Annotated in this window: 56 protein-coding genes and 1 other annotated feature (2 of these 57 running past the window's edge); of the genes, 10 read left to right on the forward strand and 46 right to left on the reverse strand. The window is 36.4% G+C overall.

The features are described 5' to 3' along the window. Both racE and gerE read right to left on the reverse strand, forming a co-directional pair. Positions 1 to 752, reverse strand: the 5' portion of a protein-coding gene (racE, locus tag NSQ40_RS22780; RefSeq protein WP_003208646.1) for a glutamate racemase. Its footprint begins 64 nt before the window's first position; the window shows 752 of its 816 coding nt (coding positions 1-752); its start codon is at positions 750 to 752; its stop codon lies off the left edge, out of view. Between the two features lie 190 nt (positions 753 to 942). Beyond that, the gene (gene gerE, locus NSQ40_RS22785; protein WP_000659494.1) at positions 943 to 1,167 is read right to left on the reverse strand and encodes a spore germination transcription factor GerE; all 225 of its coding nucleotides are present in this window, start codon (positions 1,165 to 1,167) and stop codon (positions 943 to 945) included. Positions 1,168 to 1,521: 354 nt separating this feature from the next. Here gerE and NSQ40_RS22790 point away from each other — a divergent pair, with 354 nt between their 5' ends. Both NSQ40_RS22790 and NSQ40_RS22795 read left to right on the forward strand, forming a co-directional pair. Continuing rightward, the gene (locus NSQ40_RS22790) at positions 1,522 to 3,345 is read left to right on the forward strand and encodes an APC family permease (RefSeq protein ID WP_018764402.1); all 1,824 of its coding nucleotides are present in this window, start codon (positions 1,522 to 1,524) and stop codon (positions 3,343 to 3,345) included. Between the two features lie 203 nt (positions 3,346 to 3,548). Further along, a complete protein-coding gene (locus NSQ40_RS22795; RefSeq protein WP_003200751.1) occupies positions 3,549 to 3,734 on the forward strand; it encodes a PspC domain-containing protein in 186 nt (61 codons plus the stop codon). A 32-nt stretch (positions 3,735 to 3,766) separates the two neighbouring features. On the opposite strand, the gene NSQ40_RS22800 is transcribed toward NSQ40_RS22795, so the two are convergent. The 8 genes from NSQ40_RS22800 to NSQ40_RS22835 all read right to left on the reverse strand — a co-directional run bounded on the left by NSQ40_RS22800 (position 3,767) and on the right by NSQ40_RS22835 (position 15,492). Then, positions 3,767 to 5,488, reverse strand: coding sequence for an amylo-alpha-1,6-glucosidase (locus NSQ40_RS22800; RefSeq protein ID WP_098715951.1), 1,722 nt, complete (start codon positions 5,486 to 5,488; stop codon positions 3,767 to 3,769). A gap of 50 nt (positions 5,489 to 5,538) precedes the next feature. Further along, positions 5,539 to 8,625: a glycoside hydrolase family 2 TIM barrel-domain containing protein gene (locus tag NSQ40_RS22805; RefSeq protein ID WP_097786641.1), complete on the reverse strand. Its 3,087-nt coding sequence runs from the start codon at positions 8,623 to 8,625 to the stop codon at positions 5,539 to 5,541. 49 nt (positions 8,626 to 8,674) lie between these two features. Further along, positions 8,675 to 9,502: a carbohydrate ABC transporter permease gene (locus NSQ40_RS22810; protein WP_018764405.1), complete on the reverse strand. Its 828-nt coding sequence runs from the start codon at positions 9,500 to 9,502 to the stop codon at positions 8,675 to 8,677. 23 nt (positions 9,503 to 9,525) lie between these two features. Then, complete coding sequence (locus NSQ40_RS22815) at positions 9,526 to 10,410, reverse strand: carbohydrate ABC transporter permease (RefSeq protein ID WP_417893594.1); 885 nt, start codon at positions 10,408 to 10,410, stop codon at positions 9,526 to 9,528. Between the two features lie 82 nt (positions 10,411 to 10,492). Next, positions 10,493 to 11,743: an ABC transporter substrate-binding protein gene (locus tag NSQ40_RS22820; protein WP_003200743.1), complete on the reverse strand. Its 1,251-nt coding sequence runs from the start codon at positions 11,741 to 11,743 to the stop codon at positions 10,493 to 10,495. 187 nt (positions 11,744 to 11,930) lie between these two features. Beyond that, complete coding sequence (locus tag NSQ40_RS22825) at positions 11,931 to 13,097, reverse strand: response regulator transcription factor (RefSeq protein ID WP_018764408.1); 1,167 nt, start codon at positions 13,095 to 13,097, stop codon at positions 11,931 to 11,933. Beyond that, a complete protein-coding gene (locus NSQ40_RS22830; protein WP_050780586.1) occupies positions 13,094 to 14,803 on the reverse strand; it encodes a sensor histidine kinase in 1,710 nt (569 codons plus the stop codon). The genes NSQ40_RS22825 and NSQ40_RS22830 overlap by 4 nt, the downstream gene beginning before the upstream one ends. A 116-nt stretch (positions 14,804 to 14,919) precedes the next feature. Beyond that, positions 14,920 to 15,492 carry a helix-turn-helix domain-containing protein gene (locus NSQ40_RS22835; RefSeq protein WP_003200737.1) on the reverse strand — a complete coding sequence of 191 codons (573 nt, stop codon included), beginning with the start codon at positions 15,490 to 15,492 and terminating at the stop codon, positions 14,920 to 14,922. A 105-nt stretch (positions 15,493 to 15,597) separates the two neighbouring features. Between NSQ40_RS22835 and NSQ40_RS22840 the strand changes: the two genes are divergently transcribed. Then, on the forward strand, positions 15,598 to 16,563 hold the full coding sequence (locus NSQ40_RS22840; RefSeq protein ID WP_003200735.1) for a DMT family transporter: 966 nt from the start codon (positions 15,598 to 15,600) through the stop codon (positions 16,561 to 16,563). Between the two features lie 184 nt (positions 16,564 to 16,747). Beyond that, a complete protein-coding gene (locus NSQ40_RS22845; RefSeq protein ID WP_003200733.1) occupies positions 16,748 to 17,413 on the forward strand; it encodes an aquaporin in 666 nt (221 codons plus the stop codon). 59 nt (positions 17,414 to 17,472) lie between these two features. Here the strand turns inward: NSQ40_RS22845 and NSQ40_RS22850 are convergent, their stop codons facing one another. The 3 genes from NSQ40_RS22850 to NSQ40_RS22860 all read right to left on the reverse strand — a co-directional run bounded on the left by NSQ40_RS22850 (position 17,473) and on the right by NSQ40_RS22860 (position 20,135). Beyond that, positions 17,473 to 17,904, reverse strand: a complete 432-nt coding sequence (locus tag NSQ40_RS22850) for an Rrf2 family transcriptional regulator (protein WP_016116523.1) — start codon at positions 17,902 to 17,904, stop codon at positions 17,473 to 17,475. Positions 17,905 to 18,021: 117 nt separating this feature from the next. After that, a complete protein-coding gene (locus NSQ40_RS22855; RefSeq protein WP_003200723.1) occupies positions 18,022 to 19,248 on the reverse strand; it encodes an ABC transporter permease in 1,227 nt (408 codons plus the stop codon). Positions 19,249 to 19,250: 2 nt separating this feature from the next. After that, positions 19,251 to 20,135, reverse strand: a complete 885-nt coding sequence (locus tag NSQ40_RS22860) for an ABC transporter ATP-binding protein (protein ID WP_003208657.1) — start codon at positions 20,133 to 20,135, stop codon at positions 19,251 to 19,253. Between the two features lie 350 nt (positions 20,136 to 20,485). Between NSQ40_RS22860 and NSQ40_RS22865 the strand changes: the two genes are divergently transcribed. Then, on the forward strand, positions 20,486 to 21,316 hold the full coding sequence (locus NSQ40_RS22865; protein ID WP_003200718.1) for a 5'-nucleotidase, lipoprotein e(P4) family: 831 nt from the start codon (positions 20,486 to 20,488) through the stop codon (positions 21,314 to 21,316). A gap of 514 nt (positions 21,317 to 21,830) precedes the next feature. After that, complete coding sequence (locus tag NSQ40_RS22870) at positions 21,831 to 22,622, forward strand: M15 family metallopeptidase (protein WP_003200716.1); 792 nt, start codon at positions 21,831 to 21,833, stop codon at positions 22,620 to 22,622. A gap of 11 nt (positions 22,623 to 22,633) precedes the next feature. Here the strand turns inward: NSQ40_RS22870 and NSQ40_RS22875 are convergent, their stop codons facing one another. The 4 genes from NSQ40_RS22875 to NSQ40_RS22890 form a co-directional block, all read right to left on the reverse strand. Then, positions 22,634 to 23,080 carry an acyl-CoA thioesterase gene (locus NSQ40_RS22875; protein ID WP_018764413.1) on the reverse strand — a complete coding sequence of 149 codons (447 nt, stop codon included), beginning with the start codon at positions 23,078 to 23,080 and terminating at the stop codon, positions 22,634 to 22,636. A gap of 298 nt (positions 23,081 to 23,378) precedes the next feature. Further along, a complete protein-coding gene (gene sdhB / locus NSQ40_RS22880; RefSeq protein ID WP_016116528.1) occupies positions 23,379 to 24,140 on the reverse strand; it encodes a succinate dehydrogenase iron-sulfur subunit in 762 nt (253 codons plus the stop codon). Next, positions 24,133 to 25,926: a succinate dehydrogenase flavoprotein subunit gene (gene sdhA / locus NSQ40_RS22885; RefSeq protein ID WP_003200712.1), complete on the reverse strand. Its 1,794-nt coding sequence runs from the start codon at positions 25,924 to 25,926 to the stop codon at positions 24,133 to 24,135. The genes sdhB and sdhA overlap by 8 nt, the downstream gene beginning before the upstream one ends. A gap of 13 nt (positions 25,927 to 25,939) precedes the next feature. Then, positions 25,940 to 26,566, reverse strand: a complete 627-nt coding sequence (locus NSQ40_RS22890) for a succinate dehydrogenase cytochrome b558 subunit (RefSeq protein WP_003200710.1) — start codon at positions 26,564 to 26,566, stop codon at positions 25,940 to 25,942. Positions 26,567 to 26,878: 312 nt separating this feature from the next. Here NSQ40_RS22890 and NSQ40_RS22895 point away from each other — a divergent pair, with 312 nt between their 5' ends. Beyond that, complete coding sequence (locus tag NSQ40_RS22895) at positions 26,879 to 27,328, forward strand: YslB family protein (RefSeq protein ID WP_003200709.1); 450 nt, start codon at positions 26,879 to 26,881, stop codon at positions 27,326 to 27,328. A 312-nt stretch (positions 27,329 to 27,640) separates the two neighbouring features. Here the strand turns inward: NSQ40_RS22895 and uvrC are convergent, their stop codons facing one another. From uvrC to NSQ40_RS22975, 16 genes are all read right to left on the reverse strand, one after another. Next, positions 27,641 to 29,425, reverse strand: coding sequence for an excinuclease ABC subunit C (gene uvrC / locus NSQ40_RS22900; RefSeq protein ID WP_003200707.1), 1,785 nt, complete (start codon positions 29,423 to 29,425; stop codon positions 27,641 to 27,643). A gap of 15 nt (positions 29,426 to 29,440) precedes the next feature. Next, on the reverse strand, positions 29,441 to 30,850 hold the full coding sequence (locus NSQ40_RS22905) for a hypothetical protein (RefSeq protein WP_003200705.1): 1,410 nt from the start codon (positions 30,848 to 30,850) through the stop codon (positions 29,441 to 29,443). Positions 30,851 to 30,897: 47 nt separating this feature from the next. Beyond that, positions 30,898 to 31,803, reverse strand: coding sequence for an FTR1 family iron permease (locus NSQ40_RS22910; RefSeq protein ID WP_003200704.1), 906 nt, complete (start codon positions 31,801 to 31,803; stop codon positions 30,898 to 30,900). Between the two features lie 18 nt (positions 31,804 to 31,821). Further along, entirely contained in the window at positions 31,822 to 32,583 is a 762-nt protein-coding gene (locus NSQ40_RS22915; protein WP_003200702.1) for a hypothetical protein, read from the reverse strand. Positions 32,584 to 32,635: 52 nt separating this feature from the next. Further along, complete coding sequence (locus tag NSQ40_RS22920) at positions 32,636 to 33,382, reverse strand: glycosyltransferase family 2 protein (RefSeq protein ID WP_033796440.1); 747 nt, start codon at positions 33,380 to 33,382, stop codon at positions 32,636 to 32,638. Beyond that, positions 33,379 to 34,854, reverse strand: coding sequence for an alkaline phosphatase family protein (locus tag NSQ40_RS22925; RefSeq protein WP_018781656.1), 1,476 nt, complete (start codon positions 34,852 to 34,854; stop codon positions 33,379 to 33,381). The genes NSQ40_RS22920 and NSQ40_RS22925 overlap by 4 nt, the downstream gene beginning before the upstream one ends. After that, entirely contained in the window at positions 34,842 to 35,720 is an 879-nt protein-coding gene (locus NSQ40_RS22930; protein WP_080547251.1) for a lysylphosphatidylglycerol synthase transmembrane domain-containing protein, read from the reverse strand. The genes NSQ40_RS22925 and NSQ40_RS22930 overlap by 13 nt, the downstream gene beginning before the upstream one ends. Positions 35,721 to 35,736: 16 nt before the next feature. Continuing rightward, the gene (locus NSQ40_RS22935) at positions 35,737 to 36,684 is read right to left on the reverse strand and encodes an SDR family NAD(P)-dependent oxidoreductase (RefSeq protein WP_003200695.1); all 948 of its coding nucleotides are present in this window, start codon (positions 36,682 to 36,684) and stop codon (positions 35,737 to 35,739) included. Between the two features lie 86 nt (positions 36,685 to 36,770). Continuing rightward, the gene (locus NSQ40_RS22940) at positions 36,771 to 37,943 is read right to left on the reverse strand and encodes a hypothetical protein (protein ID WP_003200693.1); all 1,173 of its coding nucleotides are present in this window, start codon (positions 37,941 to 37,943) and stop codon (positions 36,771 to 36,773) included. A gap of 169 nt (positions 37,944 to 38,112) precedes the next feature. After that, positions 38,113 to 38,427, reverse strand: a complete 315-nt coding sequence (trxA, locus tag NSQ40_RS22945) for a thioredoxin (RefSeq protein ID WP_003200692.1) — start codon at positions 38,425 to 38,427, stop codon at positions 38,113 to 38,115. A gap of 210 nt (positions 38,428 to 38,637) precedes the next feature. After that, on the reverse strand, positions 38,638 to 39,615 hold the full coding sequence (etfA, locus tag NSQ40_RS22950) for an electron transfer flavoprotein subunit alpha (protein WP_033796442.1): 978 nt from the start codon (positions 39,613 to 39,615) through the stop codon (positions 38,638 to 38,640). 36 nt (positions 39,616 to 39,651) lie between these two features. Next, a complete protein-coding gene (gene etfB, locus NSQ40_RS22955) occupies positions 39,652 to 40,425 on the reverse strand; it encodes an electron transfer flavoprotein subunit beta (RefSeq protein WP_018764423.1) in 774 nt (257 codons plus the stop codon). Positions 40,426 to 40,504: 79 nt separating this feature from the next. Beyond that, complete coding sequence (locus tag NSQ40_RS22960) at positions 40,505 to 41,281, reverse strand: enoyl-CoA hydratase (RefSeq protein WP_033796443.1); 777 nt, start codon at positions 41,279 to 41,281, stop codon at positions 40,505 to 40,507. Positions 41,282 to 41,292: 11 nt separating this feature from the next. After that, positions 41,293 to 41,880 carry a TetR/AcrR family transcriptional regulator gene (locus NSQ40_RS22965; RefSeq protein ID WP_018764425.1) on the reverse strand — a complete coding sequence of 196 codons (588 nt, stop codon included), beginning with the start codon at positions 41,878 to 41,880 and terminating at the stop codon, positions 41,293 to 41,295. A 115-nt stretch (positions 41,881 to 41,995) separates the two neighbouring features. Continuing rightward, on the reverse strand, positions 41,996 to 43,681 hold the full coding sequence (locus NSQ40_RS22970) for a long-chain-fatty-acid--CoA ligase (RefSeq protein ID WP_033796444.1): 1,686 nt from the start codon (positions 43,679 to 43,681) through the stop codon (positions 41,996 to 41,998). Positions 43,682 to 43,926: 245 nt separating this feature from the next. After that, a complete protein-coding gene (locus tag NSQ40_RS22975) occupies positions 43,927 to 44,229 on the reverse strand; it encodes an RNA polymerase sigma factor (protein ID WP_018764427.1) in 303 nt (100 codons plus the stop codon). 122 nt (positions 44,230 to 44,351) lie between these two features. Between NSQ40_RS22975 and NSQ40_RS22980 the strand changes: the two genes are divergently transcribed. Next, positions 44,352 to 44,855, forward strand: coding sequence for a DinB family protein (locus NSQ40_RS22980; RefSeq protein WP_003208674.1), 504 nt, complete (start codon positions 44,352 to 44,354; stop codon positions 44,853 to 44,855). A gap of 66 nt (positions 44,856 to 44,921) precedes the next feature. On the opposite strand, the gene NSQ40_RS22985 is transcribed toward NSQ40_RS22980, so the two are convergent. The 8 genes from NSQ40_RS22985 to NSQ40_RS23020 form a co-directional block, all read right to left on the reverse strand. Next, on the reverse strand, positions 44,922 to 45,614 hold the full coding sequence (locus NSQ40_RS22985) for an ABC transporter permease (RefSeq protein WP_003200921.1): 693 nt from the start codon (positions 45,612 to 45,614) through the stop codon (positions 44,922 to 44,924). A 54-nt stretch (positions 45,615 to 45,668) separates the two neighbouring features. Next, entirely contained in the window at positions 45,669 to 46,025 is a 357-nt protein-coding gene (locus NSQ40_RS22990) for a hypothetical protein (protein WP_033796445.1), read from the reverse strand. A 23-nt stretch (positions 46,026 to 46,048) separates the two neighbouring features. After that, positions 46,049 to 46,390, reverse strand: a complete 342-nt coding sequence (locus tag NSQ40_RS22995; RefSeq protein ID WP_003200919.1) for a DUF4097 family beta strand repeat-containing protein — start codon at positions 46,388 to 46,390, stop codon at positions 46,049 to 46,051. Between the two features lie 55 nt (positions 46,391 to 46,445). Beyond that, the gene (locus NSQ40_RS23000) at positions 46,446 to 47,150 is read right to left on the reverse strand and encodes an ABC transporter permease (RefSeq protein ID WP_033797318.1); all 705 of its coding nucleotides are present in this window, start codon (positions 47,148 to 47,150) and stop codon (positions 46,446 to 46,448) included. 95 nt (positions 47,151 to 47,245) lie between these two features. After that, positions 47,246 to 47,929, reverse strand: a complete 684-nt coding sequence (locus NSQ40_RS23005) for an ABC transporter permease (protein ID WP_033796446.1) — start codon at positions 47,927 to 47,929, stop codon at positions 47,246 to 47,248. Next, positions 47,922 to 48,845 carry an ABC transporter ATP-binding protein gene (locus tag NSQ40_RS23010; RefSeq protein WP_026008453.1) on the reverse strand — a complete coding sequence of 308 codons (924 nt, stop codon included), beginning with the start codon at positions 48,843 to 48,845 and terminating at the stop codon, positions 47,922 to 47,924. Before NSQ40_RS23010 ends, NSQ40_RS23005 begins: the two co-directional genes overlap by 8 nt. A gap of 254 nt (positions 48,846 to 49,099) precedes the next feature. Beyond that, positions 49,100 to 50,035 carry a sensor histidine kinase gene (locus tag NSQ40_RS23015; protein ID WP_003200912.1) on the reverse strand — a complete coding sequence of 312 codons (936 nt, stop codon included), beginning with the start codon at positions 50,033 to 50,035 and terminating at the stop codon, positions 49,100 to 49,102. 1 nt (position 50,036) lies between these two features. Continuing rightward, positions 50,037 to 50,729, reverse strand: a complete 693-nt coding sequence (locus NSQ40_RS23020; protein ID WP_003200910.1) for a response regulator transcription factor — start codon at positions 50,727 to 50,729, stop codon at positions 50,037 to 50,039. 169 nt (positions 50,730 to 50,898) lie between these two features. On the opposite strand from NSQ40_RS23020, the gene NSQ40_RS23025 reads away from it, so the two are divergent. Both NSQ40_RS23025 and NSQ40_RS23030 read left to right on the forward strand, forming a co-directional pair. After that, the gene (locus NSQ40_RS23025; protein WP_003200909.1) at positions 50,899 to 51,072 is read left to right on the forward strand and encodes a hypothetical protein; all 174 of its coding nucleotides are present in this window, start codon (positions 50,899 to 50,901) and stop codon (positions 51,070 to 51,072) included. Next, positions 51,073 to 51,267, forward strand: a complete 195-nt coding sequence (locus NSQ40_RS23030; protein ID WP_003200907.1) for a YwbE family protein — start codon at positions 51,073 to 51,075, stop codon at positions 51,265 to 51,267. Positions 51,268 to 51,360: 93 nt separating this feature from the next. On the opposite strand, the gene NSQ40_RS23035 is transcribed toward NSQ40_RS23030, so the two are convergent. The 5 genes from NSQ40_RS23035 to NSQ40_RS23055 form a co-directional block, all read right to left on the reverse strand. Beyond that, positions 51,361 to 52,560 (reverse strand): class I SAM-dependent rRNA methyltransferase, encoded by a 1,200-nt coding sequence (locus NSQ40_RS23035; RefSeq protein ID WP_003200906.1) that lies wholly within the window; start codon positions 52,558 to 52,560, stop codon positions 51,361 to 51,363. A 428-nt stretch (positions 52,561 to 52,988) separates the two neighbouring features. Then, positions 52,989 to 53,576: a prolyl hydroxylase family protein gene (locus tag NSQ40_RS23040; RefSeq protein ID WP_003200904.1), complete on the reverse strand. Its 588-nt coding sequence runs from the start codon at positions 53,574 to 53,576 to the stop codon at positions 52,989 to 52,991. Between the two features lie 318 nt (positions 53,577 to 53,894). Then, positions 53,895 to 55,220, reverse strand: coding sequence for a branched-chain amino acid transport system II carrier protein BrnQ6 (gene brnQ6 / locus NSQ40_RS23045; protein ID WP_018781641.1), 1,326 nt, complete (start codon positions 55,218 to 55,220; stop codon positions 53,895 to 53,897). Positions 55,221 to 55,339: 119 nt separating this feature from the next. Continuing rightward, positions 55,340 to 55,591: a binding site (T-box leader), on the reverse strand. A 96-nt stretch (positions 55,592 to 55,687) separates the two neighbouring features. Then, complete coding sequence (locus NSQ40_RS23050; RefSeq protein ID WP_033796447.1) at positions 55,688 to 56,377, reverse strand: 23S rRNA pseudouridine(2604) synthase RluF; 690 nt, start codon at positions 56,375 to 56,377, stop codon at positions 55,688 to 55,690. 209 nt (positions 56,378 to 56,586) lie between these two features. Further along, on the reverse strand, positions 56,587 to 57,671 hold the 3' end of the coding sequence (locus tag NSQ40_RS23055; protein ID WP_341286150.1) for an endonuclease MutS2. Its footprint extends 1,276 nt past the window's final position; only the last 1,085 of its 2,361 coding nucleotides appear in the window; its start codon lies beyond the right edge, outside the window — the gene reads right to left on this strand; the stop codon is at positions 56,587 to 56,589.

Genomic DNA, 57,671 nt, shown 5'->3' on the forward strand with positions numbered 1-57,671 from the left:
AATAAATCTATTTTTCCTGTGGTTAAGAAAAGATGGTCGCTTTGTTCTTCCCCTTCATTTAACATTTTACTATGATATAGTATCGTACTTACTTCACGAGCTGTTTCATCTCCAGAACTAATTAACTGCACCTTATCTCCCATTACCCGCTTAATAACTGGGCCTAGAATCGGATAATGTGTACATCCTAAAATCAGCGTATCAATTTCAGTATTTTTCAGTGGTTGCAACGTTTCTCTAACAACCTCATACGCCATCTCACTCTCAAAGTTTCCACTTTCAACAAGTTCAACAAATGGCGGACACGCTAAGCTTTCTACCATAACGCGGTTATTAATGGACTTTAACGCATCTTCATACGCACCACTTTTCACCGTTCCAATTGTTCCAATAATACCAACATGGTACGTATTCGTCACTTTTAAAGCTGTACGCGAACCAGGATGAATCACACCCACTACTGGAATTTTCAATTGTTTTTGCATCTCTTCAAGTACGACCGCAGTTGCAGTATTACAAGCAATAACTAGCATTTTAATATCAAGTGCTAATAAATACTCTGTCATTTCCCATGTGAATTGACGCACTTCCTCGCGAGAACGCGGGCCATAAGGACAACGTGCTGTATCTCCTAAATATATAATACGCTCTTTTGGCAGCTGACGAATTAACTCTTTCGCTACCGTTAATCCCCCTACTCCCGAATCAATGACACCAATTGCTCTATTCAACATAATCACCCGTTTTCTCATTCATCATCTTATTTTTTTGCATATCATTATATCTTACATACTTTAGATCTTTACAGATCCAAAATATACCTGTTAATAGATTTCCAAATATGTACCTGTATAGACCAGGACTTTTTTATTTTGCTCCTTTTCTTCGCAATTTGCAAGACAGAAAAATAGCCGACCTTTTATAAAAAGTCGGCTTCACCTATTATAATTCGAGTTCCCCCATACGAAGAAGCTCAACAACCGCTTGCGAACGTCCTTTAACCCCTAGCTTTTGCATTGCATTTGATATGTGGTTGCGTACAGTTTTTTCACTAATAAATAGTTCACTTGCAATTTCTTTCGTCGTTTTATCTTGAACCAATAATTCAAAGACTTCTCTCTCTCTCTTTGTGAGTAACGGTTTAGATTGATATGCTTTTTCCTTCAACTGGTATAACCCTCCTTGCTTAAGCCAGAGCTGTATATGTGTAAGTTGGGTGTTTATTTAGTCAAGATATTGTATGAACAAAATGTGCAGGTGGTGAATGAAAATGGGCTAATTTCGGCACGTTATTTATGATTTATATATATGTAAGAACTTCCAAAAAATCTTTTTCAAACAATAATCGCTATTCATCAAAAAAATTATTAAATACTAAGCGCGAAAATCCCCAAACTCCATTTATTACCTCTTTCTTTTCAGAAAGATTCGTCAATAAACAGCCAATACTACCAAACAGGGATGTATGTGTTCATACCAATCCGCTTTGCACGCAAAATTTTATGTATTGGTGGTGTCATTATGTTTTCGGCCTTCAAACGATTTTTAATCGGTAGACCACTTAAGTCAACAGCACTCGGGGAACAAAAATTAAATAAACTAAAGGCACTCGCGATCCTTTCTTCTGACGCCCTTTCTTCTGTCGCTTACGGAACAGAACAAATTTTAATTGTATTAGCTGCATTTGGAGCGATTGCTTTTTGGTATTCCATCCCGATTGCAATTGGCGTTTTAATCTTATTGACAGCGCTCATTTTATCATACCGACAAATTATTTTTTCTTATCCGCATGGCGGAGGTGCTTATGTTGTTTCCAAAACAAACTTAGGCACAAATGCTGGGCTTATTGCAGGAGGATCATTACTTGTTGATTATATCCTTACTGTAGCTGTAAGTGTTTCAGCTGGAACCGATGCTATTACATCTGCTTTTCCGGCTTTGCACACATACACCGTTCCAATCGCGGTCATACTTGTTTTATTTATTACAATTTTGAATCTAAGAGGCGTAACGGAGTCAGCATCGATTCTAGCTTATCCTGTCTATCTCTTTGCCTTTGCACTTGTTATTTTAATTATTGCTGGTGTTTTTAAAATTTTTTCTGGGCAAGCTCCCGCTCATTTACATACACCGATTGGAACAGTCGTGCCTGGCATTACACTCTTCTTCTTGTTGAAGGCTTTTTCATCTGGTTGTTCCGCTTTAACAGGGGTAGAGGCAATTTCCAATGCAATTCCAAATTTTAAAGAACCGGCTGCAAAAAATGCTGCAAAAACATTAGTTATCATGGGAACGATTCTTGCTATTTTATTTACGGGTATTACATTTTTAGCCTATTGGTATGGAATTGCTCCGAAACATAATGACACTGTCGTGTCCCAAATTGCTTCAAATATATTTGGAAGGAATTTTGTATACTACTTTATTCAAGGAACAACTGCGCTTATTTTAGTACTAGCTGCAAACACAGGTTTTTCAGCATTTCCACTTTTAGCATTTAATTTAGCATCAGATAAATATATGCCGCGTATGTATTTAATGCGTGGAGATCGCTTAGGGTATTCAAATGGAATCATTACGTTAGGTATTAGTTCTATGCTTTTAATCGTTGCATTCCAAGGTAAAACCGAGCAATTAATCCCGTTGTATGCTGTCGGGGTATTCATTCCTTTTACATTGTCACAAACAGGTATGATTATAAAATGGTTACGAGAAAAGCCAAAAGGATGGATGCCTAAGTTACTAACAAACTTATTAGGCGCTCTTATTTCATTAACTGTGCTTCTCATTTTTTTTATTACAAAATTTGCGCAAGTATGGTCCATTCTTATCTTTTTACCTATCATTGTTTTCATCTTTCATCGCATCCACAATCACTATGTTGCAGTAGGAGAACAGTTGCGCATCAATTTTAATGAAATTCCTGAAAAAGTAACTGGTAACGTCGTAATTGTTCCCGTCGCTGGTATTACAAAAGTAGTCGAACAATCCATCAATTACGCAGAAACAATTAGCGATCAAGTTATCGCTGTGTATGTAGCTTTTGATAAAGAAAGCGAACTACGTATGCAGGAAAAATGGAAAGAATGGCAACCGAATATTCGTCTCGTTACCTTTATCTCATCTTACCGAAGCTTAATGCGTCCTATCGCAAAATTAATTACAATTATTCAGCATAAGGCGCAAGAAAAGAATCGTTTCGTTACCGTTTTAATTCCGCAATTTATTACAAAAAAGAACTGGCATAACTTTTTACACAACCAATCGAGTGTATTACTACGTGTCTATCTTCTATATAAGAAAAATGTTATAGTCACAACAGTTCCTTACCGTTTCCGAAAATAAAAGCAATATATACGTAAAAGAAAGGAGGCTATCCTCTCCTTTCTTTTATGTGTACAACTGCCTTACAAAACTGTAATCTTCTTTCAGAAAAATGTAATATAATTCGATAGTTTACATATTCTTTTCCATGTAAGATAAAAGTATAAAGAATCACCAATACATAAAAGAAACAAAATGGTGATTAAAAAGGAGAGGGGTTTATAATGGAAAAAAAGTTACGTAGATCTGAAACTGATAAAGTTTTATTTGGTGTATGCGGTGGTTTAGGAGAATATTTTGATATAAGCGTTAGTATGATTCGCATACTTTGGGTTATTGCGATTCTATGCTTCGGAACAGGTTTTTTAGTCTATCTTGTTTGTTTGTTGCTTATGCCACGTTCTTACTAAAAAGGCACCGGTGCCCAATCGGTGCCTTTCTTTCATCTTGTCACTTTTTGATAGAGCATACTTTCTTTTTGTGTTAACAAATACTTATTTGCTAAAATAAGAAACACACTAGAAGTCCATGTAAACGCTAAATCACGCAATCCTTGCCCGGTTTGTGCATGAAAATTTTCAGCCATCCCACTTTTATTTGCCATCCTACAAAAACGAACAGCAATATCCTTTGCAAATTCATTTTTGCCAACTGCTTGTAAAGCCTCAGTCATAATAAATGTTGTCGGTGCCCAAATTGGCCCGCGCCAATATCCATCATCACGATAATATGGACTCCTTATACTCTCTGTTGCAAAACCATACTTTGTCAAAAAGTGATTTTCTTTTTTCAATTCTACAAGTAAGCTTTCAATGATTTCTTCAGGTAACCTTTTTCCTAAAATGAGAGGAATATATAACACAAGACTATCTGATACTTCATATGAATGATTCCCAGATTGCGGGGCAATAAAACGCTTTTCTCTCCAACAATGTTGAATCATACGATTGAGCGTTGTATTTGCTCGCGATTCCCATCGCTTTGCTTCTTCTTCAAATCCAAGCTTCTCTGCGACCTCCGATAATACCTCCATTTGTAAAATAAGAAATGAGCTTAAGTCCGGACTCTCAATAGGGGCACCACGGTGAAAAATCGTACTATTATCCCAACCGCTATCATTCCCATGATTATATTGAGGAACCCCATCCCCATCATCATCTCGATATGTAAACCACCAATCCGTCCATTTGCATAACGGTTCATACACTTCTTGTAAATGCTCTTCTGTTATAAAATCTGTATGTTCCATCATCCATTTCAGCGTCCACCCATGAATAGGTGGTTTACAGCAATTCCATAGCCCACTTTTATCGTTAATATAATCCGGTAATACACCGCACTCATCTTGCTTATCAAAGAAAATCATAAATTGATCCCACGCCACTGTCGGCTGATGCATCGCTAATGCCATCGCATTAAAACAATGATCCCAACTCCATATATTTGTCATCCAGTTTTTTGACATATACATCGCTTTTCTCGGTAAATACCCTTCCGCTTCTACCATACAAGACCATGTAATATAAGCCGCTAACTCTCTTCCTTTCAATAAGTCTTTCGGGACAGCCAATGTATGACGTAACCAATTTACAAAATCCACTTCAGCAGCATCCACCGCCTCCGCGAATGTCTTCGTCTCCTTCGGCTTCTGCAATACTGTTTTGTATTCCGTTAGTTCCACATCAATCCCTGATTCTTCATCTTGCGCATAAATATCAACAATAATATGTTTACAACGAAGTTCTTCAAACGGGGCATCCATATGCATAACCCCTTCTATAGCAGATAAATGAAATCTCATTTCTTTTGAAAAGCTATTAATTTCCCACCCACCTTGTGCACTTGGAATACAGTAATCATACGAACTTGTAATCCCAATAAAACGTAGCTGCAATCGATCCGAATAAAAACGAATTGTATCAGAATGGGAGAAACAAATCTTCACATCACCTTCTACAGTTTGGAGCGTTAGTAAAGATGGCGACATCTTTGTTTCACATGGTAAAACCTCTCCTTTCCGATTTAATACCTCTATTTTAAACACTTCACCAAAATCGTCGTCACCACCGCGAATGTTTCGAATCAATAATCCGTTATCATAGTTTAAAGAAATAACTAAAAAAGAACCGTACCGACTAAATGGAACTTGTTGTAAATCAAACATTTATATCCCCCTAGGAAAGAGCCCTAGCAATAGAAGGGCTCTCTTGTAATTTAAGATTCTTTTACGATCTCAAAAGCTCGTTTATGATCCCCATTAAAAGGAACAATGTACACTTCAAACTGGCACGGCTCCGGCTTCAAGTGATACTCCTGAAGCTGAGCCGGCCCACAACTCGCGCTTCCTAAACCATTTTGCTTATAATCTAGATGGAACGTAACAAACTCCCTTTCTTGTAATTCATATAAATGCTCTGCTTTCTCTAAATCTTCTGTCGTGTAAGGCAAGGCGCTAAAATTAAAATCTTGCGTACTATGCGCAACAAATCCAACATGATATTGATCATATAACGAAACCCACTTTACATCTGTTCGATTTCCCGTCTCTTGCGGAAAAACATACGGGAAAAATAAATCCTTTACAGTCATTTCATACAAATCTATTTTGTTCGCTTCTTTACTATCCACATATGATTCTCCTGGTCCACGTCCAAACCAACTTACATTTTGATATTGTTTTGGCAGACGCATTTCGAGCCCAATTCGCGGAAGCATCTCTGGTAAAGTACCGCTTGGATTCAACTTTGTCTCTATTTTCATAGCTCCGCTTCTTTCAATTTCATACGTATAAGTAAAAGCAATTTTCCAATTCACGACAAGCGGGGAAATAAATCCTTTCACAACAACTTCAACATTTCCATTTTCAAGTTGTACAGCTTCTATACTCGCTACGTCATGTTTCACAAGGTGTACATATTGTTCTTTCCATTTTTCAACTACATACATATCATTATCAATTGTTGCCCGCCAAATATTTAATTCAGGCCCTTCTTCCATAAGTGATTGCCCTTTAAAGGTCCAGTCTTTTATACGCCCTGTTACAGGGTGAAAAGAAATAGCAAAACTTTCACCAGCAACACGAATTTCCTCCTTTGTTTCATGTAAAGTTACTGGCTCATATAACTTCGAATCTCTTTTTCTTCTTATCTTTTTCAGAGCTGGAATACAAAATTGTTCCCAAGCTATTTCATGTCCTGCTACTCCCCAATTTGTATCTGCTCCTAATACAATCGATACTGTTACATAGCAATCCTCCTCTGTATGAAGGGCTATTTCATCTTTAAAGAGCAACTGAATCTCACAACTCTCTTTCGGTAACAAAGGCGGGGCATCTATAGAATCACTCGCAATTACTTTTCCTTCTTTTTTGACAGTCCACTGCACACGATAGCCTTTCAATGAGCGAAAATCATATATATTTTGTATCGAAATCCTACCACTTCGTATGTCTATCTCTCCTACTTTAATAGGTTCAATTATTTTCTTATATTGCAACAAAGCTGGCGATGGCGTTCGATCTGGCAAGAGTAGTCCATCAATGCAGAAATTACTATTATGCGGAGTATCTCCAAAGTTACCTCCATATGCAAAGTACTCTTCTCCATTTTCATTCACTTGACGTAATCCGTGATCAATCCATTCCCAAACAAAGCCACCTTGTAATCTTTTATGACTATAAATCGCTTCCCAATATTCTTTTAATCCGCCTGGTCCATTTCCCATCGCATGAGCATACTCACATAAAATATGAGGTTTTTCCCACTTTTCTTCTTCTGCATAACCAATAATCTTTTCGACTGAAGAATACATTGTACTAAAAATATCAGCGACTTTCGTTTCTCGATCCCCTTCGTAATGAATGATTCTTGATTGGTCCAATTCCCTACACTTATTCGCCATTGCAATAAAATTACAACCGAACCCAGATTCATTTCCGAGTGACCACATAATAATTGAAGAATGATTGCGATCTCGACGCACCATACGTTCCACACGATCTACATAAGCATTTTCCCATTCAGAATCATCACTTAATACGTTTGCATTACCAATTAACTCAAATCCATGACATTCCAAATCAGCCTCATCAATTACATATAGACCATATTCATCGCATAGATCATAAAAACGTGGATCATTCGGATAATGTGCTGTTCGCACCGCATTAATATTATGCTGTTTCATAAGCATTACATCTTGTTTCATTGTTTCATATGTGACATATCTTCCTGTATCCGGGTCGTGATCGTGACGATTCACCCCTTTAAATATAATGGGAATACCATTGACAAGAAGATTTCTATCCTTCATCTCAATCATCCGGAAACCGATCTTCTGTGAAATCACTTCTACAACTTCACTATTTTCGTTTCGAATCGTGAACAATACAATATACAAATACGGGTCTTCTGCGGACCATTTCTGCGGCTTTTTGACAGAAAACGAATGTGTATCATCTATAACCCTTTTCCCCTGTAAGTCCAAATACGATGTATGTTGATCTAATACTTCCCCATTCTTATTACAAAACTTATACTCTAGTACATAATTTTTATTCAGTAATTGTTCGTTGCAAATCTTTGTACTTAGTTGTAATACACCATTTTCATAATTTTCATCAAGCGTTGTACATAACGTCATATCATAAATATGTACAGCAGGTTCATGCACAATGTACACATCACGAAAAATACCACTTAACCACCACATATCTTGATCTTCTATATAAGATCCATCACACCATCTATACACACATACTGTCATCGTATTCTTTCCGGCATGAACAAACGATGTAATATCAAACTCTGCCGTCAAACGACTTCCTTGGCTATATCCCACTTCTTCTCCATTTATCCATAAATGAAAGGCACTATCCACACCTTCAAATCGAATACGAATACATCCTCCGTTCCAACTTTCTGGTATATAAAATTCATTTTTATAACAACCCACTTGATTTTCAAATGGAACATGGGGTGGCTGAACCGGAAACGGATAATATAAATCGGTATAATGCGGCTTTCCGTATCCTTGCAATTGCCAATGCCCAGGTACATGAATCGTATCCCATTCACTACAATCAAATTCACTTATGAAAAAATTCTCTGGAAGTTGCTTTGGGGATTCTAAGTACAAAAACTTCCACATTCCATTCAGCAATTTGTAATAAGAAGAGCTTTCACGCGTAAAAGATAGAGCCGCTTGTTCAGTTTGAAATGGAATAAAATGTGCTCTTCCCTCCATGCGATTCCGCCCTGTTACTTGAACATTTTCTAAGTCCTCTAACATGTTATGTCCCATATCGATCCTCCTTTTTGCATTCACTTTGTCACATCATTTCTATGCTCCATTATTTAAGGCCCGTATGCCCCGACTCTTCCACAATATAGCGTTGTGCGAAAAAGAAGAGTGCAAGAGGTACAATACTAATTAACAATGTCACCGCCATAATCCCTTCCATATCAACGCCAAACATACCTTTAAACTGTGCTAAGCCTAGCGTTAATGTATATTTGCTTTGGTCATTTAAGAAAATAAGCGGTCCTAGATAATCGTTCCAACATCCTAAAATATTAAAAACAGCAACAAGAATTAAAATCGGTTTCATAATCGGTAAATAAATACGGTAGTAAACTTGAAAAGCGTTCGCACCATCCATCCTTGCAGCCTCATCTAGCTCCTTTGGAACAGACATAATAAATTGTCTCATTAAAAAGATAAAAAACGCACCGCCAAACCAAGATGGAATAATTAAAGATTTTAACGTATTAATCCAGCCGAGAGCATTAAATTCCATATAAAGCGGAATCATCGTTACTTCCCACGGAATCATCATCGTCGCTAGCACAATCATGAACAAAATATCCCGTCCTTTAAATTTAAAACGTGCAAAACCGTATGCTACTAAAGAAGATGATATTAACTGTCCGATTGTTGAAAATACTGTTACAACAATTGAATTCCATAAAAAAGTATTAAATGGTTGACTCGTCCACGCCTTTGCAAAATTACTAAATTTAAACTCAGATGGAATCCACTTTGGCGGATATAAATATAATTCTTCTGGTGATTTCACAGATGTTGTAATCATCCAAAAGAAGGGCAATAAAAATAAAATGGAAAAACCTATTAATAGTGCGTACACTACAATTCGATGTATGCGCTTCTTCGTTCTCACACTGCATCCTCCTTATTCATCTTCTACTTTGACTTCATCTCATTTTCATAATAAACCCAAGCTGCTGATGATTTAAAAACAAGTAGTGTTAACCCTAAAATGATTAAAAACATAAACCAAGCATTCGCTGATGAATAGCCCATTTTAAAATACTTAAATGCATTTTCATATACATACATCGCGTAAAAATAGGTGGACTTTAATGGACCTCCGCCGGTTAATACAAGCGCTAATGTTAATTGTTGAAACGCACCGATAATTGTTGTAATTAAATTAAATAAAATCGTCGGCGTTAACATCGGCAATGTAATTTTGAAAAATTGTTGCACTTTTCCAGCTCCATCAATGGAAGCAGCCTCATACAAGTTTTGCGGGATATTTTTTAATCCTGCTAAAAAAATGAGCATAAGCGTACCTTGTCCCCATAAACTAGCAATTACCATCGCAATTAGCGACCAGTTCGGATCACTTAACCAATTTGGTCCTTTTATACCAACAAGCGATAGAAAATAATTCAAAATACCATACTCTCCGTTATACACCCATGCCCAAATCATCGCTAAAGCCACACCAGAAATAACGCTTGGCAAATAGAAAAATGTTCGAAAAAACGCATATCCTTTTACCTTTTGATTTAGCAAAATCGCTAAAAATAGGGCAATAATTAAATTAAATGGAACAAATAATGCTGCAAATTTCACAGTAACCCATAACGAGTCCCAAAACATCGAGTCATTTAGAAACATATCTTGATAGTTTTTTAGTCCAACAAATTGAACTTCTCCAATAAGCGGCCAGTCAAAAAAACTAATAAATAATGAAAATAAAAGAGGACCAAGGGTAAAGGCTACAAAGCCAAATACCCATGGAAATATAAATGCATAAGGAACGAGTTTCTCCCATTTCATTTTCTTTTTCCTAATGGCTATATTCGTTTCACTTTCTATAGATACTCCATATTTCAACATCCACACCTCTTTGCTTTTACAATTATTTATCCATATATTTCTCTGAATCTTGAACAGCTTTATTTAATAATTGCTCTGGATCTTGTCCAAGCATAATTGCATTTATTGCCGCTGATAAATTCCGGTTTACTTCATCCCATTTTGGGTTAAGTAAAAATGCTGGTGTATTTGTTGAACGTTCTAGCATTGTGTAGAACGGTTTAACATTCGCATCTTCCTCTTTCTTCAATTCTTTTACAACACTAATTCGAACTGGCAAATCAGAAGTTCGCATTTTAATCGCTTCTGGTGAAGAATAAAACTTAACAAACTCCCAAGCTAACTCTTTATGCTTTGCATCTTTTGCAATTGAAACAGCTGATGTACCAACAAGTCCCTTCACTGGTTTCCCTTTAAATGCAGGAGGTTCTACTGTACCAAAATCAATTTTTGCATCTTTAAATCCTTCTAATGGCCAAATTCCACTCTCCCACATCGCTAACTTCCCAGCTTTAAAAATATCATCACCGCTCTGTTGATTTTTTCCACCTACTAATACAGCCGTTTTATCCTTTAGCATACTTTGGAAAGATTTCATAACTTCAATTGTTTCTGGACTGTTCATATGTCCTTTTATTTGTTTTCCATCTTCACTTACAAAACTACTACCGTTACTCCAAATAAACCCCTGTAAATCATACGTATCTGGCTCAGGTCGTAAAGCAAAGCCATATTGTTTATTGCTTGCATCTGTTAACTTTTTCGCAGTGTCTACAAACTCATCCCAAGTCCATCCATCTTTCGGGTATGGAATATTCGCTTTATCAAATAACTTTTTATTGTAATATATAACCCGCGTTGTAAACCCTGCTGGCATACCATATAATTTCCCGTCAATACTAGAGTAGTTAAATAGCCCTTGATAAAAGTCATCTAATTTCATATCTGGATCTTTCTTTGCCAGTTCATCTAAAGGCTCAAGAGATTTATAGTAAGCTGGGAAATTCCACATATACATAACATCCGGTGGGTTTTTCGCCCCGAAAGATGCTGCGAGCTTTTGATCAAAACCATCACCATAAGCCTCCACCTGTACTTTTACTCCTGGATTCTTCTCTTCAAATTTCTTTGCAATTTGCTGCTGAATCTTTAAATTCTTTCCAGAATCCCAAGTTGCAAATCGCAAAACTGTTCCATCATTTGATGTTTGTTTCTTTTCATCATCCTTTGATGATTTTTTGCTTGTAGTCTCATTTGAGCTACAACCAGCTAAAAAAACAATAAGTACGAGCATAAAACTAAGACATACATGTACCATTTTTCTCACTGCACACACTCCCCTTCTCCAAAAATCTTTTTTATTTCTGATTTTTCAGAATAAATAATTTAACCGCTTTCATTTTACCTTTTATGAAAGCGGTTAAAAACATCGATTTGTTCGATTTTTGTTATCAAATTGTTCGTTCGACGAAATCAGGGTGTCAATTTGTTTTATATAAAGTTCCACATTGTTTTTCTCGATATTCTGATGGCGTTGTTCCTGTACACTTTTTAAACCATTTACTAAAATATTTACTATTTGAAATACCAATATGTTCCGCTACCTCTTGAATCGTAAGTGAGGTTGTTTGAAGCATTTGCATGGCAAGTTCAAGTTTTCTTCGTTCTGTAAAAGAATGAAAACTTTCACCTATTATCTTTTTAAAAAGCATACTAAAATGGCTCCTGCTTAGTCCCACCATCTCTGCCACTTCTGAAACAACAATTGGCTCTGATAAATGATTCATTGTATACAAAATAGCCTCTTTAATTGTTTTTGGCCAATTGTTAATCGTTACTTTATACTTAATCTCAAGTTCTGCAAATTGCTTCATCGATTTAACCGAATCGATCCATTGCTCTATACTGAACAGCTCCCCTGATGTAATCCAATATAGCTCTTCGTATGTACTCTTTACATCCATAAACATTTGCTCCATCATTTCCTTATAGTTTTCATTAAGAAATAAGAAACATTGCTCCTTTCCACATAAGATCTTCACATGTGGATTTGGTATCTTTTGATCAATATCTTGTAATATGAGATGTAATCTCGATTCCGATCTTATAAAACAAGCATAATACCCATCGTTCATCCATTTCCATTCATTACGAAATAAATCCACAAGTACTTCTTGAAACTGATTTTGAAAACCACATAACCATTGAAAAAAATCTTCGTAAAAGAGGAATTTTTGCTGTTCAATCCCTTCCGCTTCCCTATGAATCATTAACTCTTTTTGAAATGCTCGTAAATATTGATCCAGCTCCTCATCATGAAACGATGTTTTCAATAAATAACCTGAAACCCCCAGTTTAATTCCTTCTTGCGCATATTCAAAATCACGATGACAACTTAATAATAATACCTTTGTTTTCGGCGCATGTTGTTTAATCTTTTTCACAAACTCAATTCCATTTACAACAGGCATAACAATATCTGTAATAACCACTTCTGGCTCATGCTGTACAAACTCCTCCCATCCTCTCTCACCATTTGGCACATCCGCTACTACTTCCATATTATACGCCGACCAATCTACCGCCATCTTCAATCCCCTTCGAACAATCGTCTCGTCATCCGCAATGAGCACTTTAATACGTTTCACTTCTGTATCCCTCCCTTTGGCCAAAGAATCTGAACTATAGTTCCTTTCTTTTCTTCTGATTGAATCGTTAATCCGTACTCTAGCCCAAAATGTAATTTGAATTTTTGATCGATATTATATAATCCAAGCCCACCTCTTTGTTCTGCAGACGGCTCTTGTAATAAATCCCGTTTCCGCCTATCAGAAATACCACGACCATCATCGGTAATATGTATACATAAGTCACCATTATCCTTTTCAAATGCCGATAATGTAATAGCTCCATGTCCATCGTCGAAAGCATGAAAAAATATGTTTTCAAATATAGGCTGAAGCGACATTCTTGGAATATGTTCCCCTTTCATAGAAGACGAGACATTTTGCGTATAAGAAAAATGATTTCCAAATCGAATCTCCTGTACCTTTAAATAGTGCTCAATAATGGTTAGTTCACTTTGGAGTGTGACAAGATCATTCGCAAAATTTAAATTCCCTTCTAACACAGCAACAAGATGATAAATCATTTCACTTACATCACTTGCCCCCTGAAGCTTTGCTTTCCATTGAATAGAATTTAATGTATTAAATAGCAAGTGCGGATTAATTTGATAATGAATTGCCTTGAGCTCAGCTTCTTTTTTCAACTTTTCTTTCTGATATATTTCTTCTACTAATGATTTAATTTTAACAACCATTTTATTAAAATTCACAGTTAAACTCCCTACTTCATCTTGTGAATTTACTGGTATATTTGTATAAAAATCTCCTTTACTTACTTGAGATATTGCATGATCCAAATTCGTGATATTTTCCGTTAACTTAGCCGAGATTAAAAATGCCAGCATAAAAGCTAAGCACAGTGATACAACAATTCCAATTAATGTAACAAACAAAATAATTGTAGAAGATTGATAAAATTCTTTTTCTGGAATAATAATTTCTAGACTCCATTTATTTGATGGAATTGGCTTTTCCCAAATGATATCATCCTTGTTTTTTTTATAATTTTCATCCGTCGTATAAATCACCTGTTTTTTTTCATCACGAATGGTAATCAATGCATGCAAATCTGTTTCTAATGAATCAATAAACTTAAATAAATCCGTCGCATCTGTTTCCACTAATATTCGGCTATCTTTCAAGCTACCGAATGATGTTTTAACTGGAACAAGTAATCCAATTACTTTGCTTTTATCAAGTGCAGAGTAATGATTCGGAACATAGATCCCATTCCAATACCCTTGTGATAAATTCCCTTGTTCTTCCCAAAATTTTTCTTGTTTTAGTTTCTGCACATCTAAATACCGATCTCCATAATAATAACCGCTAGGTGTAATTAAAAAGATCCCCTTCGTTTGTGCTGTTTTATGCGCTTCTAAAAACCTTTCAAAATTTTTCTCAATAATAAATTCCGAATACGATTTCGGTGCTTCTTTTTTTAAAACAATTAATGTCGGGTCTGATAAATATTCTTGAATATCACTAGCAATTAAATGCATATGGCTTAATGTTAATTCAATTTGAGTTTGAAGCTGCGATATAGCAAACTTTCCATAATCCCCAAACTGTTCATTTACAAGATTGGATGACTTTTCATATGACATCCAACTAAACAACATGAGCGGAATAAGTGCGACCACTAAAAAACATGTTAATAACTTTAAACGAAGGCTTGTTCGAATTTGTTGCACCAATCTCCATAATCTAAATTTCGTCATTCGCCTCATCCCTTATCCTACTCAACTTATTTTTTCAGAATATTTCAACTTAACTGTATTTTATCAAAAATATAGTTAAAATCTATAAAAAAAGAGCGCTTTATTGCAAGCGCTCTTTTTTATAGCTAAGAAGAATACTTCATCGTTAAATGCAAAACAGCTATTTCATCTCCAGCATTTTTATAACTATGCTTCTTATTCGCTTCAAACTGAATCGAATCAAATTCATTTAATTCATACACATCATTTTCAACTTGAATAGCAACTTGTCCTTTCATAACTGTAACAAGTTCAATCGCCCCTTCATGGTGAGACTCTGGCTCATACATACTTTGCGGTCTTAAACAAGCACGATGCATCTCCATGCCCGTTTCTTTCGTATACCGGAACATTGTCTCTAACCGCCATGCCTGTCCTACGTCTACCGCAAATCCTTCTCCACAGCGAGCAATCGCTACTGGTTCTCCAACTACCATTAACCTCGACAATGGAATTGACAGCCCCTTCGTAATTTTCCAAATGACGGCTAATGTTGGATTCGTTTCACCTCTTTCGATTTTTCCTAATGTTAATTTACTAACCCCTGTTTTTTGCGCCAATTCTTCTAAACTCAGTTTTTGTTCATTACGAATTTGTCTTAATAACTGACCAACTTGCTGAATGACTTCTTTTGTTTGCATATCCTCTTTTTCTTTCATAATAACAAAATCACCTCTAAGTATAAAATAGTTTACTTTAATTAACTTTAAGTATATTATACTATACATAAATGTTTCGAATCTCGAAAGGAGTGCTTACGTATCATGCGCGCAATATTATTAGGTATTTTATCATCCGCCTTTTTCTCTGCAACATTCATTATTAACAGAGCAATGAATGTATCTGGAACAAGCTGGGCTTGGACTGCTTCTTTTCGCTTTTTATTCGCTCTCCCTATTTTATTCCTTATCGTTTTATTTCGCAAAAACCTTTGGCCCTTATGGTCAGAAATGCGAAAACATCCCTTTGCATGGCTAGGGTGGGGATCTTTAGCAGGGATCGGCTTTTATTCTTTATTAAGCTTTGCTGCTGTCTTTTCTCCAGCTTGGCTTGTTGCAGGAACTTGGCAAGTTACAATACTCGCTGGCTTGCTACTATCGCCATTATTTTTTATTACGATTGAAACAAAAACAGGTACAAAACGCGTACGCGGAAAAATCCCACTTCGCAGTTTATACGTATCACTTTTCATTTTAATTGGTGTAATTTGTATGCAAGCAACAGAAGCTGGGCATATTACAGCCACTCAATTTATATCTGGTTTTCTTCCTGTTGTTCTTGCAGCTTTCTTATATCCATTCGGCAATCGAAAAATGATGGAAGTTGTAGGAGGACGCCTTGATACTTTCCAGCGTGTATTAGGAATGGCAATCGGCAGCCTGCCTATAGCAATTATTCTTGCAATATATGGTTTTGGGGCAACAGGCATTCCAACATCCGGTCAAATGCTTCAAGGATTTTTATTAGCATTATGTTCTGGTGTTATCGCCACAATGACATTTTTCTTTGCAACAGATTTAGCGAAAGATAACCTTTCCTTATTAGGTGCTGTAGAAGCAACGCAAGCCGGAACTATGGTATTTACTGTTCTTGGTGAAATGCTTTTCTTAAATGGTTCATTCCCTATCGGACTCTCACTTATTGGGATGATTATCATTATAGCTGGAATGATCACAAATAGCATTTTGAATCGATCTATTCCAGTTACTAAACGAAAGAAAACAGCATAACAAATGAAAACACTGCATAAATAAAAAACATGATTATTCTTTGAGAATCATGTTTTTTATTTGATCAAAATTGTATAATCCTTCCCTATTTTTTTATCAGAATAATATTTCATTTTCCATTTATACTTAAAAGCACCTAATTTTATGCTATACTACGATTCATGTGTACATGAGGAGGAAAATTATGTTAAAAAAAGGAATCGCTGAATTTATTGGTACTTTTGTACTTGTATTATTTGGAACTGGAACAGCTGTTTTAGGCGGCGGAATTGAAGGAATTGGAACTTTAGGAATTGCAATGGCTTTCGGATTATCAATTGTTGCTATGGCATATAGCATTGGAACAATTTCTGGATGTCATGTAAACCCGGCAGTATCAATTGCCCTGTTTGTAAACAAACGAATGAATGCTATGGAACTTAGCTACTATTTATTAGCTCAAGTTTTAGGTGGTTTATTAGGAACTGCAACATTAGTGACAATTTTAAAATCTTCTAATATGTCTTTAGATAACTTAGGACAAAATGCTTTTGGAAATCTTGGTTTGTCAGGATCTTTCTTAGTTGAATTTGTTTTAACATTCGTCTTTATTTTAGTAATTATTGCAGTAACAGGTAAAAAGGGAAACGCACAATTAGCTGGATTAGTAATTGGCTTTACACTGGTATTAGTTCACTTATTAGGTATTCCATTAACAGGCACTTCTGTTAACCCTGCACGTAGCCTAGCACCAGCTTTATTTGCTGGCGGAGAAGCTGTATCTCAATTGTGGGTATTTATTGTTGCACCAATTCTTGGTGGTATCGTTGCTGCCATTGTAGGGAAATTTGTATTAAATACTGAAAAATAGAATCTTCGATCTTTCTGAAAGTAAAAGAAGCGAGCCCACTTATACGAGGCTCGCTTTTTTTACTTTTTAATTTTTGATTGTAAATTTGTAACAAGTTGCTGAACTGTTACATTCGCAAGTACGCTTTCCATCGCTTCTTGCGCTTGCATTAATATAATTTCTAATACCGATTGAATATTCGCACCTACTGGACATTCAATATTTGGATTCTCATGGAAAGAAAATAGATGTCCTTCTTCTACTACTTCCACTGCTTTATATACATCAAGTAATGTAATCTCATCTAAATCACGAGCAAGTGATGTACCACCTTTCCCTGCTTGTACATCCACTAGACCTGCTCTTTTTAACATTCCTGTAATGCGGCGAATCACAACTGGGTTTGTATTCACACTGCCAGCAATCCATTCAGAGGTACAGCGAGAGTTTCGATCTATCGCAAGTAACGTTAACATATGAACACCTACTGTAAAACGGCTACTAATTCCCATCTGCACACCCTCCTTTTTATTCATTCTATTAAAAGACAACTCTTATTATTATATACTATTTTTAATTTATACATAAAGAAAAAGCATGATTTCACAAGAAAATCATGCTTTTTCCTATTATTGACGTTTAATAAATTTCGCTAAATCTTTAAATTTCACTTTGTCTGAGTAATTCATTACACCATTTACATAAATACGACTCGTAACAGCACTTAATATACCAATCGTCGCCAAAAGAATCGCAAGTGTTATCGTAATTTCTAACATCCCCGCCTCACCAGCTACAATGCGCGAGAATGTGACCATCGGTGTAAAGAACGGAACATACGAACTTACAACAACAATAGTACTATTCGGATCACTTAATGATTTCATACTAATGAATAATGCTGCCATTATTAAAATCGACACCGGGAACATTACACCTTGTAAATCCTCAGTCTTAGAAACAACCGCACCAGCAGCTGCATACATCATCGCATAAAGGAAATATCCTGTAACAAAATAAATTAGGAACATACTGATAACTTGTGCATCTAGCTTTGTAAAATCAATTGGCAATCCAAATAATGAACCACTTTCTAAATCTACCCAGCCTAGTACACAAGGAACAAGGTAACCACATGCCAATATAACAAGTTGTAATAACGCCGTTGAAACAACTGCCAAAATTTTTGCATACATCATAGTAAGAGGTTTTACTTTCGGAATCATGACTTCCATAACGCGAGAAGCTTTTTCAGAAGCAATATTCATCGCAATTGTGCTTCCGAACGCAACAATGAACATATACAAAGCGAATGTAAAGAAATATGCAATTCCGAAAGAGGCAGAACGATCTTTTATCGCTTCTTGTTTCACGGAAATTTCTGTTTGCAATTGTTGTGCAATTTCCGGTGAAACATTATGTTTAGCAACCGTTACTGCCGTATATTGCTCCTTTAAATAACTAGCCATAATTGTAGAAGTTGTTTCACTAGGGAACCCATTAAACATATACGTAACCTCTGGAACTCCATTCTTTTCTTTCACATGGAATAAACCATCTAAATCTCCTTCTTCTACTTGTTTATGGAATTTATCAAAATCACCCTTTGAACCAACCGTTATTTTTGCTGATGGCAATAACTTATTTAACTCTTCTTTTTGTATTTTATATGTAGAACTTTCTACTACAACTGCAATCTTATCTTTCTCCTTACTTTTATCTCCATCAGAAGTGAAATGGTTAAATGCAAAGATTCCAAACACAACTAAAAATAAAATCGCACTCGTAATCAATGATTTTTTAGAAAAAAATGCTTCCCTGAAATAAAATGAAAATACATGAGAAAATTTACGCATTGTTATTTCGCCCTTTCTACAAATATTTCGTTTAGCGTCGGCTCTAGCATTTTAAATTGCCTTAAGCTTACACCTTGCTCTTGCAATTGTTGCAAAATCTTTAGAGCTTCTGCATCGTCTTGTACTTTTACATAAAGAAGGCCTTGTTGTTTTTCATACGGAACATGTATAGCTTCTAATCCCTTTTCATTCTCTGCTGTATCTTCAATAGTTAAATTACGAAAACCGTATTCTTTCTTAATATCACTTAGCTGTCCTTCTACGACTGCTTCACCTTTTTTCAAAATACATACATGTTGGCAAAAAGCCTCTACTTGTTCCATACGATGACTTGATAAAATAATCGTCTTTCCGCTCTGTACTTGTTCTTCAATAATACTAGCTAGCATTCCAGCATTAACTGGATCAAGTCCGCTAAATGGTTCATCTAAAATAAGTAGTTCTGGATTATGAAGAAGGGCCGCAATTAATTGAATTTTTTGTTGATTCCCTTTTGAAAGCTCTCCTGCCGTTTTAAATTTATATTCTGGGATTGCTAATCGTTCTAACCAGTGATCGATTGCAAGATCGACTTCTTTCTTCGTCATTCCTTCTAATCTACCAAAATATCGCAGTTGATCTATTACCCTACTTTTTGTATATAATCCTCTTTCCTCTGGCAAATATCCAATTGTTACCCCACTATTACCAAATGTTTTTCCATCCCACGTAATAGAACCTTCATTAGGCGTTAATAACCCAAGAAGCATTTTAATTGTCGTTGTTTTCCCTGCACCATTTCGGCCAAGTAAACCTAACACTTCACCTTTTGGTAACGAGATTTGCAAACCGTTAACTGCCTTTGATTCTCCAAATGTTTTTGTTAAGTTTTGAATTTGTAAACTCAAAGTATAAAGCCTCCCCTTTAATATCATTCGTACTCTCTTAAAGACTATGATTGTTTGAAATAAAATATAGTATTATATTTCATTCTCTTATATGTACCATCATCTCTAATCCATCATTTGTTTCATTTAGTTAAAATTGTAAATAACAGAACGGAGTTTGTCAATTATAATTGTCATTTTGACAATAAAGTAAGTCAAATAACTCATTATCATTTTGCTCATCTTTCTAATATAAGGCACACTACTATATATACAAAAGACAATATACAAAAGTTCATAAAAAAGGTATAAAAAATATTATATTTTAATATATAATATTAAAGAATTTAGTTACATCAAGGAGGATACATATGAAAATGAAAAGAGGCATTACCACATTATTATCTGTAGCAGTTCTTTCTACATCACTTGTAGCATGTTCAGGAACAGCTGAAAAAACTGTAGCAAAAGAAGAAAAAGTAAAATTAACAGATCAACAGCTAATGGCTGATCTATGGTATCAAACAGCTGGTGAAACAAAAGCTTTGTATTATCAAGGCTATAACATCGGACAATTAAAACTCGATGCTGCTCTTGCAAAAGGGACAAGTAAAAAACCAGCAATTGTACTAGATTTAGATGAAACCGTTTTAGATAACAGCCCCCACCAAGCGATGACTGTGAAAGAAGGAAAGGGCTATCCTTATAAATGGGATGAGTGGATTAATAAAGCAGAAGCGGCAGCTCTTCCTGGTGCAATTGACTTCTTAAAATATACTGAATCTAAAGGTGTCGATATCTACTACATTTCAAACCGTAAAACAAATCAATTAGATGCAACGATTAAAAACCTTGAACGCGTTGGCGCTCCACAAGCAACGAAAGAACATATTTTACTACAAGACCCGAAAGAAAAAGGGAAAGAAAAACGTCGTGAACTTGTTTCACAATCACACGATATCGTCCTATTCTTCGGTGATAACTTATCTGACTTCACTGGATTTGATGGGAAATCTGTAAAAGATCGCAATCAAACAGTTGAAGAAACAAAAGCACAATTTGGCGAGAAATTCATCATTTTCCCTAACCCAATGTATGGTGATTGGGAAGGCGCTCTATATGATTACAATTTCAAAAAATCTGATGCAGAAAAAGATAAAATTCGTCGTGATAACTTAAAATCATTTGAAGTAAACAAATAACGGGAAACTTCCATCAGTTGGGTTTTCTTTATCCCTCACCTATCTTCTTTACTTTCACTAAATCTTGAGGTGGGGGTCTTACTGTCCGTGAATAACGGGATAAAAGGATGGCTTAAGCCATCCTTTTATTTCTTAACCCTTGGTTTATTCCAATCCATTTATGTGTATACCCGAACAATATACATATCCATTTTGATTTTTCAACATATAAGTCGCGGCTATGAAAATAAAAAGAAATCTCCACTCGTTTTCTCCCTTTGGTTTTACTCGGCATGGGGCTAAAAAAGGCACTGTCCGCTTCTATCCATGGTCAGACGCTCTCTCCCACCCAAAAAGAAAGGTTTTGTATTGTTTTTTCCATTTGTATGTATATGAATCAACAAAATCAAACATTTTTTGACATTTTCTTTGCAATTCTATTACGTTACGACTCTTATATTTCTTTTTATAGAAACTAGACTTATAATTAACATACTAGAAAAATTATAAGAAAGGACTGAGATTACACAGCGTTATGAAAAAGGTAATTGTTATTTCTGCCACTACGATTGTAATCGGTATTACATCCTTCGCTTATTTCAGCTCAAAATCTCCATTACAAAATGAAGCGAAAGCTGTCGAAACACAAAAACATATTGAACATCCAAAAGAAGAGATTCCAACATTCCCAAAAGCAACTCATACTGCTAAAAAAATAGATGAGAATTTCTCTCTTGTTACAAATCCAGATTCACCTCTTGTATTAGTAAATAAACATCGTAAATTACCAGATGGCTATACACCAGACGATCTTATAAGACCAGACGTTCCATTTGCATATCCAAAAGATAAAGAGAAAACATTACTTCGTAAAGATGCTGGTGCAGCTCTCGAAAAAATGTTCCATGCAGCAAAAGAACAAGGACTAGAGCTTACTGCTGTATCAGGATACCGTTCTTATAAACGACAACAATCATTACATAATATGTACATAAAACGACAAGGACAAGCTGAAGCAGATTCAGTGAGCGCAATTCCTGGAACGAGCGAACATCAAACAGGCCTTGCAATGGATATTAGTTCTAAATCTGCAAAATATCAATTAGAACCTATTTTTGGTGAAACAGAAGAAGGTAAATGGGTTGCAGCACATGCCCATGAATTTGGCTTCGTCATTCGCTATTTAGAAGATAAAACAGATACAACAGAATACTCATATGAACCGTGGCACCTTAGATACGTCGGTAATCCATATGCTACATACTTACATAAACATCACTTAACATTAGAAGAAGCAATGGGTGAAACAAATAAGAGAGCTAAATAGCTCTCTTATTTTTATTGCAATAGCTTTTGCTTCCATTCTTGGGGCCAAGGTGCCCCTTTTCCCGTTTTCTTTGAGGCTTGCACCATTGCCCCGCGCCCTACTAAGCAAACTTCTCCCGCTTCATTTTTCACCATATAGTGTAAATCCAAAGAAGAATTCCCAATTGTTTCAGCTTTTACATATACCTTTAAATGTTCATCGAAGAAAATTTGTTTTAAAAAATTACATTGTAAGTCAGCAACAACAATCATTGTTTCTGATGCTTCATGTGTCCATTCTTGCATAAAACCAAGCTCTTTAAAAAATTCAATACGTGCTTCTTCAAAATATGTAAAAGCAACACCATTATTCATGTGTCCAAACATATCTGTTTCACAAAAACGAACTTTCACAGGAATGTAAAATGAAAAATCTTTTTCCCAGCTAGCAAAGTTTTCAATATAGGAAATCTTCTTCATGTTTTTCTCTCCTTTTTCTCTCATTCTCATAAGTCACATAATAAATTTCAGAATAAACGAAAAATTAAAACGATTAAAAACCATATATCCATTTTGATTTTCCAACATATCAGTCGCAGCTATGGAAAACAACAGGTGACCTACACTCATTTTCTCCCTTTGTTTTCACTCGGAATAGGGCTACCGTTTCTATGCATGATCGGATCCTCTCTCCCACCCAAAAAGAAGAATTTCATGTCGGTTTTTCCATTTGTATTTATATAAATATTGCCTCTTCGATTCGAAGAGGCAATATAAATTAATAGTTATTGTCGCTACCAAAGAAATCTTTAAACGACTGAATTGTTGTATCACGGTTTAATGCTGCAATTGAAGTTGTTAACGGGATACCTTTTGGACATGATTGTACGCAGTTTTGCGAGTTACCACAGTTCGCAAGGCCACCATCACCCATAATTGCACGTAAGCGCTCTGCTTTATGCATTTCACCAGTTGGATGTGAGTTAAATAAACGTGCTTGTGAAAGCGGCGCTGGTCCGATAAAGTCAGATTTACTGTTTACGTTCGGACATGATTCTAAGCAAACACCACATGTCATACATTTTGAAAGTTCATATGCCCATTGACGCTTTTTCTCTGGCATTCTTGGTCCTGGTCCTAAATCATACGTACCATCGATTGGAACCCAAGCCTTAACACGTTTCAAAGCATCAAACATACGACTACGATCAACTTGTAAATCACGTACTACCGGGAATGTCTTCATCGGTTTTATACGAACTGGTTGTTCTAATTTATCGATAAGAGCTGTACATGATTGACGTGGTTTACCATTAATTACCATAGAACAAGCACCACATACTTCTTCTAAACAGTTCATATCCCATGCAACCGGAGTCGTATGATTTCCTTTTGCATCAACAGGATTACGACGAATTTCCATAAGAGCCGAAATAATATTCATATTTGGGCGATATGGAATTTCAAATTCCTGATCAAACGATTGTGCATCTGGTCCATCTTGTCTCGTAATGATGAGGCGGATTGTTTTCTCAGACATGTTGTTTATCCCCCTTCTCTTCACCCTTAGCAGCTACATCATGTTTTGAAGAATAATCACGTTTACGTGGTTTGATTAATGAAACATCAACGTCTTCGTAATGGAATGCCGGTGCATTTCCTTCTCCTTCAAACTTCGCCATTGTAGTTTTTAAGAAGTTCGCATCATCACGATTTGGGAATTCTGGTTTATAATGCGCACCGCGGCTTTCATTACGGTTATACGCACCAATTGTAATAACACGAGCTAATTCAAACATATTTGCCAGTTGGCGTGTAAACGAAGCACCTTGGTTACTCCATTTTGCTGTATCGTTAATGTTAATGCGTTTATAACGTTCCATTAACTCTTGAATTTTCGCATCTGTTTCTAATAACTTTTTATTTTCACGAACTACTGTAACGTTATCCGTCATCCATTCTCCAAGCTCTTTATGAAGAACATATGCATTTTCATTACCATCTAACGTTAAAATATTGTTAAATTTCTCTGTTTCGATTAATTCATTTTGCTCGTATAAAGTAGATGAAACAGCATCAGATGATTTTGAAAGACCTTTCATATATTCAATCGCATTTGGTCCCGCTACCATACCGCCATAAATCGCTGAAAGTAACGAGTTAGCACCTAATCGGTTACCACCGTGCATAGAGTAATCACACTCACCTGCTGCAAATAACCCTGGAATACTTGTCATTTGCTTATAATCAACCCATAGTCCGCCCATTGAATAATGAACAGCAGGGAAGATTTTCATCGGTAGTTTACGAGGATCATCACCTGTGAACTTTTCATAGATTTCAATAATTCCACCAAGTTTAATATCTAGTTCTTTCGGATCTTTATGAGAAAGATCTAGATATACCATGTTTTCACCGTTAATACCTAGTTTTTGCTCGACACACACGTCAAAAATTTCACGCGTTGCGATATCACGAGGCACAAGGTTTCCGTATGCAGGATATTTCTCTTCTAAGAAGTACCATGGCTTACCGTCTTTATACGTCCAAACGCGTCCACCTTCACCACGTGCAGATTCACTCATTAGACGTAACTTATCGTCCCCAGGAATTGCTGTTGGGTGAATTTGAATGAACTCACCATTCGCATAATATGCACCTTGTTGATATACAGCAGATGCTGCTGTACCTGTATTAATAATAGAGTTTGTTGATTTTCCGAAGATGATACCAGGGCCCCCTGTTGCCATAATTACGGCATCAGCTTGGAAACTCTTAATCTCCATAGATTGTAAGTCTTGTGCAACGATTCCGCGACATACGCCTTCGTCATCCACAACAGCACGTAAGAAATCCCAACCTTCATATTTCGTTACAAGTCCTGCTACTTCATGACGGCGTACTTGCTCATCTAATGCGTACAATAATTGTTGGCCAGTTGTTGCACCAGCGAATGCTGTACGGTGATGTTGTGTTCCCCCGAAACGACGGAAATCAAGAAGTCCTTCTTCTGTACGGTTAAACATAACACCCATACGGTCCATTAAATGAATAATACCAGGCGCTGCTTCACACATTGCTTTAACTGGCGGCTGGTTCGCTAAGAAGTCACCACCATAGATTGTATCGTCAAAGTGAATCCATGGAGAATCCCCTTCACCTTTCGTATTTACAGCACCGTTCATGCCACCCTGTGCACATACAGAATGCGAACGTTTTACTGGTACTAAAGAGAACAGTTCCACGTTTACTCCTGCTTCTGCTGCCTTAATCGTTGCCATTAAGCCGGCTAAGCCACCACCGACTACTATAAGTTTCCCTTTCATGCTCTCCCACTCCTTACTGATTTGCTAGCTGTGGATCGATGAACGCTAATAATGCACTCACACCTACATAAGATAAACCTAAGAAAATAGCTAATGTTACATAAGTAGAGATACGTTGTGAACGTGGCGATACTGTAATTCCCCAGCTAATGCAGAATGTCCATAATCCATTCGCAAAGTGGAAAATTGTTGATACAACCCCAACTAAGTAGAAACCAAACATAACTGGGTTGCTTAAAATATCTGCCATCATGTCATAATTTACCTGCTTACCCATTGCTGCCTGAATACGTGTTTCCCAAACGTGCCAAGATAAGAAAATAAGCGTAACGACACCTGAGATTCGTTGGAAGACGAACATCCAGTTACGGAAATAACTATAAGATGTCGCATTGTTCTTAGCTGTAAATGCAATATATAATCCATATATAGCATGGTACAGTATCGGTAAAAAGATGACGAAAATTTCTAGCGCATACCGGAATGGAAGGAGCTCCATAAAATGAGCAGCTTTGTTAAAAGCCTCTGCCCCTCTTGTTGCAAAATTGTTTACTACTAAATGTTGCGTCAAAAAGACACCAACCGGAATGACCCCCATTAATGAGTGCCACTTGCGAAACGTATACTCGCGGCCTTTCATGTCCCCATTACCCCCCTTGAGTGTTTAACTGCTGCTTTCAGTATTAGTTTATAACAATAATGTTTTTTCACTATTGCTATAAGAAAAACTGAAAAAATTATTCGAAATATTTCAGCATAATTTGATACCAAATTCATTTTACTCCTATTTTTGTCGAAGCGTCAAGAAAACGTATACATAATTTGTACATAATTTGCATATAATTTGCCACTTCCTTTTTTCTTTCTATATATTTAGATTTTCCTAAAGAAAGTGCTGTTTTTATAAATGGGAAATGTTATATAATAATCCCTATAGAAAGAGGGGAATATTTTGAGCAAAAATACAATTGATATAGCATCTTTAGAAGATGTTTCATTGCACGCTTTCGCTTATGAACTGCTGCGGGAAGAAGTACTACCTGACCTAATTGGTAAAGAATTAGATGACATCTTATACTGGGCCGGCAGAAACCTAGCACGAAAATATCCGCTAGAGACGATTGAAGAAGTCATTTATTTTTTTGAAAAAGCTGGCTGGGGTCGCTTGAACATCATCGAGCATAAACGCCGTGAAATGCATTTTCAGCTAACAAGCCCGCTCATTACAGAGCGTCAAAAGCAAACTAGACATTCTTCTTACCAATTAGAAACTGGATTTGTTGCAGAACAAATTCAAAAACAACGAAATGTTGTTGCAGAGTCATATGAAGAGCAAAAAAAACGTTCGGATTCTATCACATTTCTTGTGAAATGGGACGTAAAAGATCCTATCGAAGTGTAGAATCTACATTAACAGTCAACTAGACATATAGGTTTAGTTGACTTTTCTATATAAATCCAAATTAAAAAAACGACATAAACCATTTCTTTTTAGGTGGGAGAGAGCATCCGGCCATGCATAGAAGCGGTCAGTGCCTTTTTTCTCCCCCTGCCGTGTGAAAACAAAAGGAGGAAATGTGTGAAGAACTGTTTTTGTTTTCATAGCTACAGCTTATATGTCGAAAAATCAAAATGGATTTACATTGCATATTCATTCATTTTTAATAATTTTTAATCTTCTGAAATTATATCAAAAAATAGAAGACATTGTAAACTACAACGTCTTCTTATCTGTTAAATAGGAATAAATGGTTTCTGCAACATTTTGCGGCATTCCCGCTTCGACAAATTCCGTCACAGAAGCTTCTTTCATCTTTTTTAGGGAGCCAAAATGTTTTAACAATACTTTTTTTCGCTTTTCACCAACTCCAGGAATCCCATCTAAAGCAGATTGAATCACTGATTTCCCGTGAAGCTGACGGTGAAATGTAATTGCAAATCGGTGTACCTCGTCTTGAATACGCTGCAATAAATAAAATTCTTGGCTATTTCTTTCAAGCATAACAGGCTCAGGAGGATCACCAATCATTAAATGCGATGTACGGTGTTTATCATCCTTAACAAGTCCTGCCATCGGAATATATAAGCCAAGTTCATTTTCAAGCACATCACTAGCAGCTGCAAGATGTCCTTTCCCGCCATCAATCACAATTAAATCAGGTAGTGGCAAATTCTCTTTTAAAGCACGCGTATACCGCCGGCGTACAACCTCTCGCATCGATTCATAATCATCTGGCCCTTGAACTGTCTTTATCTTATATTTTCGATACTCTTTTTTCGCTGATTTTCCATCAATAAAGACAATCATTGCTGAAACTGGATTCGTCCCTTGAATATTTGAGTTATCAAATGCTTCAATACGATATGGTGTTTCAATGTCAAGCTGCTTACCTAAATTTTCAACAGCCTTAATTGTTCGCTCTTCATCACGTTCAATTAAATAAAACTTCTCCCCTAAAGCGATCTTCGCATTCTTGTTTGCTAATTCAACGAGGTCTTTTTTCTTTCCTCGTTTTGGCTGCGTTACATCCACTTCTAAAAAACGCTCTACTAATTCAGGATCAATACTGCCTGGCACTACAATTTCCTTTGGTTTAAAATGATTGTTTTGTTCATAAAATTGACCGATAAATGTTAAAAACCCTTCTTCCGGCTCATCATAAATTGGGAACATAGAGACATCGCGCTCGATTAACTTACCTTTTCGGACAAAGAAAACTTGCACGCACATCCAGCCTTTATCCACCACATAACCAAACACATCGCGGTCAACTAAGTCGCTCATAATCATCTTCTGCTTTTCCATAATCGCATCTATATGAGAAATTTGATCACGTAATTCTTTTGCACGTTCAAACTCTAATTTTTCCGATGCTTCATACATTTTCGCTTCTAATTCTGAACGAACTTCTTTATGTCCACCATTCAAAAACTTAACAATTCCATCTACAATTTCTTGATTCTGTTCATCCGTTACCTCTTGTACACAAGGTGCTAAGCATTGTCCCATATGATAATATAAACAAACTTTATCTGGTATATTTGTACATTTCCGAAGCGGATACATGCGATCTAACAGTTTTTTTGTTTCATGAGCTGATTGCGCATTTGGATACGGACCAAAATACTTTCCTTTATCCTTTTTTACATTTCTCGTAATGAGCAAACGTGGCTGTTTTTCAGCTGTAATTTTAATAAATGGATATGTTTTATCATCTTTTAATTGGATATTATATTTTGGATCATATTTTTTGATTAAATTTAATTCTAAAATAAGTGCCTCCAGATTCGAGGAGGTAACAATATATTCAAAATCAACAATTTCCCCGACAAGACGGAGTGTCTTCCCATCATGTGAACCAGTAAAATACGAGCGCACACGATTTTTTAACACCTTTGCCTTCCCGACATATATAACCGTTCCTTGCTTATCTTTCATTAAGTAACAGCCTGGTTGATCTGGTAAAATTGATAATTTTTCTTTTAAATGCTCGTGCACTCGCTTTCTCCTCTCTTACTTTTTCCACCTATATAAGACTATTTTATGATACACAGGATCAAATAATGGATTAGAACGAAAAACAGCTACTTGTTCCATTTGTCCTTTTATATCAATCCCTTGCTTTTCAAATCCTTCAATAAGATGATTTGTAACGTATATCGTATCATTTTTATGATATTTTTTGTCCTGTAAAAAATAGTCATATGTGTAAAAACGTTTATGTTCATACGGCATCTGCAAGTATTCCATAACCCTCGTCTCTTCCCACGTGTATACAATAAATGACTGCTGTTTTCCCTCTAAATATGATGCCAGCTGATACGTTGCCGGTACCTCCACCTGTTGTTCTTTCATAAGCGGTATACTCACTATAAGTTGGCTTGTAGCAAATAACAGCAATACAATACCACGATGTCTTTTTAACCACGAGATAGCAAATACACAAAGGAACATCGCTACAATCGGATAAGAATGGCGCGGTTTATCAATATTTTGTCCAAGTAAATTCCAAAGAAAATAGAAACTTCCAAGAGCAATTATAACCTTTGGATAGCAACGTATGTTCTTCCATTGTAAAACAAATAGAAACAAAAAGGAAAGAAAGAAACCTACCAGATAATACGAGTGCATGCCTATTCCTGCAAAGATGATGTTTTCAGAAAGTAAACGGTAGAAACGTGAAATGAGTGGTTCACTCGTTTCTGTAACTGCTCCGCCCCATTCGGTAAAATGGCCTTCTACAAATCCGAAAGAGATTTTCCACAACCCCGTTATTCCACCAATGTTCCAAATAAGAGCACTAACCCAAACTAACTGTGAAAGGACAGTTGTACAAAATAAGATTATAAACCGCCATTTTTCTTCACGCCATTGTTGCCATAATAACAAAATAAGCACAATTCCAAACGGTGCATATGATAAGCGTATGCCCATTAATAGCGCAAAGAAGAGAACGGGCCAAAATTGAGTTTGAAAACGCTTTGTACGAAAGGCACGTTCTATACTCCATATATACCACCATACGATTGCTAATGCTGCACCTTCTGACATAGGCTGCGTTACTAAAATAGAGAAATAGCCGCTCGTTTGTAAAACAGCTACAACAATAAGAGCGCTCGTTCTACTTACATAATGACGCGCAATCCAGTACATCGGAAAAGCTGCGCTAAGTGCCATAATGGCGTTAAAAATCCCTAACGATTGCACAGGGTTTTCTATAAAAAGATGCGTTATCATTCCCCCTAAAATAAAAAAAGGATAGCCCGGGAAATGTGGCTGCATTGCTAATATGTCATATTGCTTTAATGCAAGCGTAAAATCGACTTCGTCCCACGTTGCCGCAAACGGACTCGCATAGAAAAACCGAATACAAATCGCGCTAGTAAATAGAATAACTGCCCATATACGTAATATTTGTTTCATCTTATTTCCTTTCTGCAAAAAAAGCACAAGGAAAACTCCTTGTACTTTTAGCTTACTGACTTATCTTCTTCGACTATTGTTTGCTTTTTTTTAACAGGTTTTTTAAAGATGATTAACATGTACAATACAACAAAATATCCGATATACACAAGTACTTCTTCAAGAGATGGCATCGATGAATATCCTAAAAATGCTTTTAAGAAAATACCGATATCCCCGGAAAGAAGTGGTGCAGTACCATGATCACGCAAATAGTGAGCGTAATCAATTGGATGCTCTGGTAGTAGCCATGTAATATCATATACATGCGGCATAACGCTGCCGAGTATTTTTAAATCTTGGAGCATAGAAATGCCTTGTACAAGAAGACCCGCTGCAATTAAGACGATAAATGCGCCCGTTACTTTAAAGAATACTTTAAGTGAAATGCGCATCGTTCCTTTAAAGAATAAGTAGCTAACAACAACTGCAACGAGTAAGCCTGAAATAGCTCCCCAGCCTTTCATCGCTTCTCCAATATTCCCTCCTGTAATAGCCGCGAAGAAAAACACTGTTTCAACACCTTCTCGAAGTACAACAAGAAAGGAGTGCACGACCATTCCAATTATGTTTCCAGCCGTAATATACTGACTCATTTTACTTTCCATATTGGCTTTCATATTTTTACTATGTTCTGCCATCCAAAATACCATTTGTGTAAGTAGAATGGCCGAAACGAAAATAATGGATATTTTCAAATACATTTCGCTGCCCATAGCAGCAAAACCAGTAAATACAACTTGGAAGACAAGAGCGACAATATAACTTGCTACAACCGCAAGCCCTGCTCCTAGCCAAACATATTTCACAAATTGCTTACTATCTGTACGCTTTAAATATGTCGTAATAATCCCAACAATAAGCAACGCTTCTAATACTTCACGAAATGTAATGAGAAATGCCTGAAGTTGCATCGCTCTTCCCCCTCATCCTTACTTACGTTTTCTTACAGCATATACAATGACCCCAACAAGTATAAGTACAATAACTACAATTGGAGCCCAGTTTTTCAAGCTACTTAAATCTGTCCACTCTGCTTTTTCTGTTTTATCAGAAGCTACTTTATCTTCTTGACTATTCGCGCTGAAGTGTCCCACTTTAAAGTCTTTAATTTTAAACTCTTTTTGTAAACTTGTTAAAATAACATCTTTACTTTTCTTGAAAGCATCTTGATTTGCTTCTTTTTGACCTACCCCAAATAATCCTGGGTTTCCTAATGATTCTAATGCTTTATTAAATTCATCCTTTAGCTTTGTATCCAACTCTTTATTGCGCTCACCAACAACTGGCGATAACGCTTCATATGTAGCAAATGCTTTAGCTAATAAACGTTTGCTTGTATCATAGTCTGTAAATTTTTCATCAACATTTGTTAAACGGCGATTAATATTAAGCGCAAGAATTTTTTGCATATCAGCAATGATATCTTCTTTATTTTGTTTATCAAAGTCCTTCATCATTGCTTTAGAAGGTTCTTTTCCCATATGTTGATCAATTTCTTCTTGCACATTCTCATATGCTTTTTTCGCTTCTTTAAAGTTTGCCGGATTTTCATCTAGCTTTGCAACCATTTGCTTATATGCCTCTGCAACTTTTTCTTCGTTCGGATTTCCATACGAATAAGCAAATGCACTTGTTTGAATTGAGAATGTTAAGAAAATAACAACAAATAATGATGTAATGATTTTTTTCATGAACGTTCCTCCCGAGATTAATGATAATTATTATCAAGATAAGAAAGGCTCGCTACGAGCACTTCTTATCCTCTGTTAATACATGTGCAGCATAGTCAATCGTAACTTTTTCTACCGGACGTGTCATTTCTTTCCAAATCGCCGGAAACACACGCGTCATATACTTACGAAAAGATATGAAAGACTCCCCTGTTTTTCGTACTTTATACGTAATCGGTACTTCTTGTACTCGAAATCCTTTTCGTACTAAATTCAAAGTAATGACTTGGGCATAGTTATAATCGTGAATAATTTCCCCATGCTCCATGGCTTGTCTAGAAAAGGCACGCATGCCTGATTGTCCATCACGAATCCATTTCCGCAGTAACAAACATTGCAACATCGTAAAGCAGTAATTCCCAAGACGTCGATGTAATTTCATCCCTCGAATTGTTCCGCGAAAACGAGAACCCATCGTATAATCTGCTTCTCCAGCAAAGATAGGCTCAAGTATATTCGGGATTTCATCAGCTGGGTATTCGTCATCAGCATCAATCATTACACTAATGTCAGCCCCAAGATGATAGCTCTCCTGCAAACCTGCTCGAACAGCTGCACCAAGTCCTCCGTTTTTTGCAAATGAAACGATGTGATCAGCCCCCGCCTCTTTTGCAACAGCTACTGTTCTATCAGTTGAGCCATCATCGATGACAAGTACTTCTACCGTTACATTTGGATGAAAATGACGCGGCACCTTTTGAATGACGTGTGCAATAGAATCCTCTTCATTTAGGGCTGGTATAAAAACAATTACTTTCATTCCTTTTCCTGCTCCTTTAACGCTTCTACTAATACAGGACCACGACTATGAGATGGATACGGCGCTCCTAATAAGTAAGCAATTGTAGGTGCCATAGAAACAAGACTCTTCTTCTCTTCTACTTTTATTCCTTGAGCGATATGAGGACCGCACATAAAGAATGGTACAAACCGCTCGCCCTCATCTAAATGACCGTGACCACCAATTCCATCCGCTTGTCCATGATCTGCGCAAATGATAAATGTCGTATTTTCTGCTTTGCCTGTTTTCTCTAAATGCTCGATAAACTGCTTCACATGCTGATCTGCTTCATGAATTTTTTGTAAATATTCATCATATAATACGCCACGACTATGCCCTGTTTGATCTGTAGAAATAAGCTGGACGATAAATAAATCCGGATCTTGTTCATCCATAATTTTTCTTGCTTTCTCCATAATTTTCGAGTCGACAACATCATTTTTCATTACAGCCGTAAATGTTTCCACATCATCGCCAAACGCGTCGACTAAATGCGCAACTGCTAACATTTTCCCTGTTTTATCTACTTTACGAAGAGAATCAAAAATACTCTCTACGTTCACTCCATGCTTCCAAACCATATTCGATTTAATACCATGCTCAAATGAATACGTTCCTGTAAACATAGATGAGAAACATACCACTGTACGAGCCGGATATACAGTTTCCATATTTAAAAACTCTGTCCCCTGTTTTCGAAGTGAATCTAAATATGGTGTATGCGCCGCCTCAAAACGATCTTTTCGCATACCGTCAATTACAATCACGACTACTTTTTCATTTAATGCCTTTTGGTTTTCAGGCATATTCTTCGTATAAGTAGGAATTGCTTTCGGCTGCCAATCAAATAAATTACGATGTAATATAAGTGTATATACGAGAAGAGCACCGTAAAATATAAGAAGCGTTTTCCAATCTACACCACTAAATGTACCACCCTCTTGGAAGAACTCGTAGTAGTAATACCAAAGCGAAAGTAATAGTAAAAACTTTGGCATTTGTTCCTGTGCATTCCCACTTGTAGAATCACTATTTTTCAAAACAAGCTTCCAAAATCGTGTAAAGTTCAGCCATGATGTCCCAATCCGCAAATGATAATATAACGTTCCCCAAAATAAAATTGTAAAGAAGAAATATAATCCTAATGCAAAAAAGAATAATGGTAAATGAACCATCTTAAATACAATTAAATAGGCAACAAACGGAAACCATAAATAGTTTCGTAAAAACAATGGAAAATCAAACAAATAATATAAAACAAATAAAGGTACAACGAGGACAAAACTGCTAACAAATGCTGAAATAAAACCAGTTTGTCCAAACTGTGAGATAGAAAACAATAAAAATGTACCGAATACAAAAATCGGTGTAAATGGTTTCCCTTCATTCAGCAAGTTCCAGCAGCGGGCTGCTACCTTTTCAAATTTTGATGCCTTTTTTACTTCTTCCACCGGATGTTTTCTCCCTTCTGCCTAACAAGTGAACGCAATTCCATGGGATATAAAACGAGTAAAAGTGCGCCCACACCATAAGAAAATATAAACTTAAATCCATGACTCATTAATGACCATTCATACGCCTCTACTGATCCTACCCCAAGCGCTCTTAACGCAAACGTCATTACCGTTTCATATGTCCCAATACCGCCTGGCGTTAATTGAAATACTTGCCCCGCGATGGTCACACTATTGACCCAAATCGCTTGTATAAATGTAAGAGAACTCGCGATTTCATATATAACAAAAGCTTCACAAATCCAGCTTATTACAATCAGTAAGATAATAATGATCCCTTGTACTGTAAACAAAACTGCCTTTAATTGCTTCCACTGACTCTCTACAAATTGCGGTGCTTTCTTATGCATAAGAAACAACATACCAATTCCAGTACATATACAAGCGAGGATAACGGGAGCATTCAGCAAAATATCTCCCCACATTATAAACATCCCTACGGCTCCAAATATACCAAGGATAAGCAAATCTAATATACGGAGCACAACAACTGATTGTGCCCCTTCCCCTAAGGTCACTTTTTTTTCTTTTGTAATAATTGCAATCCGAACAGCATCTCCTACTTTCAATGGAGAAACATGATTAATAAACAAACTATAAAACAACCCACATAAAGCTTCTTTCATTGTAATACGATGATGAAGATACAATTGCCAAGCATAGGCACGAAAGAAAAATGCAACACCATATATCATGATAAGAAGCACTACCGTATAAGGATGTTTCCATAATCCATATAGTTGTCTCCACAAAGAAGAAGCTTCAAACGATTTCCACGATATGACAAAAAAAACACATAACAAAAAAATACCACAAAGATTAAACAGTATCCGGATATTGTTTCGCCCAAGCAATAGTTCGCTCCAACCCTTCTGCAAATGATACACGAGGTTCATATCCAAGCTGTTCTTTCGCTTTCGAAATATCAGCCCACGTCGATGTCACATCCCCTTTACGATGCCCTTCTCTCCTTACACGCATTAATGGGAAATGTTTTTCTAACTGCGTAAGCAATTCGGTCATTAAAATTGGTGCATTCGACCCTAGATTGTATACATCACTTCTATTCGACTCTAACGTAAGAGCAATTCCTTCTGTAATATCATCAATATATGTGTAATCTCGGCCTGTTCCTTTTCCATATACAATAATTTCTTCTCCATTCAGCAATTTCCGGGTAAAGCTTGCTATTGCCATATCAGGACGCCCCCACGGACCATATACAGTAAAGAAACGTAAAATATTCATTTGAAATCCATACATATATTGATAAGCATGGCAAAGTGATTCTGCTCCATATTTTGATGCTGCATAAGGAGATAAGACACGGCCGTTCGCCATTTCCTCCTTCAAAGGCATTCCCATTTGCTCTCCATACACAGAAGAAGAGGATGCTACGATAACATGTTTTACATTTTCTTCTCCTGCACATGTTAATACGTTGCTTGTCCCTTTTATATTAATATCAACATAAGCACCTGGCATTTCAAGTGACGGCCTCACACCAGGAAATCCAGCTAAATGAATAACTGCATCAATCTTCTCTTGCTGCATAACAGCTTTCACATCTTCCTTGTGCAAAATATCGCACTCGTAAAATGGAACATTTCCATAACGCTGCACTTGTTCAAGCTGAAACTGTTTTCTTGATTTCGCATAATAGGAGTGGAAGTTATCAAGTAGTACAACTTGCTTTCCTTGTTCTAACAATTTTAAAGCAAGATGGCTTCCGATAAAACCTGCTCCTCCAGTAATTAATACTTTCATTCATTTCACCACCTTCTACCACACTATGTAAAAGAAGAAACCTTGTCAAGACAAGGTTTCTTCAAAAAGACATACGTATGAGCAGATTATTTCGCTGCTTCAACAGCTTTATTTAACGCAGCCTCAAGTTGTGGTAACAATTTATCAGCATCTTCCTTTTTCTTCGCTTTTACTGCGTCTAAATAAGATTGAGCTGTTTTTGTTAATTCTACTGTTTCCTGTTCACCAAGTACTGTTTTTAAATCATTTTCGATGATATTAATGAACAATGCGCCTTCTAATGCTGTAATAGCACCTTTGTCTTTTCCAAAGTTTTCTTGGCTTTCTTTATACTCACCTAATGCAACTTTTGCGAATCCACGTACAAATGCTTGATTTACTGCTTTTGCATCGACTGTTTTCACATCCGTTTTTAAATCAAACTGCTTTAAGATAAAGTCCGCATCTTCAGGAGCTGCTTTTTTCATGTACGGATAGATAGCTTGATAAAATGCCCATCCTTCTGCTTGTTCAATTTTCGCTTTTTTCTCATCTTTCTTTGCTTCTTCTACCATTTTTGTAGCATAACCGTTTGGCAGAGCACCTGTTGCAAAATAGAATGTTTTCATTAACGTTTTATCTACAACTTGCTTACCAAGTGCAAATGCAAGTTTGTCACCTTTGTCAATTGCAGCTTTCATTTCATCAAAGCCGCCGTTAATTTGAGAAGCCATTTGTGTACCGTATGCTGTATCACGCTTTCCAACTGTACCTTCTAAACCTTTATAAAAAGCAAGCGCTTCTTCCATTTCTTTCTTCACATCATCTTTTTTGCCCCATTTTTCATCTACTTCTTTGAAATCATGACGCATTGATTGGAAGAATTCTTTTTGCATTAATTTATCAAATAGCTGCTTTACAACCATTGGTTCCATTTCTTTCTTTTTACCTGCTTCTAATGCAGCTGTAATTGTTTGGTCGATTTGTTCGTTAAATTCACCATCACGTTGTTGAACAAGAGCTTGTAGTTTTTCTTTATATAACTTTGTTACTTTATCGAAGTCAACCTCTTTGCCATCTTTCGCTTTTTCAAGTTCAGTTACTCCATCTTTGTAAGCCTGTACAAAGTCTGCTTCTTGTTGTTTTGTTTCTTCTTTTTTAACAGATTGTTCTGCCTTTTTATCTTGTGCTTCAGATTTTTTTGTTTCCTCTTTCGCACAACCTGCAAAAAGAAGAGATGCTACTGCTGCTGCAGATAATACTTTTAACTTTAATGTCATGGATTACTTCCCCCTACGCCCTTAAGTGATAGTGATTTTCATTATTATCAAATTGATTATAAAAGCGTTTACGATAAGTGTCAACAAAGAAATCATGTACGTTGTCATATTATTAGCAGGTAATTTCAACCAATAAAAAAAAGTCCAGCATTTATGCTGGACTTTTGAATTAGAAGTGTTTAGAAACCAATTCTACTAACGCTTCTTTTGGTTTGTATCCTAACGCTTGGTCAACCACTTTACCATCTTTTAATACGAAAAGAGATGGAATGCTCATTACTTCAAAACTGCGAGCAGTTTCTTGGTTTTCATCAACGTCTACTTTTACTACTTTTACTTTTTCGCCTAATTCTGCATCGATTTCCTCTAATACAGGAGCGATCATTTTACAAGGCCCACACCATGGTGCCCAGAAATCTAATAATACAATACCTTCGCTTGTTTCAGCTGCGAAGTTTTGGTCAGTTGCGTTTACAATTGCCATTTTGTTTCCTCCTTCAAGTATATTCTACCAAAAGTATATCATTAAGTTATATACGTGGCGAATATTATGTATCGTTATGTATTGTAACAAAAAAATGTACCTTTATACTATACAAAAAATCTATGGTATATGCTAAAAAACGAGAGGCAGGGGACCTCTCGTTTTTCTATATATAGGGGTATTTCACTTGGAACTCAAGGGTCACTCAAATTAAGAATGTACTTTTAACTTTTTAAACTCTTCTGTTAATAAAGGAACCACTTCAAATAAGTCGCCAACAATACCATAATCAGCTACTTTGAAAATACTTGCTTCTGGATCTTTATTAATTGCAACGATTACTTTTGAGTTAGACATACCAGCTAAATGCTGAATTGCGCCAGAAATACCGCATGCAATATATAAGTCTGGCGTAACAACTTTACCTGTTTGTCCAATTTGTAATGAGTAATCGCAATACTCTGCGTCACAAGCACCACGTGATGCACCAACAGCACCACCTAATACATCTGCTAATTCCTTTAACGGTTTAAAACCGTCTTCACTTTTCACTCCTCGTCCACCAGCAATAATAACTTTCGCTTCTGAAAGATCTACACCTTCTGCTGTTTTACGCACAACATCTTGAATGATTGTACGTAAATCTTTTACATCAACTGTAATAGAAGATATATCACCTGTACGCGCTTCATCTTTTTCAAGTGGCGTAATGTTATTTGGACGAACTGTCGCAAATAGAATACCATCTGTTACAACCTTCTTCTCAAACGCTTTACCAGAATAAATTGGGCGTGTGAAGACAACATTTCCACCTGCAACTTCTAATGCAGTTACATCAGAAACAAGGCCAGCTTCAAGCTTAGCAGCTAACTTTGGTGATAAATCTTTACCGAGTGCTGTATGTCCAAAGACAATACCTTCTGGCTTCTCTTCACCATACACAGCTAAAAATGCTTGTGCATAACCATCGGATGTATATGATTTTAATTTATCATTTTCAACTGTCACAACGCGATCTGCACCGTAATGAATCAATTCATTTGCAAAAGATGCAACGCTCTCTCCAACTAGAAGGCCAACCACTTCACCGCCTTCTGCGATTGTTTTCGCTGCTGCTACTGCTTCAAAAGAAACGTTACGTAGTGATCCGTCACGAACTTCACCCATTACTAATACTTTACGAGCCATAGATTTTCCCTCCTGCATATATAATTTCGTATTTTATTAGATTACTTTCGCTTCTGTATGGAGCAACGATACAAGTTCTTTTACTTGATCTTGCAGCTCGCCTTGTAACACTTTTCCTGCATCTTTCTTAGGAGGTAAATAGATTTCGATTGTTTTTGTTTTTGCTTCCACATCATCTTCCTCTAAATCTAAATCATCTAATTCTAGTTCTTCAAGCGGTTTTTTCTTCGCTTTCATAATACCTGGAAGCGATGGATAACGCGGTTCATTTAAACCTTGTTGCGCTGTTGCTAAAAGTGGTAGTGATGTTTCAATCACTTCAGTATCACCTTCGACATCGCGCTCAATTTTCACGCTTGTGCCATTAATTTCAAGCTTCGTAATTGTTGTTACATATGGAATATTTAGCGCTTCCGCTACGCGTGGTCCAACTTGTCCAGACGCACCATCAATCGCTACGTTTCCACCTAAAATTAAATCTACTTCTTTATCTTTTAAATATTCAGCAAGCACTTTCGCTGTTGTAAATTGGTCACCATTCTCAACATCATCTTCAATATTGATTAATACCGCTTTATCACAGCCCATCGCTAGCGCAGTGCGAAGTTCTTTTTCACTATCTTCTCCGCCAACTGTTACAACCGTAATTTCACCGCCTTGTGCGTCTCTTACTTGAATTGCTTCTTCAATCGCATATTCATCGTAAGGGTTGATGATGAATTCCGCTTCGCCATCATAAATTGCACCGTTTTTAATTACGATTTTTTCTTCTGTATCAAATGTTCGTTTCATGAGTACGTAGATGTTCATTCCATTTACCCCCTTGTTTTTCAGAAAGATTCTATCAATTTTAATATTCTGGTAATTTATATTAAAAAAATAATTTGAACTACCTACCACTAAATGAAGGTTTGCGTTTTTCTAAAAATGCCGCTACACCTTCTCTTCCATCTTCACCCGTAAACACTTCACCAAATATTTGTGCCTCACGCTGTACACCTTCATAATAATGAGATGATTTTGTTGTTTGTAATAGCTCTAACACAGCACGAGTTGTCGCTGGGCTTTTGCCAGCAATTTGTTTTGCGATTTTGAGAGTCTCTTCTAAAAGTGTTTCTTCTGAGAACACGCCGTTAACAAGTCCCCATTCTAATGCCTGTGCACCTGTAATTGGTGTACTTGTTAGCATCATTTCACAAGCCTTCGCTTTACCAACATAGCGTGGCAAACGCTGTGTACCTGCAAAGCCAGGAATAAGTCCAAGCGTTAGCTCTGGTAAACCAAGCTTTGCACTTTCAGTTGCAAAGCGCATGTGGCAAGACATAGCGAATTCAAGGCCACCGCCAAGTGCCGCTCCATGAATTGCCGCAATGATTGGTTTTGAGCACTTTTCGACACGCTCAAACGTAACTTGTCCAAGCTGTGCTAACTCTGTTGCTTGTTTCGCTTCCTCAACAGAAGTAAACTCTTTAATATCTGCTCCTGCTGAAAAGAAGCGACCTTCACCATGAAGAACAACAACGCGGATATTTTCATCCTTTTCGACTTGATCAATTAGCTCAGTAACGTCATGCATAACTTGTGAAGACATCGCATTAGCTGGCGGATGATTTAACGTTGCCACCGCAATATGGTCTTCTACTGTTACAGATAGGAATTTCAACATGATCCCTCCCATTATTGACGATAACCACAAGCTGAAATAAGCAGCCCATGTACCGTTTTTGAAAGTGCGACCAAATCATATTTATGATCGCTCATTACCCAATTGGTCACAACTTCATCTACTGTTCCGAAGATCATTTGTCTTGCTACGCGAACATTTAAATCCGCTTGGAATTCTCCTTGTCTTATACCTGTTTCCAAAATCTCATCGATAACTTGTAAGTATCCTTTTAATACTTCATTTATTTTGAGGCGTAACTCTTGGTTGGATTGACGAAGCTCTAGTTGCGTGACAATAGCAAGAGGATCATTTTGTGACAACAGCAAGAAGTGCGTTTCTACCAACATAAATAACTTCGCTACAGCGCTTTCAATTCCTGCTGTTTTTTGGCGAATTTTTTCTATAAATTCTCCCATCTTCTCTTGGAATAAGGATATTAATATATCTTCTTTATTTTTAAAATATAAATAAATAGTTCCATCAGCAACACCAGCTTGCTTTGCAATTTTAGAAACTTGCGCTTGATGGTATCCATTTTCTGCAATTACAATAACCGCAGCATCAATAATTTGGTTATATTTTGGTCGATTTTTTTTCACTTTACTGTCCCCTTCAAGAAGATGACTGAATGAGTGGTCATTCATATTTCATATAATACTGACTATTTAAAAAAATGTCAATCCTATATCCTATATTTTCAAAAAGAAAGGGCCTTTAGCCCGTCTTCTCATCCTCTTTCTTCTTCTGTTCTTCATCTATAAGGACACGGCGTAAAATCTTCCCTACTGTTGTTTTTGGTAACTCGCTCCGAAACTCATATACTTTTGGGACTTTATAAGCAGCCAAATATTTACGAGCAAATTGATCTAACTCTTCTTCAGAACAAACTTCTCCTTCTTTTAGCACAACAAAAGCTTTCACAGTCTCCCCGCGATACGGATCTGGAACACCAATCGTAACCACTTCCTGCACTTTTTCATGCTCATATAATACTTCTTCCACTTCGCGCGGATAAACATTGAATCCGCTGGCAACAATCATGTCTTTCTTGCGATCTTTCACATAGAAAAAACCATCCTCATCCATATACCCAATATCACCTGTGTGTAACCACCCGTCCTGTAATACCGCTGCTGTTTCCTCAGGCTTATTCCAGTATCCTTTCATCACTTGTGGGCCCTTCACTACAATTTCACCAATCTCACCGGGTGGCAAATATTCTCCTGTTTCAAGTGACATAATGCGTGCATCTGTATCTGGCCACGGAACACCAATACTTCCCGGCACACGTTTTTCCCATAAAAAATTGCCGTGTGTAACTGGAGATGATTCTGTGAGTCCATATCCTTCTACCAGCTTACCGCCTGTAATCTTTTCAAATTTCTCTTGTACCTCTACTGGAAGTGGGGCAGAGCCACTAATACAAGCCCGAATCGAAGAAATATCATATTCCCGAAGTAGAGGACTATTTAAAAGGGCAATATAAATTGTTGGAGCTCCTGGAAATAGTGTAACTTTATGTTTTTTAATCGCTTCAAACACCATTTTCATATCAAACTTCGGAATCAATACCATTTTATACCCTTGCATAATAGCCAAATTCATTACAGCAGTCATTCCATACACATGAAAAAATGGAAGAACACCGAGAATGACTTCCTCTCCCTCTGTACAGTTATATAGCCAATGCACACCCATTAGTGTATTCGATACAAGGTTTTTGTGTGTTAACATAACTCCTTTCGGAAAACCTGTCGTACCTCCAGTATATTGTAAGAGTGCTAAATCATTTTCAGGATCACACGGCACTTCTACCATTTCATCACTTTCTTTTTCTACCGATTTCCAAACATGAATCGTATCACTTTCCGTTACTGTTACAACCAGGTTGCTTTGCTTCTTTTGTACAACTGGATAGAGTAGATTTTTTGGAAATGGCAAAAAGTCAGCAATGCGGGTTACAATAACGTGCTCCACCTTTGTAGCAGATTGAACATTGGTGACTTTCGGAAAAACTAGGTCAACACAAAGAATAACTTTCGCCCCGGAATCATGGAGCTGATATTCTAACTCCCTCTCTGTATAAAGGGGATTTGTTTGTACCACTATACCACCTACAAGTAACGTACCATAATATCCAATCACAGCTTGCGGACAATTTGGTAACATAATCGCAACTCGATCACCTTTTTTCACACCAAGCCTTTTAAGGTAATTTGCAAATTGTCTCACCTTACGATCTAACACTGCAAATGTAATATCTTTCCCTAAAAAATGAAGCGCTTTCTTTTCTGGGTACCGAGAAGACATCTGCTGTAAATATACATGGAGCGGCTGCATATCATTAGAAATTGTATGCGGAATTTCCTTTGGATAGTTTTGTAACCAAGGTTTCTCCATTCCCATTCCTCCTTCCTGTTCTTACACAAATAAAATGAATGTCCATTCATGATGGTTATTTTCATTATATTATAGCCATAATCGTGTTACAATCATAATATTCTGACTCTTACACAACTATTCATTTATAACCTCATATATGTACTAGCCCTCCTACAAGATCTTTTGCATCTATTCTAATTGTATAGAAGGAGCCAAGATGTACATTCTAATATTTATTACATACAACTTTTTTCTCTTTCGGCTTATATCTTTTGTCTTGATTTTATAGTTCCTTCTTTTTCATTTAAAATCTCCGCAATTTCCTTTGTTTTGAATTTATTCACATAGTAGAGTACAATCACGAGTCGATACTCTAAACTTAAATGACTAAGCATATTTTCAAATTCTAGCTTTTGTTCCATATTTTCTTTTACTGCGTGTCCACTACCCACTTCTCCGTAATCTTCCACATATAAAACTTTATTTTTCCGTACCATATCGTTACACTTATTAATTAATATTTTCGTAATCCACGTTTTAAAATATGCTGGTTCTTTTACACTCAATACTTTAAATTCCCCCGTTTTGGATGCTTTCATCTTATGTTAACAATATAACTAATTCGTGAAAGGAAAAACCTCCTCCTTTCACGAATTTACCATATGAATGTAACCATAGGAGGGATAGCATGTATCAAACAATTGAAGGCTTTCTAAAAACGTGGAAATACGAGGCTGATTCTACGCAAAAGGTATTGGATGCATTAACAGATGAATCATTGACTCAAGAGATTGCACCTGGTCATTGGACTTTAGGTAGAGTTGCTTGGCATATCGTCACCGCGATTCCAGTAATGCTGTCAGGGACAGGTTTACAGTTTGAGGGGGAAACAAAAGATTATCCTGTTCCAACTTCTGCAAAGACGATTGCAGAAAATTACCGTAAAGTAAACACAGCTTTTGTTGAAGCAATTCAAACGCAGTGGACCGATAAAGATTTAACAACAATCAATGATTTTTTTGGACGCCCAATGCCGAATTCTATATTTTTAATGACTCTCATTAACCATCAAAACCATCACCGCGGTCAAATGACTGTTTTAATGCGCCAAGCTGGATTAAAGGTTCCAGGTATTTATGGGCCCACTAAGGAAGAATGGACTGCTGCGGGGATGGATGCTCCGAAAATGTAATGACATAAAAAAGACAAGGTGATTCAGCACCTTGTCTTTTTTATGTAACTTGTTTCATGTGAAACGTTATAGCATATCCTCTTTCTCAATATTTCTGATTCCATAATAAGCAATCATAATGCCAATAGCCGCAAGCGCTAATTGAAGTGGCAGAAAAGTTGCTAATGAAAACTCTGGCTGGCTTTGACATGCAATCATCACAACAATTAAGGAAGAAACAATCGTTGTTGGAACAGAATATTTACGCATACCAAAATATAATGGGATTATACCTGCTCCTGCAGCTGCAACGGCAAAAGGAACCACTTTTATACCTTCTTGAATCAACTCATCTATCGTTATTGTATTCGGAATAACTAAAATATAGCTATTTACTGTAAAGAAGACACCTACTATAAAAATGTTAGATAATAAGATTGTTATGAATGTTAGTATTGCGGTAATTAATAACTTACTTGCAATGATTTTTTTTCGATTAATCGGATACGAAAACATGAGCAATATTGTTTTATTTTTATATTCTTCAATTACTAATTTCGCAATTAATACTCCTGCAAAGACAATAAACGTCCCTCTTACCATTGCACTCGCCATTAAAAGAATACCTTGAGGGTTTCCTAATTCTACATCCCCTTCAATTTGTGACACATAGCTTACAAAAAACAACATCGCAACCATCACTATATTTGCGATAATCGCACCTTTTATATACCAGCCGAGCTTACTTTTCTTTATTTCTAGCTTTATTAGTTGCAGCATGTTATTTCCCTCCCTAGTTCATATGTTTTATTAAATAAATCCTCCTGCTCAATTTTATTGTTTATTCACTGGTAATACTTTACGATAACTTCTAGATAGAAAATTCAAATAAATACGGAGATACTTCCAACTAAAATAGGCGATACTTCCCACGATTCCACCTATGATCAGAGCCAAAACCATGCTCCACTCCTGAGGTATTGATAAACCAGGTCCAATATCCATTTTTATCCACACAACTCCAAAAGAACGAATAATACCTGCAATAAATATAAGTACAGTGCAAAAACCGAAACCGTACGCGATCGTTGCCAAAACTGGAACAACAATAGCACTTAATAGTCCCGTCGTACAGTAAAAAACCAGTATAGCAAATACGTCACTGACGGAACGAGTTGATTTTTTCTGCATGGTATATTCACCTCTTCTAATTATTATTTGATATATATAGTGCCTTTCTTTCCAAAACTGAACCCTCCCGCAAAACCTTCCTTTCGCTCTTTCTGATTCACTACAATTTTCTTTCCATCCTTTTTCATTGTTACAGGATCATTCTTCTTATCTTCCTGTTTTCCCTCAGCTGCGATTGTTACTTTGCTTGATTCCGCACTTTTGAACGCAACATCCCAATTTTCGTTATTTATTTCTATTTCTTCTACACTACCTACTGCAAAAGAATTTTCTTTTTCAAAACTCTTTGTCCCTACTTCCTTGAGACTAAAAACTACTCCTGCAACTACAATTATTAAAATAGAAGCTAATATCGTTTTCTTCATGTTTTATTCCCCAGTTCATTTTAAGCCCACATCTCATTCAAGATTGTATTTTTATTTAAGCCACATCTATTTTATCCACTTTATGATAAGAAAGGTAGCCAATTGCAAGACCTAATAGACAGAGCACAATCGGTACTATAATGAAGTCAAACAAACTAAGCTGTCCTCCCCCATTAGAAACAGTGGAGTTAATCAATAATCCTATTAATATAGACGAGGTAATCGTTGTAGGAGTTGATTTTTTTCTCATGCCAAAATATAAAGGAATGAGACTTACTCCAGCCATCATAAATGCGCTAATAAAAGTAGCTGGAACTGTAGCAATGATTTCACCTACACTAACAGGTGTTTCAAAGAATCCTATTATTGGATTTAAGAAGAAAATTAACATATTGATGATAAAAGTAGCAATGATTATGCTGCAAAAACAAAATCCAAAAACAATTGCTAACTTCGCTTGCATGAGTTTTTTTCGTTGTAACGGATAGGTAAACAATAATTGCATCGTTTTACTTTTGTATTCATCAATTACTAAACGTGATAAAATGACAGCTGAAAAAATCATAAATGTTGTTCTAATAAAAATATTTGTTAAAGACATAAATCCTGCATAATCTAGAAACATTTGCTCACTCTCAGCTCTAGAACCCCATGCCATAAGACCGACAGCAACGAAAATTGCTACAATGCAAATTGCTACTCCTTTAAAATAACGAGATAAGCGATGTTTTTTCCATTCTAGTTTCATAAGTTTAAGTATGTTGTTCTCCTCCATTCATTAGATTTTAAAAATATGTTTCTAATGGGTTATACTTTTTCGTTTCTATCTTCTATTTCCTATTCTTTAAACTCGCCCTATTTAAACAAATCTACCTGTTCAATCTTTCTTATTGCCATATAGGCAATCAACAAACCAATACAAGCTAATATAATGGGAATAGCAACAAAATCGAACAATGTACCTTCAATTCCCCTACCTGAATTTAACATAGCTACAATCACTATCGCTGATACAAACGTTGTACGCACAGAATATTTTCTCATTCCAAAGTATATTGGGATTAAACTAATTCCCGTTGCTGCTAATGCATTCATGAATAGTTTTAATACATTTTGGATTAAAATTGATACGGTTAATGATCCCGTAATGACTGGATGATACAAATTGAATATATAAACAACGCCAAAAATGACAAGATCTGAAATCATAATAAAGCAAAGAGTAAAACAAATGATAATAAACATTTTTGCAAACATCATCTTTTTACGATTGATTGGATACATAAACATCACTGTCATCGTCTTTTCTTGAAACTCTTGAATAGTAAATCTCGCAATTAGACTTGCTCCGAAAATCATAAACACTCCTCGTGAAAACGTGTCAATTATTGCAAACGTTTGATTATATCCATTTACTCCTGCTTCATCCCATAATATCAACGGAATACATATAGAAAGAATACAAATTGCGATGAGTGCGCCTCTAATAACCGGCCACAACTTAAATTTCATAAGCTCAAGTCTCATTAAATTAAGCATGGATCCCCTCTCCATTCACGAGATTCAAGAAATATTCTTCTAATGAACTATGCTTTTTGTTTATACTTTCAATTTCTACGTCATTCATGATGAGCGCTTTAGAAATCGCTTGTTGCGTCTCTGTCATTTCGTACACGCGAATGATATTCTCACTCAGAATTTTGTAATTTGTTATACGTAGTTTGTTTTCTAAAACATACGCTGCTCGTTTTACATCTTGAACGTGAATTTCAATATACTCCGTTTGCTTACCATTAATACTGTTCATTGAAACTTCTTTTATCAATTTCCCATTTTGAATAACTCCTATTGTATCTGCCATTTGCTCCATTTCACCTAAAATATGACTAGATACTAATAAAGTAATTCCATATTCTTTACAAAGCATTTTAAATAGATCACGCAATTCTCTAATCCCAATTGGATCTAAACCATTAATTGGTTCATCTAAAATTAATAGCTCTGGCTTTGTCAGAATCGCTCTGGCAATTCCTAACCTTTGTTTCATCCCTAATGAAAAATCTTTTACCTTTTTATTCTCCACGTTGTGTAAATTGACAAGGTCTAATGCATGCTGGATCCCCTTCTTGTCGTAGTAACCCATATATTCGCAATGAAGATATAAATTTTCCTTAGCTGTTAACTTGTCATAAAAAATAGGGTATTCAATAATTGTTCCCATACGTTTTAACACATCATAAGATGTATCTGTTAATTTCTCACCGAAAATTTCAATATCCCCACTCGTTGGTTTTATTAAATTTGTAATCATCTTCATAATCGTTGTTTTACCAGCACCGTTTGGCCCTAAAAAACCGTAGATCTCCCCTTTTTTCACATGCATATTAACCCCAGAAATTACTTCTTTCCCCTCAAATACTTTTGTTAACTGATTTGTTTTTAATACATAGGACATATCATTTTCCCCTTTCGCTTCCACTTCATACTTCCCCCGCATTAACGGGCAGTAAGATTCCCCTAACTCGAAGGAAGATAAAACTGCCCGTAAATGCCCGATTGGTTCAACTAACCATCAGTGGGGGATAAAGCCTCCCCACTGATGGAAGTTTCACTTTATATCATAGACAATGAAAATCTCTTTTTTCTTACCCATTCCTTACAAATTCCTTACGTTCAAAAAAAAGCTTGTAGAATACTCTTTTCTACAAGCTAAAACTCTATTTTTTTCAGTACAATTGTAAATACCGTTTTCTTATATGGCGTACTAGAAAGATGAATTTCTCCTCCTAACGCTTCCACAAGTCGTTTTGTAATCGTAAGCCCAAGACCGCTGCCTTGATACAATCGGTTCCTTGAATCTTCTAACGTATACATGCGTTCAAATACTTTATCAATATGCGATTCATCAATTCCTTTACCACGGTCCCACACATCAACATACACGCACCTATCATCATCTCTTAATGTAATACCAAGTGTTTTCCCATCATATCCATACGCAATTGCATTGGATATTAAATTATTCAACACCCTACCTAATACTTCTGTATTTCCAAGTGCATATACATTTTTCTCCGGTATATCAATATGCACCTCAAATCCTTTGGTCGTTACTAAATCATAAAACGTTAAAATCTTTTCTCGGCATACTTCATTCATATTCACCTTTGTCATTTCGACTGCTTTATCTCCAGATTCTAATTTCGCCAAATCAAAAAATTTATGAATAAGTTCCATTACTTCCAAAGTTTTCAAATGTACCTTTTCTAGCAATACTTGTCGTTCTTCTTTACTTATCGTTTTATCCGCATTTAACATTTCTGTATACCCAAGAATAACAGTGAGCGGTGTTTTTAAGTCATGTGAAATGTTAGAAAGCATCTTTCTCATCGAAATTTCAACCTTCGCATGATCAGCATTCGTTTTTTGTTTCGCATCTAATAAATGATTAATTGCTACTAATAATTTTTGCAGTTCTTTATCATCCGTCACAACTAATAATTTCTCACCTGTTTGCTGCTTTACAATATCCTGTAACTTTTCATATGTATAGCGTACATTTGCACTTTTACTTTTCTGTATTCTATATTGAAAATAAATAACACCTAATAATATGAAGATAACGATCGTTAAAAGAGAGATCATACTACATCACTTCCAACTTATAGCCAATGCCCCATAATGTTTTAATATATTCTGGATTAGAAGGATCATCTTCAATCTTTTCACGCAACCGTCTCATGTGAACATTAATCACGTTATCATCACCATAATATTCTTCATTCCAAATCAGGTTATAGATTTGTGCTTTTGTAAATACACGATTTTGATTCTTCACAAATAGTTTTAAAATCTCAAATTCTTTCAAAGTCAGTTTTAGCTGTTTTTCTTTTTTTTGCACAGTGAAATTAATCAGATCAATTTTTAAATCACCAATCTCAATCGTTTCTTCTTTCTGCTCCGTGGCTGAATACTTTGTAGATCTTCGAATGCTTGCCTTTACCCGAGCTGCCAGTTCAATCATAGAAAATGGTTTACAGATGTAGTCATCTGCTCCAAGTCCTAAACCGACCGCCTTATCCACATCCGTATCTTTTGCGGACATCATTAAAATCGGCACAGCACTTTTTTCGCGAATGATTCTCACAACTTCTAATCCGTCTAGCTTTGGCATCATGATATCGAGAATGATTAAATCAAATGAGCCTTTTAGAAATGTGAGAACTCCTTCTTCTCCATCAGATGCAATTGTTATTTGAAAGCCCTCTTTAGTTAAATATTTCTCGACCATTTCTTGAATAGAGCTATCATCTTCCACTAACAAAATATGATGTGACATGCTTCTCCCCCCTTTTTTACAAACATTAACAATTTAATTGTAACTGAAGTCAATAAAGGTGAAAAGAATTATATGAAAATTCAATCCGACTTCATTTCTTTTCATAACAATGTTATGATGGAATTCACAACTATTGTTTACAATTAACCTAATATAAAGGAGTTTTACCATGTCAGAAAATAAAAAAGTAAGCTTAGCTGATTTAATGCGCGAACAACTTGCAAAGAAAAAGCAAGGAAATGGAAACGGAGCAAATGCTGCAAATCAAAGTCAAGCAACGAAAAAACTACAAAACCAACAAACGAAGAAAACGAATAACCAACGTAGACGTACAGGTGTGTAAATGAACGGGCAAAAACGAGCTAACATTTCACCAGGTCTTGAAGTTGATATTGTCTTAAAAAAAGACCAACGTACTGGTACACTCACTAGAGGGACTGTAAAAGATATTTTGACAAACTCACCGTCTCATCCGCACGGCATTAAAGTGCGCTTACAAGACGGGCAAGTTGGCAGAGTGCAGCATATTGTTCAATAGGAAAAGGAGCTCATTTTGAAATTGAGCTCCTTTTCTTATATCGTTTTTTATCTGTAAATCGATATCCTTTGTCAAAATGTTGATATATTTTAATTATCCTTTAATTTTTTCAATAAAAACAACCTTTAAATAGTCGCCTTCTTTAAATTGGTCAATCGTACGGAAATCTTCTGGCAAAGAATATTCTTCTAATATTTTATATTTGCCATTCATTTCTTTGAACGCTGTATCAATAAAGCCTTTAAATTTTTTCATATCAAATGTACTGCAGTTTGTAGAAGCAACGATAATACCGTTGTTTTCTGTAATGGCGATTGTTTCTTTTAATAGGTTTTTATAGTCTTTTGCTGCACTAAATGTATATTTTTTAGACCGTGCAAAGCTTGGTGGATCTAATACAACCATGTCAAACTTCATCTGTTTCTTCGCTGCGTATTTAAAGTAATGGAAAACGTCTTCTACAATAATATCTTGTGCTTCATAGTCAATGCCGTTCACGCTAAATTGTTCAATTGTTTTACTTAAACTACGATTCGCAAGATCAACACTTGTTGTTTTTGTCGCTCCGCCAAGCGCTGCGAATACAGAAAAAGCACCTGTATAAGAGAACATATTTAACACTGTTTTACCTTTCGCGTATGTGTCACGAATTTGTTTTCGAACGTTACGCTGATCTAAGAATACGCCAACCATCGCACCATCATTTAAATACACGGCAAAGTTTACACCGTTCTCTTTCACGATGATTGGGAACTCGCCGCGCTCTCCAGCAACAAAATCATCGTCTTCCATATACTTTCCTTTTGTATCAAAACGCTTCTTCTGGTAGATTCCTTTAAAGTTTGCTACTTTTTGAAGAGCCCCAACGATTTCATCTTTAAAAGAATAAATCCCTTCACTATACCAGCTAATTACATAATAGCCATCGTAATAATCGATGATTAAACCACCAAGGCCATCACCTTCACCATTTACAGCGCGGAATGCAGTCGTGTCATTCGATTTATAAAAACCTTTTCTCTTATGTAACGCTGATTTGATTTTTCTTTCAAAGAAAGCTTGGTCAATGTGCTCCTGCTCTTTTCTTGTTAAAATCCAGCCATATCCTTTATTTTGCTTTCCGTAATATCCTTTACCAAGAAATTGGTTCTTCTCATCAACAATTTTGATGATTGCCCCCTCTTCACGTATATCATTTAAGTTTTGAATTGCATCTTTTAAAATAAGTGGGTAGCCACTTTTAATCTCTTTTATAAATTTCGGTTTTATCTTTACATTTACTTCTGATCGCATGTAATGTCTTCCTTTCCATTTGAATGCTTTCTATTTAGTAGGAAGCATTTAAAAAACGAGACTGAAAAAACAGCCTCGTTTCACTATACCATATTATTGCTTTGCGAGTACAACCAGCTCGTTGCCTAGAACGACTGTTATATATTTATCCCGCTATTTGCGGGCAGTAAGACTCCCATCTCAAAATTCGGCAAAAGCAAAGAAGTTAGGTGGGAGATCAACTGCCCGTAAAAGCCCGATTGGTGAGGGCCAATAATCAGTGGAGGATGAAGAAAATCCCCACTGATTAAAGTTTCACTTTATACGATGTAAAAGATGAGACTCTTATCTAAAGATCAGTCTTAGAGCACTGTCCAACGGAAAAACCCTGTACATAAACAAGAATAAACAAAAACTTTCATTTCTCTCAAAAACCAAATAATGGATTTTTAATATTGTGGTTTTTCACGAAACCATAATGTAACAATCCATTTTTCTCCTTCATGTACCGCACAACCTTCATGCAATGAAAGGGGATGTGGTTCATTTGTCCCTCTTTTACAATTTTCAAAAACTAATAATTTCCCTTCGCTTGGAGTAACTGTAAGATTCAGAGAGGGAAAAAAAGTTTCTCCACCTGCATTAACTGTATTCAAATAAAGAATAGCTGTATAAAGTCGTTGTCCCCCTTGTTCAACTCGGTTCCTCCCGTCTTCGTGCCAGGTACCATAACAATCAATATGAGCATCAAATTTCCCCCCAACTTCATATCTCGCTGCTTGTAATGGCTCAGCGTGATTAAGCGGCAAGGGCATAGCAGTAGCAATAAGTTCAGATACTTGACTAACAAGTCCATGTGAATAGTGTGGAAGCCAAGTAAAATCTGATTTCCGTTCCCCTGTATGTCCATAGGCTTGTGCGGGTTGGATGTGCTTTTTAGATAGTTCGATTAACTCTTGGCATTCTGCTGGTGTAATTATTTGTTCATACTGGGCTACAAAAGGCTCATCATGGAGAACAATTGGCTTTTTATTCATAAGGTATATTCCTCCTCAAACTTTATTGAACGACGATATTATATTATGTGGGTGAAACTGAATAGGTGTTACAAACAAGGATTAATAAAATGACAGTCTTTTTTAGCTTGAAAACTCCTTCATCAATGAACAATAGATTTAGATAAAGTGAAACTTTAATCAGTGGGGATTTTCTTCATCCTCCACTGATTATTGGCCCTCACCAATCGGGCTTTTACAGGCAGTAATGCGGGGTACATTTCCCAACATCTCACTTTCTATATATGTAAGCTTTTCTACAAAAAAAAGAGACTTTCTTTCAAAGAAAGCCTCTTTACCTTATTTCCCTACAACAACTTCTCGCTTCTGAAAAGCCGAAACAACATACCCAACAAACATACCGATCATTCCTGGAATTAACCATCCAATCCCTACACTATAAAACGGAACTTTTTCTAAAATCGGCGCTAATGCTGCAATTTGAATGTGTGCATTATTTAATCCATCGAAAAAGCTAATAACAAATGCTCCTATAATACCACCCACATACATTGCCAACGGGATACGAAGGTAATTTTCAATTAGCGATAATATGATTAATACGATTCCAATTGGATAGATTGCTATTAAGATTGGTAATGCTAATGCATTTAATTGTGTTAAACCTAGGTTTGCTACCATAAATGCTAACACGCAGAAGATAAAAACAACTTTTTGATAAGACAGCTTTGGTAGTAGTGCTGAGAAAAAATCTCCACAAGCTGCGACAATCCCAACAGAAGTTGTTAAACATGCAGCCGCAATTGCTACCCCAAGTAGTAGTGTGCCGTAATTTCCAAATAAATGATGAACAACGTTTGTTAAAATAACACCGCCGTTTTCTCCCATTCCAAGCGATACACTAGAAGCCCCAAGGTAAGCGAGTGCTAAGTAAACGATAAGTAAGCCAAGTGCTGCAATAATTCCTGCAAAGATTGTTACTTTCGCAATACTTTTCTTATTTGTAATCCCTTTTCCTTTTAAAGCATTGATAACCACATTTCCGAAAACAAGTGCTGCTAATCCGTCTAATGTTAAATATCCATCAATAAATCCTTTAAACAGTGGATCTTTGTATGTTTCTGTCGGTGCACCGAACTCTCCAATTGGTGTAATAAGTGCTTTAATAACAATAATTGCAATGACAGCTAATAAAATTGGTGTTAATACTTTTCCGATGCGCCCTACTAATTTTGAAGGGTTTAATGCTAAATAGAAAGTAACTGCAAAGAAAATGAATGTAAAGATAACAAGTGGATATGCTTGGCTCGCTACTGAACTTGATAAAAATGGAGCGACTCCCATTTCATAAGCAACCGTTCCTGTACGCGGAACGCTGACAAATACACCTAAACATAAATAAATCGCAACTGTAAAAACAAGTGCAAATAACGGATGCACGCGACCTGCTAATTCATTGATATCTCCTTTTAAAGCAATGACAATAACCCCTAGTAAAGGAAGTCCTACCCCTGTAATGATAAAACCAAACAACGCAATCCATACATCTGTTCCAGCACCTTGTCCTAACGCTGGTGGGAAAATCATATTACCTGCGCCGAAGAATAGCGCAAATAACATTAAACTTATTGCAAACATCTCAGATAACTTTAAAGATGATTTCATTTTCATTTACCTCCTAAAAATCAATAAATAGACAAAATATTCAGAAATAAAAACTCGTTACGTTTCCTCTTTCAATCCTACTTCCCCTATAAAAGAACGCAAAAAACACCCGTCCCTAACAAAGGGACGAGTGTTGAAATCGTGGTTCCACCCTTATTCTAATAAAATGAATGTATAACGAAATAAACTCATTTTATAGCTCGTGTAAATTGATAACGGTTTTATCCGTCAAGAATTACAATGCATCATGCCGTTCACTCTTGAAGTTTAGAGGTGGTAAGTGTATCTTTTCGTATTAGGAAGCTCACAGCCTAAGGCTCCCCTCTCTGAGAATCGTAAAAAATAACTCGTGTCCTCATCATTACTTTTATAAAATATATTGTCGAATATTGTTGTTTTTTATTATATGGGCTATTTTTAAAAAAATCAATAGTTTTATTTTTTTAAAAATAAACACAGAAAAACAACTATAACTGCTTCAATAATTCCTGTAACTCTTGCACTGTGACATTCCGCCACTCTCCAGCCTCTAATCCATCAAGCTTAATATTCATAATTCGTACGCGCTTCAGTTTTGTTACTGTATATCCAAAAGCACGGCTCATTCGACGAATTTGTCTGTTCATTCCTTGCGTTAAAATAATTCGAAATGTAGAACTATTTACTCGTGTCACTTTACACTGCTTCGTTATTCCATCTTTAATCTTCACGCCACGGGACATTCCGTCAATAAACCAATCTGTAAATGGCTTATCGACCGTTACAATATATTCTTTTTCATGCTCATGATCTCCGTGTAAAATTTGATTGGCAATCCTTCCATCATTCGTTAACAAAATCAATCCTTCCGACGCTTTATCTAAGCGGCCAACTGGAAAGATTCTTTCGGGATGATTGATATACTCGATGATATTCCCGTCAATATGATCCGCAGCTGTACAAGTAATGCCAACTGGTTTATGGAAGGCAATGTAGATTTTTTCTTTGTCCTCTTTTTCAATCGTTTTGCCATCAATCGTTACAATATCATTCTCCGTAACAATCGTACCGTGCGTACACACTTCACCGTTAATTGCCACGAGGTCCGCTTTAATAAGGCGGTCTGTTTCTCGCCTTGAGCAGGATAATGCTTCGCTTATAAATTGGTTAATTTTCATGTCATATTCCTTTTTTCTTATAGATTATCCGAAAAGAAAAAGCGTCAATCTCAGGCGGTATACTGATGCCGAGATTGACGCTCCCTTACTTCGCAAAAACCACTAAATAAATAACCCCAATCACCAAAAATATTCCGCAACAAGCTAACAATACTTTTGCAAGTTTGTCCATAAACATATAATGGTTTCCCCTTTTGCTTGGTTTTGTGTTATTTTAATTCGACAACTGTTACGCCTAGGCCTCCCTCGCCCATGTCACCGTAACGGTAGTTTTTCACGCCGCGATGTTTTTTCAAGTAGTCTTGTACCCCTTGGCGAAGTGCTCCTGTTCCTTTTCCGTGAATGATGGATACACGCGGATAGTTTGCAAGCTGTGCATCATCTAAATATTTTTCAACGCGCATCATCGCATTTTCAAAACGCTCGCCACGAAGGTCAAGCTCTAAGGAAACGTGATAGTCTCTTCCCTTAACAGTCGCCACTGCTTTCTTCTCAACCGGTTGTGGCGTATTAATGTACTCCATATCGGATTCTTTCACTTTCATCTTCAGAATACCAATTTGGACGTTCCACTCATTATCGCTTACTTTTTTCAGCAGCTGTCCTTTTTGACCGAATGTTAATACTTTCACTTCGTCGCCTGCTCGCAATTGTTGTTTTGGCGCTGTGTTTTTCACTTTTACTCTTTGTTTTTTCACAAGCTCTGGCGCTGCCCCTTCTAGACGACTTTTCGCTTCAATGAGCTCATGATCTTTCACGCTTGCAAGCTGCGCTTTACGCAGTTGACGAAGTTCATGAATGATACCTTCTGCTTCTTTTTTCGCAGCTTCTACTTTTTCTTCGCCCTCTTTTTGCGCTTTTAATAATCTTTCATCACGCTCATCGTTAAATTCAATGATTTGACGCTGTAATTCACGATGAAGTTTTTCAGATTGTTTACGATGCTCTTCTGCTTCGTTCCATTCGCGCTCTGCATTTTTTTGACTTTCTTCTAGCTTCGCAATCATATTTTCGATTTTATTCGTATCTGTACCAATATGATTACGAGCACGGTCAATCACGTGATCAGATAATCCAAGGCGTTTGGAAATTTCAAAAGCGTTACTGCGTCCTGGTACACCGATTAATAATTTATACGTTGGGCTTAATGTATTTACATCAAACTCAACACTTGCGTTAATAACTTGTTCACGATTGTAACCATATGCTTTTAGCTCTGGATAATGCGTTGTTGCGACAACGCGCGCTCCGCGGTTATATACTTCATCTAAGATTGAAATGGCAAGCGCAGCCC

Origin of the sequence: Bacillus sp. FSL K6-6038, from assembly GCF_038050455.1 — a bacterium.
GTDB lineage: Bacteria > Bacillota > Bacilli > Bacillales > Bacillaceae_G > Bacillus_A > Bacillus_A pseudomycoides.

What these genes read in the sequence shown, in the direction of transcription:
- NSQ40_RS22820 (WP_003200743.1), bottom strand. Translation starts at nt 11,743, where the DNA reads ATGCTCGTACTTATTGTTTTTTTAGCTGGTTGTAGCTCAAATGAGACT.
- NSQ40_RS22995 (WP_003200919.1), bottom strand. Translation starts at nt 46,390, where the DNA reads ATGAAGAAAACGATATTAGCTTCTATTTTAATAATTGTAGTTGCAGGA.
- etfA (WP_033796442.1), bottom strand. Translation starts at nt 39,615, where the DNA reads ATGGCTCGTAAAGTATTAGTAATGGGTGAAGTTCGTGACGGATCACTA.
- NSQ40_RS23050 (WP_033796447.1), bottom strand. Translation starts at nt 56,377, where the DNA reads ATGAAAATTAACCAATTTATAAGCGAAGCATTATCCTGCTCAAGGCGA.
- sdhB (WP_016116528.1), bottom strand. Translation starts at nt 24,140, where the DNA reads ATGTCTGAGAAAACAATCCGCCTCATCATTACGAGACAAGATGGACCA.
- NSQ40_RS23010 (WP_026008453.1), bottom strand. Translation starts at nt 48,845, where the DNA reads ATGTCCTATGTATTAAAAACAAATCAGTTAACAAAAGTATTTGAGGGG.
- NSQ40_RS22960 (WP_033796443.1), bottom strand. Translation starts at nt 41,281, where the DNA reads ATGTTGAAATTCCTATCTGTAACAGTAGAAGACCATATTGCGGTGGCA.
- NSQ40_RS22790 (WP_018764402.1), top strand. Translation starts at nt 1,522, where the DNA reads ATGTTTTCGGCCTTCAAACGATTTTTAATCGGTAGACCACTTAAGTCA.
- NSQ40_RS23005 (WP_033796446.1), bottom strand. Translation starts at nt 47,929, where the DNA reads ATGCTTAATTTAATGAGACTTGAGCTTATGAAATTTAAGTTGTGGCCG.
- NSQ40_RS23020 (WP_003200910.1), bottom strand. Translation starts at nt 50,729, where the DNA reads ATGTCACATCATATTTTGTTAGTGGAAGATGATAGCTCTATTCAAGAA.
- NSQ40_RS22990 (WP_033796445.1), bottom strand. Translation starts at nt 46,025, where the DNA reads ATGCAGAAAAAATCAACTCGTTCCGTCAGTGACGTATTTGCTATACTG.
- NSQ40_RS22870 (WP_003200716.1), top strand. Translation starts at nt 21,831, where the DNA reads ATGAAAAAGGTAATTGTTATTTCTGCCACTACGATTGTAATCGGTATT.
- NSQ40_RS23030 (WP_003200907.1), top strand. Translation starts at nt 51,073, where the DNA reads ATGAACGGGCAAAAACGAGCTAACATTTCACCAGGTCTTGAAGTTGAT.
- NSQ40_RS23035 (WP_003200906.1), bottom strand. Translation starts at nt 52,560, where the DNA reads ATGCGATCAGAAGTAAATGTAAAGATAAAACCGAAATTTATAAAAGAG.
- NSQ40_RS22795 (WP_003200751.1), top strand. Translation starts at nt 3,549, where the DNA reads ATGGAAAAAAAGTTACGTAGATCTGAAACTGATAAAGTTTTATTTGGT.
- NSQ40_RS22815 (WP_417893594.1), bottom strand. Translation starts at nt 10,410, where the DNA reads ATGAAATGGGAGAAACTCGTTCCTTATGCATTTATATTTCCATGGGTA.
- NSQ40_RS23040 (WP_003200904.1), bottom strand. Translation starts at nt 53,576, where the DNA reads ATGAATAAAAAGCCAATTGTTCTCCATGATGAGCCTTTTGTAGCCCAG.
- NSQ40_RS22855 (WP_003200723.1), bottom strand. Translation starts at nt 19,248, where the DNA reads ATGCGTAAATTTTCTCATGTATTTTCATTTTATTTCAGGGAAGCATTT.
- NSQ40_RS22865 (WP_003200718.1), top strand. Translation starts at nt 20,486, where the DNA reads ATGAAAATGAAAAGAGGCATTACCACATTATTATCTGTAGCAGTTCTT.
- trxA (WP_003200692.1), bottom strand. Translation starts at nt 38,427, where the DNA reads ATGGCAATTGTAAACGCAACTGACCAAAACTTCGCAGCTGAAACAAGC.
- NSQ40_RS22805 (WP_097786641.1), bottom strand. Translation starts at nt 8,625, where the DNA reads ATGGGACATAACATGTTAGAGGACTTAGAAAATGTTCAAGTAACAGGG.
- NSQ40_RS22910 (WP_003200704.1), bottom strand. Translation starts at nt 31,803, where the DNA reads ATGCAACTTCAGGCATTTCTCATTACATTTCGTGAAGTATTAGAAGCG.
- NSQ40_RS22985 (WP_003200921.1), bottom strand. Translation starts at nt 45,614, where the DNA reads ATGCTGCAACTAATAAAGCTAGAAATAAAGAAAAGTAAGCTCGGCTGG.
- NSQ40_RS22890 (WP_003200710.1), bottom strand. Translation starts at nt 26,566, where the DNA reads ATGAAAGGCCGCGAGTATACGTTTCGCAAGTGGCACTCATTAATGGGG.
- NSQ40_RS22845 (WP_003200733.1), top strand. Translation starts at nt 16,748, where the DNA reads ATGTTAAAAAAAGGAATCGCTGAATTTATTGGTACTTTTGTACTTGTA.
- NSQ40_RS22875 (WP_018764413.1), bottom strand. Translation starts at nt 23,080, where the DNA reads ATGAAGAAGATTTCCTATATTGAAAACTTTGCTAGCTGGGAAAAAGAT.
- NSQ40_RS22970 (WP_033796444.1), bottom strand. Translation starts at nt 43,681, where the DNA reads ATGGAGAAACCTTGGTTACAAAACTATCCAAAGGAAATTCCGCATACA.
- NSQ40_RS22830 (WP_050780586.1), bottom strand. Translation starts at nt 14,803, where the DNA reads ATGAGGCGAATGACGAAATTTAGATTATGGAGATTGGTGCAACAAATT.
- NSQ40_RS22835 (WP_003200737.1), bottom strand. Translation starts at nt 15,492, where the DNA reads ATGAAAGAAAAAGAGGATATGCAAACAAAAGAAGTCATTCAGCAAGTT.
- NSQ40_RS22920 (WP_033796440.1), bottom strand. Translation starts at nt 33,382, where the DNA reads ATGAAAGTAATTGTTTTTATACCAGCCCTAAATGAAGAGGATTCTATT.
- NSQ40_RS22850 (WP_016116523.1), bottom strand. Translation starts at nt 17,904, where the DNA reads ATGGGAATTAGTAGCCGTTTTACAGTAGGTGTTCATATGTTAACGTTA.
- NSQ40_RS22915 (WP_003200702.1), bottom strand. Translation starts at nt 32,583, where the DNA reads ATGAAAAAAATCATTACATCATTATTTGTTGTTATTTTCTTAACATTC.
- NSQ40_RS22980 (WP_003208674.1), top strand. Translation starts at nt 44,352, where the DNA reads ATGTATCAAACAATTGAAGGCTTTCTAAAAACGTGGAAATACGAGGCT.
- NSQ40_RS22935 (WP_003200695.1), bottom strand. Translation starts at nt 36,684, where the DNA reads ATGAAAGTATTAATTACTGGAGGAGCAGGTTTTATCGGAAGCCATCTT.
- NSQ40_RS22940 (WP_003200693.1), bottom strand. Translation starts at nt 37,943, where the DNA reads ATGACATTAAAGTTAAAAGTATTATCTGCAGCAGCAGTAGCATCTCTT.
- NSQ40_RS22800 (WP_098715951.1), bottom strand. Translation starts at nt 5,488, where the DNA reads ATGTTTGATTTACAACAAGTTCCATTTAGTCGGTACGGTTCTTTTTTA.
- NSQ40_RS23015 (WP_003200912.1), bottom strand. Translation starts at nt 50,035, where the DNA reads ATGATCTCTCTTTTAACGATCGTTATCTTCATATTATTAGGTGTTATT.
- NSQ40_RS22840 (WP_003200735.1), top strand. Translation starts at nt 15,598, where the DNA reads ATGCGCGCAATATTATTAGGTATTTTATCATCCGCCTTTTTCTCTGCA.
- NSQ40_RS23025 (WP_003200909.1), top strand. Translation starts at nt 50,899, where the DNA reads ATGTCAGAAAATAAAAAAGTAAGCTTAGCTGATTTAATGCGCGAACAA.
- etfB (WP_018764423.1), bottom strand. Translation starts at nt 40,425, where the DNA reads ATGAACATCTACGTACTCATGAAACGAACATTTGATACAGAAGAAAAA.
- NSQ40_RS22905 (WP_003200705.1), bottom strand. Translation starts at nt 30,850, where the DNA reads ATGAAACAAATATTACGTATATGGGCAGTTATTCTATTTACTAGCGCG.
- sdhA (WP_003200712.1), bottom strand. Translation starts at nt 25,926, where the DNA reads ATGAAAGGGAAACTTATAGTAGTCGGTGGTGGCTTAGCCGGCTTAATG.
- brnQ6 (WP_018781641.1), bottom strand. Translation starts at nt 55,220, where the DNA reads ATGAAATCATCTTTAAAGTTATCTGAGATGTTTGCAATAAGTTTAATG.